50 protein-coding genes (1 of these 50 running past the window's edge) are annotated in these 57,671 nt (G+C 41.9%); 20 read left to right on the top strand and 30 right to left on the bottom strand.

The genetic code is table 11. The features are described from left to right. The 7 genes from WKV44_07080 to tpx all read left to right on the top strand — a co-directional run. Window positions 1–896: the final stretch of an ABC-F family ATP-binding cassette domain-containing protein gene (locus tag WKV44_07080; GenBank protein MEM5948303.1), read on the top strand. The gene continues 1,039 nt to the left of window position 1, outside the view; 896 of the gene's 1,935 nt are visible here — the last part of the coding sequence; its start codon lies off the left edge, out of view; the stop codon is at window positions 894–896. Between the two features lie 222 nt (window positions 897–1,118). Then, a complete protein-coding gene (locus WKV44_07075) occupies window positions 1,119–1,880 on the top strand; it encodes an exodeoxyribonuclease III (GenBank protein ID MEM5948302.1) in 762 nt (253 codons plus the stop codon). Between the two features lie 40 nt (window positions 1,881–1,920). Further along, a complete protein-coding gene (locus tag WKV44_07070; protein ID MEM5948301.1) occupies window positions 1,921–2,478 on the top strand; it encodes a rhomboid family intramembrane serine protease in 558 nt (185 codons plus the stop codon). Window positions 2,479–2,489: 11 nt separating this feature from the next. Further along, a complete protein-coding gene (prfA, locus tag WKV44_07065; protein ID MEM5948300.1) occupies window positions 2,490–3,563 on the top strand; it encodes a peptide chain release factor 1 in 1,074 nt (357 codons plus the stop codon). Beyond that, window positions 3,563–4,423, top strand: coding sequence for a peptide chain release factor N(5)-glutamine methyltransferase (gene prmC, locus WKV44_07060; GenBank protein ID MEM5948299.1), 861 nt, complete (start codon window positions 3,563–3,565; stop codon window positions 4,421–4,423). Before prfA ends, prmC begins: the two co-directional genes overlap by 1 nt. Then, window positions 4,410–6,413 carry a bifunctional (p)ppGpp synthetase/guanosine-3',5'-bis(diphosphate) 3'-pyrophosphohydrolase gene (locus WKV44_07055; GenBank protein MEM5948298.1) on the top strand — a complete coding sequence of 668 codons (2,004 nt, stop codon included), beginning with the start codon at window positions 4,410–4,412 and terminating at the stop codon, window positions 6,411–6,413. Before prmC ends, WKV44_07055 begins: the two co-directional genes overlap by 14 nt. An 83-nt stretch (window positions 6,414–6,496) precedes the next feature. Beyond that, window positions 6,497–6,994 (top strand): thiol peroxidase, encoded by a 498-nt coding sequence (gene tpx, locus WKV44_07050; GenBank protein ID MEM5948297.1) that lies wholly within the window; start codon window positions 6,497–6,499, stop codon window positions 6,992–6,994. Between the two features lie 177 nt (window positions 6,995–7,171). Here tpx and WKV44_07045 read toward each other — a convergent pair whose 3' ends face one another. The 6 genes from WKV44_07045 to WKV44_07020 are packed head-to-tail and all read right to left on the bottom strand — an operon-like array spanning window position 7,172 to window position 14,037. Beyond that, window positions 7,172–8,401: an ABC transporter permease gene (locus WKV44_07045; protein ID MEM5948296.1), complete on the bottom strand. Its 1,230-nt coding sequence runs from the start codon at window positions 8,399–8,401 to the stop codon at window positions 7,172–7,174. A gap of 1 nt (window position 8,402) precedes the next feature. Then, entirely contained in the window at window positions 8,403–9,620 is a 1,218-nt protein-coding gene (locus tag WKV44_07040; GenBank protein ID MEM5948295.1) for an ABC transporter permease, read from the bottom strand. Beyond that, window positions 9,620–10,402 carry an ABC transporter ATP-binding protein gene (locus WKV44_07035; protein ID MEM5948294.1) on the bottom strand — a complete coding sequence of 261 codons (783 nt, stop codon included), beginning with the start codon at window positions 10,400–10,402 and terminating at the stop codon, window positions 9,620–9,622. Before WKV44_07035 ends, WKV44_07040 begins: the two co-directional genes overlap by 1 nt. Beyond that, window positions 10,395–11,810 (bottom strand): efflux RND transporter periplasmic adaptor subunit, encoded by a 1,416-nt coding sequence (locus WKV44_07030; protein ID MEM5948293.1) that lies wholly within the window; start codon window positions 11,808–11,810, stop codon window positions 10,395–10,397. The genes WKV44_07035 and WKV44_07030 overlap by 8 nt, the downstream gene beginning before the upstream one ends. An 8-nt stretch (window positions 11,811–11,818) precedes the next feature. Beyond that, window positions 11,819–13,267, bottom strand: a complete 1,449-nt coding sequence (locus WKV44_07025) for a TolC family protein (protein MEM5948292.1) — start codon at window positions 13,265–13,267, stop codon at window positions 11,819–11,821. Further along, window positions 13,267–14,037 (bottom strand): YIP1 family protein, encoded by a 771-nt coding sequence (locus WKV44_07020; GenBank protein MEM5948291.1) that lies wholly within the window; start codon window positions 14,035–14,037, stop codon window positions 13,267–13,269. The genes WKV44_07025 and WKV44_07020 overlap by 1 nt, the downstream gene beginning before the upstream one ends. A 127-nt stretch (window positions 14,038–14,164) precedes the next feature. On the opposite strand from WKV44_07020, the gene WKV44_07015 reads away from it, so the two are divergent. From WKV44_07015 to serS, 5 genes are all read left to right on the top strand, one after another. Further along, window positions 14,165–16,174 carry a PAS domain S-box protein gene (locus WKV44_07015; protein MEM5948290.1) on the top strand — a complete coding sequence of 670 codons (2,010 nt, stop codon included), beginning with the start codon at window positions 14,165–14,167 and terminating at the stop codon, window positions 16,172–16,174. Window positions 16,175–16,252: 78 nt separating this feature from the next. Further along, window positions 16,253–17,374 (top strand): response regulator, encoded by a 1,122-nt coding sequence (locus WKV44_07010; protein MEM5948289.1) that lies wholly within the window; start codon window positions 16,253–16,255, stop codon window positions 17,372–17,374. A 3-nt stretch (window positions 17,375–17,377) separates the two neighbouring features. Beyond that, on the top strand, window positions 17,378–17,863 hold the full coding sequence (locus WKV44_07005) for a tRNA (cytidine(34)-2'-O)-methyltransferase (protein ID MEM5948288.1): 486 nt from the start codon (window positions 17,378–17,380) through the stop codon (window positions 17,861–17,863). After that, entirely contained in the window at window positions 17,860–18,651 is a 792-nt protein-coding gene (proC, locus tag WKV44_07000) for a pyrroline-5-carboxylate reductase (GenBank protein MEM5948287.1), read from the top strand. The genes WKV44_07005 and proC overlap by 4 nt, the downstream gene beginning before the upstream one ends. A 59-nt stretch (window positions 18,652–18,710) precedes the next feature. Then, window positions 18,711–19,979 (top strand): serine--tRNA ligase, encoded by a 1,269-nt coding sequence (gene serS / locus WKV44_06995; protein MEM5948286.1) that lies wholly within the window; start codon window positions 18,711–18,713, stop codon window positions 19,977–19,979. Window positions 19,980–20,344: 365 nt separating this feature from the next. Here the strand turns inward: serS and WKV44_06990 are convergent, their stop codons facing one another. The 8 genes from WKV44_06990 to WKV44_06955 form a co-directional block, all read right to left on the bottom strand. Next, the gene (locus WKV44_06990; GenBank protein ID MEM5948285.1) at window positions 20,345–21,667 is read right to left on the bottom strand and encodes a sugar ABC transporter substrate-binding protein; all 1,323 of its coding nucleotides are present in this window, start codon (window positions 21,665–21,667) and stop codon (window positions 20,345–20,347) included. Window positions 21,668–21,733: 66 nt separating this feature from the next. Beyond that, a complete protein-coding gene (locus WKV44_06985; protein ID MEM5948284.1) occupies window positions 21,734–22,612 on the bottom strand; it encodes a carbohydrate ABC transporter permease in 879 nt (292 codons plus the stop codon). A gap of 9 nt (window positions 22,613–22,621) precedes the next feature. Next, window positions 22,622–23,548 (bottom strand): sugar ABC transporter permease, encoded by a 927-nt coding sequence (locus WKV44_06980; GenBank protein MEM5948283.1) that lies wholly within the window; start codon window positions 23,546–23,548, stop codon window positions 22,622–22,624. Continuing rightward, window positions 23,545–24,717, bottom strand: a complete 1,173-nt coding sequence (locus WKV44_06975) for a glycoside hydrolase family 88 protein (GenBank protein ID MEM5948282.1) — start codon at window positions 24,715–24,717, stop codon at window positions 23,545–23,547. The genes WKV44_06980 and WKV44_06975 overlap by 4 nt, the downstream gene beginning before the upstream one ends. Before the next feature lie 18 nt (window positions 24,718–24,735). Then, window positions 24,736–26,982, bottom strand: a complete 2,247-nt coding sequence (locus WKV44_06970; GenBank protein MEM5948281.1) for a DUF4962 domain-containing protein — start codon at window positions 26,980–26,982, stop codon at window positions 24,736–24,738. Further along, a complete protein-coding gene (locus tag WKV44_06965; GenBank protein MEM5948280.1) occupies window positions 26,975–28,876 on the bottom strand; it encodes a heparinase II/III family protein in 1,902 nt (633 codons plus the stop codon). Before WKV44_06965 ends, WKV44_06970 begins: the two co-directional genes overlap by 8 nt. 12 nt (window positions 28,877–28,888) lie before the next feature. Beyond that, window positions 28,889–29,653: a 3-oxoacyl-ACP reductase FabG gene (gene fabG, locus WKV44_06960; GenBank protein MEM5948279.1), complete on the bottom strand. Its 765-nt coding sequence runs from the start codon at window positions 29,651–29,653 to the stop codon at window positions 28,889–28,891. A gap of 43 nt (window positions 29,654–29,696) precedes the next feature. After that, window positions 29,697–30,752 carry a LacI family DNA-binding transcriptional regulator gene (locus WKV44_06955; protein MEM5948278.1) on the bottom strand — a complete coding sequence of 352 codons (1,056 nt, stop codon included), beginning with the start codon at window positions 30,750–30,752 and terminating at the stop codon, window positions 29,697–29,699. A 421-nt stretch (window positions 30,753–31,173) separates the two neighbouring features. Here WKV44_06955 and WKV44_06950 point away from each other — a divergent pair, with 421 nt between their 5' ends. Then, complete coding sequence (locus WKV44_06950) at window positions 31,174–32,286, top strand: N-acetylneuraminate synthase family protein (protein ID MEM5948277.1); 1,113 nt, start codon at window positions 31,174–31,176, stop codon at window positions 32,284–32,286. Window positions 32,287–32,345: 59 nt separating this feature from the next. Next, a complete protein-coding gene (locus tag WKV44_06945) occupies window positions 32,346–34,421 on the top strand; it encodes an ABC transporter substrate binding protein (GenBank protein ID MEM5948276.1) in 2,076 nt (691 codons plus the stop codon). On the opposite strand, the gene WKV44_06940 is transcribed toward WKV44_06945, so the two are convergent. From WKV44_06940 to yajC, 7 genes are all read right to left on the bottom strand, one after another. Beyond that, window positions 34,408–35,220 carry an HAD family hydrolase gene (locus WKV44_06940; protein ID MEM5948275.1) on the bottom strand — a complete coding sequence of 271 codons (813 nt, stop codon included), beginning with the start codon at window positions 35,218–35,220 and terminating at the stop codon, window positions 34,408–34,410. The genes WKV44_06945 and WKV44_06940 overlap by 14 nt on opposite strands. Further along, window positions 35,217–35,744, bottom strand: a complete 528-nt coding sequence (locus WKV44_06935) for a nitroreductase family protein (GenBank protein ID MEM5948274.1) — start codon at window positions 35,742–35,744, stop codon at window positions 35,217–35,219. Before WKV44_06935 ends, WKV44_06940 begins: the two co-directional genes overlap by 4 nt. Before the next feature lie 32 nt (window positions 35,745–35,776). Beyond that, window positions 35,777–36,571 carry a hypothetical protein gene (locus WKV44_06930; GenBank protein ID MEM5948273.1) on the bottom strand — a complete coding sequence of 265 codons (795 nt, stop codon included), beginning with the start codon at window positions 36,569–36,571 and terminating at the stop codon, window positions 35,777–35,779. Between the two features lie 46 nt (window positions 36,572–36,617). Continuing rightward, a complete protein-coding gene (locus WKV44_06925; protein ID MEM5948272.1) occupies window positions 36,618–38,849 on the bottom strand; it encodes an amino acid permease in 2,232 nt (743 codons plus the stop codon). Window positions 38,850–39,072: 223 nt separating this feature from the next. After that, window positions 39,073–40,125 (bottom strand): protein translocase subunit SecF, encoded by a 1,053-nt coding sequence (secF, locus tag WKV44_06920; GenBank protein MEM5948271.1) that lies wholly within the window; start codon window positions 40,123–40,125, stop codon window positions 39,073–39,075. A 1-nt stretch (window position 40,126) separates the two neighbouring features. Beyond that, the gene (secD, locus tag WKV44_06915; GenBank protein ID MEM5948270.1) at window positions 40,127–41,842 is read right to left on the bottom strand and encodes a protein translocase subunit SecD; all 1,716 of its coding nucleotides are present in this window, start codon (window positions 41,840–41,842) and stop codon (window positions 40,127–40,129) included. Window positions 41,843–41,868: 26 nt separating this feature from the next. After that, window positions 41,869–42,255 (bottom strand): preprotein translocase subunit YajC, encoded by a 387-nt coding sequence (gene yajC / locus WKV44_06910; GenBank protein ID MEM5948269.1) that lies wholly within the window; start codon window positions 42,253–42,255, stop codon window positions 41,869–41,871. Window positions 42,256–42,481: 226 nt separating this feature from the next. Between yajC and WKV44_06905 the strand changes: the two genes are divergently transcribed. Then, on the top strand, window positions 42,482–43,639 hold the full coding sequence (locus WKV44_06905) for a glycosyltransferase (protein MEM5948268.1): 1,158 nt from the start codon (window positions 42,482–42,484) through the stop codon (window positions 43,637–43,639). Between the two features lie 105 nt (window positions 43,640–43,744). Here WKV44_06905 and WKV44_06900 read toward each other — a convergent pair whose 3' ends face one another. Next, complete coding sequence (locus WKV44_06900; protein ID MEM5948267.1) at window positions 43,745–43,963, bottom strand: hypothetical protein; 219 nt, start codon at window positions 43,961–43,963, stop codon at window positions 43,745–43,747. Between the two features lie 155 nt (window positions 43,964–44,118). Here WKV44_06900 and phoU point away from each other — a divergent pair, with 155 nt between their 5' ends. From phoU to WKV44_06885, 3 genes are read left to right on the top strand one after another with little or no spacing between them, the layout of a single operon-like run. After that, window positions 44,119–44,769 carry a phosphate signaling complex protein PhoU gene (gene phoU, locus WKV44_06895; GenBank protein MEM5948266.1) on the top strand — a complete coding sequence of 217 codons (651 nt, stop codon included), beginning with the start codon at window positions 44,119–44,121 and terminating at the stop codon, window positions 44,767–44,769. Between the two features lie 11 nt (window positions 44,770–44,780). Continuing rightward, window positions 44,781–45,464 carry a response regulator gene (locus WKV44_06890; GenBank protein ID MEM5948265.1) on the top strand — a complete coding sequence of 228 codons (684 nt, stop codon included), beginning with the start codon at window positions 44,781–44,783 and terminating at the stop codon, window positions 45,462–45,464. Beyond that, the gene (locus WKV44_06885; protein MEM5948264.1) at window positions 45,454–47,094 is read left to right on the top strand and encodes an ATP-binding protein; all 1,641 of its coding nucleotides are present in this window, start codon (window positions 45,454–45,456) and stop codon (window positions 47,092–47,094) included. The genes WKV44_06890 and WKV44_06885 overlap by 11 nt, the downstream gene beginning before the upstream one ends. Before the next feature lie 209 nt (window positions 47,095–47,303). Here the strand turns inward: WKV44_06885 and pstB are convergent, their stop codons facing one another. The 4 genes from pstB to WKV44_06865 form a co-directional block, all read right to left on the bottom strand. Then, window positions 47,304–48,128, bottom strand: a complete 825-nt coding sequence (gene pstB / locus WKV44_06880) for a phosphate ABC transporter ATP-binding protein PstB (protein MEM5948263.1) — start codon at window positions 48,126–48,128, stop codon at window positions 47,304–47,306. Window positions 48,129–48,157: 29 nt separating this feature from the next. Further along, on the bottom strand, window positions 48,158–49,063 hold the full coding sequence (gene pstA / locus WKV44_06875; protein ID MEM5948262.1) for a phosphate ABC transporter permease PstA: 906 nt from the start codon (window positions 49,061–49,063) through the stop codon (window positions 48,158–48,160). Continuing rightward, window positions 49,060–49,992: a phosphate ABC transporter permease subunit PstC gene (pstC, locus tag WKV44_06870; protein MEM5948261.1), complete on the bottom strand. Its 933-nt coding sequence runs from the start codon at window positions 49,990–49,992 to the stop codon at window positions 49,060–49,062. Before pstC ends, pstA begins: the two co-directional genes overlap by 4 nt. A gap of 61 nt (window positions 49,993–50,053) precedes the next feature. Further along, a complete protein-coding gene (locus tag WKV44_06865; protein MEM5948260.1) occupies window positions 50,054–50,986 on the bottom strand; it encodes a PstS family phosphate ABC transporter substrate-binding protein in 933 nt (310 codons plus the stop codon). Window positions 50,987–51,353: 367 nt separating this feature from the next. On the opposite strand from WKV44_06865, the gene purC reads away from it, so the two are divergent. Beyond that, complete coding sequence (gene purC / locus WKV44_06860; protein ID MEM5948259.1) at window positions 51,354–52,376, top strand: phosphoribosylaminoimidazolesuccinocarboxamide synthase; 1,023 nt, start codon at window positions 51,354–51,356, stop codon at window positions 52,374–52,376. 1 nt (window position 52,377) lies between these two features. Further along, the gene (locus WKV44_06855; GenBank protein MEM5948258.1) at window positions 52,378–53,493 is read left to right on the top strand and encodes an L-threonylcarbamoyladenylate synthase; all 1,116 of its coding nucleotides are present in this window, start codon (window positions 52,378–52,380) and stop codon (window positions 53,491–53,493) included. Between the two features lie 202 nt (window positions 53,494–53,695). On the opposite strand, the gene WKV44_06850 is transcribed toward WKV44_06855, so the two are convergent. From WKV44_06850 to WKV44_06835, 4 genes are all read right to left on the bottom strand, one after another. After that, a complete protein-coding gene (locus WKV44_06850; protein MEM5948257.1) occupies window positions 53,696–54,793 on the bottom strand; it encodes a hypothetical protein in 1,098 nt (365 codons plus the stop codon). Window positions 54,794–55,313: 520 nt separating this feature from the next. Continuing rightward, on the bottom strand, window positions 55,314–55,613 hold the full coding sequence (locus tag WKV44_06845) for an NAD(P)H-dependent oxidoreductase (GenBank protein ID MEM5948256.1): 300 nt from the start codon (window positions 55,611–55,613) through the stop codon (window positions 55,314–55,316). A gap of 466 nt (window positions 55,614–56,079) precedes the next feature. Further along, window positions 56,080–57,015: a DUF5692 family protein gene (locus tag WKV44_06840; protein ID MEM5948255.1), complete on the bottom strand. Its 936-nt coding sequence runs from the start codon at window positions 57,013–57,015 to the stop codon at window positions 56,080–56,082. 192 nt (window positions 57,016–57,207) lie between these two features. Further along, window positions 57,208–57,671: PP2C family protein-serine/threonine phosphatase (locus tag WKV44_06835; protein ID MEM5948254.1), on the bottom strand; the 464-nt coding region annotated here is incomplete at its 5' end.

The following is a 57,671-nucleotide window of genomic DNA, read 5'->3' as shown; positions in this document are numbered from 1 at the left end:
TACAAAGAGGAGACAGAGTTTTAGTATCCGGTCCCAATGGTGCTGGAAAAACAACGCTTCTTAGAATACTTGCAGGAGAAGACAAATCGTTCTCAGGAGAACTCAGATACGGAAAAGATGTCAAAATAGGGTATTTTTCTCAGGATACAGCGGAAAAGCTATCCGAGGACATAAGCATAATGGACTATATGCTTAGATTTGCAGGCACAAGAGAACAACAGGCACGTGACATACTCGGGGCATTTCTCTTTAGCGGAGACGACGTTTACAAGAGCCTATCTGTCCTGAGTGGAGGCGAGCGGGCACGTGTTGCTCTGGCAACACTGTTTTTTGCGGGCGCAAATCTTCTTATAATGGACGAGCCAACAAACCATCTGGATATACACTCCAAGGATGCTCTCTGTGACGCGCTCATGCAGTTTGGCGGAGCAATCGTGCTGGTATCCCACGATGCATACTTTAACAGAAAAATAGCAAGTCGCACGCTATACATACGTGATAAAAAGCTGGCAGAATATCCGGGCAGTTATAGCGACTATCTTAAGAGTATGAGTAAAGCAGATACTGAGGAAAAACAGGAAGATAAAGAGCAGGAAAAACCCGGTAATGCCCAACTTCTAAGACAGAGACAAAAAGAGCTCAAGCGCGATATAAGCCGCATACAACGAGAAGAACAGAAAATAATGGAGGAGCTTGAGATTCTTGCACAACAAAAGCAGGAAACAGAGCACAATCTGAGCCTGCCGGAAAACTATGCGGACGGAGAAAAGGTAAAGCAGCTCACCGACCAGCTAAAAAAAATAATAGAAGAAGAACAGAGCCTCATGGAAATCTGGGAACACAAAACCATGGAGCTTGCGCAGCTTGAAGAAGAGCTGGAAAAGACAACCACATAGACCGAACGTCGGTACTGCGCCCTATTATAGTAAAACAAGCAGGAATGGCGCAGCACCTCCTGCCTGCGGCACATAAAATCATAATAAATTAACGACAAAAACCTATCGTTTTTGCCACGGGCAGCGCTATGACGCTAAGCGTCATAGCGCGTTCGGTATAAGTTAATCTTTTACTAATGTTGGACTCTGTACAGCAAGAGGCTTATTCTGTAGTATTGGACCATGACTATATATTCTTGGAATGTTAACGGAATACGTGCCGCTCACAAGAAGGGGTTTATGGACTGGTTTACACAGGCTAACGGAGATATTGTGTGTGTGCAGGAGACCAAGGCAAGAAAGGAACAGCTTCCGGATGATCTTGCAGAACCAGAGGGGTATTACAGCTTCTGGGCAAGTGCTAAGAAGCCAGGATACAGCGGAGTTGCACTTTACTCGCGACTCAAGCCTCTTGAGGTGGAGGCACTGGGGGTCAGGGAGTTTGACGATGAGGGAAGGACACTAATTGCATTTTTTGACAACTTTGCCGTTGCAAGCTGCTATTTCCCCAACAGTCAGCAGGAGGGTGCAAGGCTTGATTATAAGCTTGCATACTGTGCTGCTCTCAAAGCGAGAATAGATGAGCTTGTATCAAAGGGAATCAATGTGGTGATATCAGGAGACTATAATATCGCTCACAAACCCATAGACCTTGCCCGTCCGGAAGCCAATGAAAACAACCCCGGATATTTGCCGGAAGAAAGAGAATGGATGAGCTTCTTTTTGGACTCAGGGTATACTGATACCTTTAGAATGTTTACCAATGAGGGCGGACATTATACATGGTGGTCATACCGTGCTAGGGCAAGAGAGAAGGATATAGGATGGCGTATAGATTATCACTGTGTTAACTCCGCTTTTTCCAGCCGAGTAAGAGAATCAGTTATTTTAAAGGATGTTATGGGCTCTGACCATTGTCCAATAAAGCTGATTATAGATGTGTAAGGTTCTGTAATTTTTTTTTTTCGCGTGTTAGACTATGGCTATGAAGATAAAATATAATGCTCCTGTTACGCTTACTTTTGCACTTATTTCTACTGCAGTACTTGTGCTGGATATTTATGCCGGCACAAACCTTACGGAGAGGCTTTTCTCGGTTCCCGGTAAATATGGTTTTGTTCCCGGGAACTTTATCGATTGGATAAGGCTTCTTACCCATGTTATGGGACATGCAAGCTGGTCTCATCTGCTTGGCAACTTTGCTTTTATTCTTCTTTTGGGACCCATACTTGAGGAAAAATACTCAAGTCTATCCATACTGGGTATGATTGTCGTCACTGCTCTTGTTACCGGACTTGTAAATGTAATTTTTTCTTCATACGGACTTTACGGTGCAAGTGGTGTTGTTTTTATGATGATTCTTCTTGCTTCTTTTTCTAATATGAAAGGCAGGGAGATTCCTATTACTTTTATTCTTGTTACTATGATATATCTGGGCAGAGAGATAAGTTCTGCCTTTGATAACAACAATATAAGCGAGATGGCTCATCTTGTTGGAGGAGCCTGCGGCGCTGTTTTCGGTTTTGGTAAAAGAAAGGGTTAATAGGGGTTCTTATGCTGCCATTGGAAAAACTTGAAAGTCTTGTTAAAAAATTCTCAGAACTAGAAGAGGAGCTTGCAAAGCCGGATGTGTTCTCAGACCCAAAACGATATAAAGAGCTTGCACAGGAACATTCTCATCTCTCAGAGCTTGTAAAGGCTTATAACCGCTATAAGGACTTGCAACAGTCAATAGAGGAGACACGTATACTCATAGAAGAAGAAAAAGATGCGGATATGCGGGAAATGGCAAAAGAAGAGCTCGTTTCTCAGGAAGAAGAGCTGGAAAAGCTTGAGAAGGATATTCAAAGACTACTGGTTCCCAGAGACCCGCTGGATGGGAAAAATATAATACTAGAGATAAGAGCAGGTACGGGCGGTGACGAGGCTGCTCTGTTTGCCGCAGACCTATTTAGGATGTACAGCCGCTATGCAGAGCGCAAAGGATGGAAGATAGAGCTCATGGAAGCAAATGAGACCGGCATAGGCGGCTTTAAAGAGCTTATATGTTCTATAAGCGGAAAAGAAGTATTTGGCCATCTCAGGTTTGAAAGCGGAGTTCACAGGGTTCAGAGAATTCCTGTAACAGAATCGGGAGGGAGGATTCATACCTCTGCCGTTACAGTTGCAGTTCTTGCCGAACCGGAAGAAGCAGAGATAGAGATAAAACAGGAAGATCTCAGGATAGATGTTTTCCGTTCATCTGGTCCGGGAGGACAGAGTGTTAATACAACAGACTCTGCCGTAAGAATAACGCATATCCCCACCGGCCTTGTCGTAACCTGTCAGGATGAGAAGTCTCAGCATAAAAATAAAGCCAAAGCGCTCAAGGTTCTCAAGGCAAGGCTCTATGAGATAGAAAAGCAAAAACAGGATGCAGAACTTGCAGAAACAAGAAAGAATCAGATAGGCAGTGGCGACCGCTCAGAGAGGATAAGAACATATAATTTCCCTCAAAACAGAGTTACAGATCATAGAATCAACCTCACTCTATATAAGCTGGAAGCGGTTTTGGAAGGCGAGCTTGACGAGCTTGTGGATGCTCTAAGGCTTGCAATGCAGGAAGAGGCTCTGGCAAGTACAAACTGATGGATTCCTACAGAGAACTTATTACAGAAGCAAGCAAGTTTCTAAAAGATAAAGGGGCGGACAGCCCCTTTCTTGATGCTCTTCTACTTATGGCATATGCAGCTGGAGACATATCCAAAGAAAAGATAATAACAATGTATCCTGCAACAGTACCAGCCGATACAAAAGCAAAGTTTAAAGAGTATATAGAAAAACGTGCCCGCGGTATTCCTGTCTCCTATATACGAAAAAGAAAAGAGTTCTATGGCCTCGAATTCTTTGTGGACGAGAGTGTGCTTGTCCCCAGACCAGATACAGAAGTAATTGTGGATTACACTCTGAAACTTATAAGAGAAAATCCCAATCTCAAGCGTATACATGATGTTTGCACGGGATCAGGTTGTATGGCAATAGCCATAAAGAAAAATGCGTCCCACAGCATTGAGATGAGCGTATCCGATATTTCCCAGGATGCACTCTCCGTATGCAAAAAGAATTCCCTATCCATACTGGGACATCCGCTCCCTGCTGTTGTATCGGATCTTCTCCTGTCCGTAAACGGTAAGTTTGATATAATAGTATCTAACCCTCCATACGTTACCACGGAAGAAACATCAAAAATCAAGCAAAAAGGCTCTCCAGAACCAAGCCTGGCTCTGGATGGAGGCAAAGACGGCCTTGAGCTCATAAGAAAACTTGTACCGCAGGCACTGGAACTTCTGTCTCCGGGTGGTTATCTTATATTTGAGCACCATGATGCACAAGCAGAAGAAAGCAATAAAATATGCAGGGAAGCAGGCTTTAAGCAAGTAGCTTGCCTAAGAGACCTTGCAGGAAGGAGACGTGCTACCGTAGCACAAAAGCCATATGAGCCCGATTAAACAGCTGCAAAAAGAACTTTCCTCTTACTCTACAGAAGAAATAAGACTAATAGAAGAAGCTGCAAAGTGGGCTGCAGAGCTTCATAAGGAGCAGAAGAGAGCAAGCGGGGAGCCCTACATTATACATCCTCTTGCTGTTGCACAGATTCTTGCCTCTCTTGGCATGGATGCAACCGCAATAATAGCAGCTATCCTTCATGACACGGTGGAAGACACAGGCATAAGCACAAAAGATATAGAAGAACGCTTTGGCATTGAGGTCGCAGAACTTGTAGAAGGCGTTACCAAGATCTCTTCCCTAAGAGCTCGCAACAAGAAATTGCAGGCAGCGGAAACAATAAGAAAGATGCTTCTTGCAATGGTAAAGGACATCCGTGTAATACTCATCAAGCTGGCGGATAAGCTACATAACATGCGTACTCTGCAATATCTTCCGGAAGAAAAGAGAAAGAGAATAGCAAGAGAATGTCTGGAAATATACGCCCCTCTTGCAGAAAGACTTGGAATATCATCCGTCAAGGATGAGCTGGAAAATCTATCTCTCAAATATCTCAATCCCGACGTATATAACGAGATAGAAACATACGTAAGACTCAAGATACAAAGTAGAGCCGACTTTTTGCATGGTATATCAGAAAAGATAAAAGAAGAAGCAAAAAAAGAAGGAATAAAGATAGAAATAAGTACAAGGAAAAAGCACACCTACTCAATCTACAATAAAATGAAGAAAAAAAGCAAAAATCTCGATGAGATATATGATATCTTGGGCTTGAGACTTCTCTGTTATACTGAAACAGAGTGCTACACACTTCTTGGAGTTGTACATAGACTCTTTAAACCTCTGGAAGGCAGGTTTAAGGACTACATAGCCATGCCCAAGGCCAACAGATACCAAAGTCTTCATACAACGGTAATAGTACCAGGTGGGAAACTTGTAGAAATACAGATAAGAACATATCAAATGCACCATATGGCAGAATACGGTATTGCAGCGCATTGGCTTTACAAACGCGGAGTAAGCCATGCAAGCATAAATCCGGATGAGTTCAGCATCATAAACAGGCTCAGAGAATGGGCAAGCTTTAAAATGTCCTCAGGTCAGTTTCTGGAAGAAATAAAACAGGAGATACTCAAGGATTCAATATATGTCTTTACCCCCGGAGGCGATGTAATAGAGCTGCCCAAAGGAGCAACCCCGATAGATTTTGCCTACCATATACATACCGATATAGGTGATCATATAATAGGAGCAAAAGCAAACGGAAACATAATACCAATAGGAGCAGAGCTGGAAAACACTCAAGTGGTAGAAATAATGACCAATCCCTCAGCTCATCCCACAATAAGCTGGCTCAGAAATGTAAAAACAGCCAGAGCAAGAGCCAAGATACGTGCGTGGATAAACAAGCATGATACCACGTATCTTGTGGATAAAAACATAGTGGCAAAAAAGCCTGCTCAAGAACAATCAACACCCGATGTTCCCTCCCCTCCGCAAAAAACCATCCCGGATATAGACATAAGTGAAACACCTATAAGAGAAGGCGGCAAAATAGGTGTTAGTGTAGAAAAAGAGCGCAACATGCTGATCAAGTTTGCTCGCTGCTGTCATCCCGTAACAGGAGACGAAATAGTAGGCTACGTATCACGCGGACGCGGCATAATAGTCCATAAGAAAGACTGTCGCAACCTAAGACGCGTGCCTGACTTTGAGCAGAGACGTATAGAGGTAGAATGGGAAAGCATATCTCCCAGAGAAATCTACCACGTGATGGTTAGAGCCACTCACTCTGCTAATCTGTTCTCGGAGATAGAAGGTGCAATAAGGAAATTTGGCGGACACCTCATAGAAGGCAAAATAACAGAACAAAGGCCGGATGACATTATGGCCTACTTCTCAATAGAAACAGACAGAAAAAGCAATCCCAGACAGATTCTCAAAGCCATGCGTGCAGTCCCCTGCATAAAAAGTGTAACAAAAACCAATTAATACCTTATTTTTTTACTAAGACATTTGCATATTACAGTATTACTGCGTATACTTTATACAGTATCATTGCTATGGAGGTAAAAATGGCAAGCATAACACTAAAAGGCAATCCAATAAACACAATAGGAGAACTCCCCGCAGTAGGACAAAAGGCACCCGATTTTCTTCTTACAAAAGCCGATCTATCGGATGTGAGCCTAGCGGACTTTAAAGGAAAGAAAAAGATTCTCAATATAGTACCCAGCCTGGACACAGGCGTATGCGCAGAATCTGCAAGACGATTTAACAAAGAAATAGCAGGAAAAACAGACACAATCGTGCTTACAATAAGCTGCGACCTTCCCTTTGCACAAGAACGCTTTTGCAGTGCAGAAGGCATAGACAACATAATAACACTTTCCCAGATGAGAAACCGCAATTTTGGTAAAGACTATGGCGTAGAAATAATAGACGGACCCCTTGCAGGCATACTTGCACGTGCAATCGTAATACTTGATGAGAGCGACAACGTAATCTACACAGAACTCGTACCAGAAATTGCACAAGAACCGGACTACAAAGAAGCACTCGCCCGGGTATAGCATTTTTCTCTATAATTCCTGTTTTTTATACCGAACGGCAGAATAGCGCCAGTGCTGTAAAAAGACAAGAAGGCGCTCTTCTGCCTGCCTTAGGCAAATAAAAGAAAAATCCTTTTCTGATACTTTGCCGTAGGCAGCGCTGTGACGATGCAGAGTCACAGCGCGTTCGGTATTAAGTTATTCGTATCTGAGGGCTTCTTGAGGGATAAGTCTGGCTGCTTTGTTTGCAGGATAGAGTCCCGAGATAAGGCCTGTAGCAAGAGAGAGAAAAAACGCGAGTGCCACAACGTTGTTGTCTATTATAACCGGCCAGCCGGCAGACTTTGCTATGATTTTTGCGGCAAGAAAGGCTGCTCCTATGCCAATGAGTCCACCTCCACCACAGACAAGTATTGCTTCTATAAGAAATTGCATCATTATATGCCGCCGTTTTGCTCCAACTGCTTTTCTTATTCCGATTTCTCGTGTGCGCTCTTTTACAGATACAAGCATCACGTTCATTATTCCTATTGCTGCAACAAATAATGATATACCGGCAAGGATTGCAACTGCTGTTGTGATTGTGCTTGTTACGTTGTTTATCATCTCAAGCTGGCTCTTCATATCGGTTACCATGAATTTGGCTGCTCCGCCAGGCCAGAATCCGTGTCGTCTTGAGAGTACTTCTAAAATTTGTTTTTTTGCAGCTGCTATGTCAGATAGGTTTTTTGCTTTGCAGAAGACCATATCATAGCCCCTGATACGAGTGTTAAATATCCTGTCAAATATTGTCACTGGTACGACTATTGCCTTATTGTAGGTCTCATCTGGGTCGGAGAGGCTTACTCCGTATGTTTTTTCTTTATGCAGAAGAATACCTATTATCAGTACGGGCTCTCCAGAGATGCGGATGTATTTGCCTAGCGGACTCGCTGTAGGAAATAACTCGTGAGCAATATCCGCTCCGAGAATTGCCACTTTCTTCTTTTTTTCCACTTCTTCCGTGCTTATTAGTCTTCCTTCTGCAAGGCCTATGTCAACGTAGTTGATATACTCGTTGGTTGTACCTGTTACGGACAGTTCCTGCTGTTTTTTGCCAACTTGTATTATGGCTCGCATATCAATTATGGGGGTAAAGTGCTTTGATTTTTCTGCATATTTTTTTAGATCTTCCAGGTCTTCTGCAGTGAGTTTCTCAGGCTTGAGCTCTCTTTTTAGGCTTAGTTCCATCCAGTTGGCCTGAATTATAAGCGTATCTGGTCCCATTCCTCTAAATTCTTCCATTATGATGGCTTTTCCTCCCGATCCTGCAGCTATGACTGTGATTACAGCGGCTATTCCTACTATTACACCAAGGAGCGTGAGAAATGTACGCGAGGGATGGTCTCTGAGAGAAGATAATGCCTGTAAAAATATGGATTTAAACATGCTAGACCTCGTATCTCAGAGCTTCTACTGGCATAAGGCGTGCAGCCATATAAGATGGATAAAGACCAAATATTATCCCCAGAGCTGATGCTCCGGTTATGGCAGAAAACACTATCAGTGATGAGATAAAAAAAGACCAGGAAAGTATAGCACAAACTATCCAGGCAATAAGAAGACCCAAAAAAAGACCGCTTCCTCCGCCTATAAGACATAATACTACGGCTTCTATGAGAAACTGTATGAGTATATCTTTTTTCTTTGCGCCTATCGCACGTCTTATGCCGATTTCTCTGGTCCTCTCTGTTACAGCTACAAGCATAATGTTCATAATTCCAAGCCCGCCTACAAGTATGGAGACTGCAGCTATAACAGTAACTATGAGAGAGATTATGGATAGGATTCTATCTATCATTTCAACATAGCTGGAAAGCTGCTCCACTCTAAAACGCTCCTTATCCCTAAGGAGACCGTATCTTTTTATAAGATAGTCTTTTATATGCACAGAGGCTTTCTTTGCATCCTCCACAGTATCAAAGTCCATAAGATATATCCTGTATTTTCTAGAAGACGTACCAGTCGATAGCTTTTCCAAAATAGTATAGGGGATAAACACGCTCATGTTGCCTGTACCGTCGGATAAAAATTCTGTCTGAGAATTTCTGGTCTCAGTAACACCTGCAACTGTATAGAGCTGAGCACCTATTTGCAGGGTTTCGCCTGTTACATTGGTTCTACCAAAAAGGAAACGTGCCAGGTCGGGACCTATAACGCACATTCTGGCTTTTTTTTCCAGTTCCTCACGGCTAAAGCTCCTTCCATTTTCTATTGCAATATCAAAGAGACGGAAGTGCTCTTCCCCCACTCCTACAATATCCGTTTCTTTTCTTTTTCCTTTTGCCTGTACAGACAGATATGCAAACAGAACAGGCTCACCTGATTTTATGCCTTTCATATTATTAAAAAAATATAGGTCTTTTTCATCCAGTAGTGCTCTTGCCTCTCCTTTTGCATAGGCACGCCAATTAACCTGAACCCAAACCAAGGTGCTTCCGTATTTTCCTACCTCATTGTTTATGGAAGTCTTAAAAGCTATACCTATAACGGATATTGCTATAAGGGCTGCAACGCCTATATTGATTCCAAGTATGGTAAAAAAGGAGCGCGCCTTATTCTCTCTTATAACATCAAAGGCTTGGCTTACTGCCTGCTTTATATCCATCAGAGCCTCTCCCTGATATGCTTTTCCATTGCTCCTTTTAATTCTTCCGTATCCAGGTCAGCAACTCCATCAAGTTCTGCAGCAGCATCAAGTGGCTTTTTTACTATCTCATCTCCCTGTATTTTTCCATCCCTGAGATACACGATGCGCTGGGCATGCAGGGCTATATCAAGCTCATGTGTAACCATAACTATAGTTGCACCTTCTCTATGAAGTCTCTGAAATATTGCCATTATTGATAAACCCGTACGAGAATCTAGATTTCCCGTAGGCTCATCTGCGAGTATTATAGCAGGATCTGTCACAAGGGCACGAGCTATTGCAACACGCTGTCTCTGACCTCCGGAGAGCTCATTGGGTTTATGATTACTCCTGTCTTCAAGCTCCATCCGTGCAAGAGCCTCCTCCGCACGTTGTCGACGTTCTTTTTCCGGAACCCCAGCATAAATAAGGGGAAGTTCTACATTCTTTTGCGCTGTCATTCTGGGAAGAAGATTAAAGGTCTGGAAGACAAATCCAACCTTTCTATTCCTTATTTCTGCAAGGCTATTATCATCAAGAAGAGATACATCGTTTCCGTCAAGAAAATATTTTCCAGAGGATGGCTTATCCAGACATCCCACAATGTTCATCATAGTTGATTTTCCGGAGCCGCTTGCACCCATAATACAGACAAACTCACCTTCATTTATACTAAGAGACACTCCGTCCAGAGCCCTAACCTCAATGTCTCCCATTTTATATATCTTGGATATGTTTTCTATACGTATGATCTCACTCATTTTCCCCTTCCTCAGAAGGTTTCACACTGTCGGAAACATCTGCTATCTTTACCTGCATCCCTTCCGTAATAAGCATATCCGATGATGCAAGGATATAGTCTCCCTCTTTTAATCCGGATGTAACCTCGATATAGCCTGGACCAAGCGTACCTGTCTCAATCTCCTGCTTTTTTGTTACATACAGCCCATCAGTATTGATACTCTTACCAATCTCAAAGCCATTGCCATTATAAAAAGAATCGTTCTCTGACTCGACAGATGCCTTATTACCCATATCAGAAGCCCCACCCTGCTTAGCAGAAGACTCATACGGAACAAGAATCCATACATACTGCTTGCTGTTCTCTATAAAATAGGCATCCAAAGGAATAACAGGAGAAAGTCTCTCGTCGCCGCCAATAAAAACAGAACAGCTTGCCCCTATCCTCACATATCCTTTGCTATCATCAGAAAGTCTTATCTTTACCCTTGCCGTTTTACCCGAGGCTGAGGCTTCTATTATAGGAGAAATCCAAGAGACCCAACCGAACAACTCTTTATCAAGAGCAAGATCCGATTCTATGCGCACTGGAGATCCCTTTTTTACTCCAGGGACATCCACCTCATCAACATAACTTAAGATTTCTAGAACAGAATCATCATATATATAAGCAAGCGGAGTACCGGGTGCAACTACCATTCCGCGTGTTGCAGCAACTGTTCCCACAATCCCAGGAATAGATGCACTTATTACATAGCGTCCTATATTCTGTCTGGCAGACTCAAGATTGGCCTTTGCCTGCTTAACCTCTGGAGAGTTCTCTACAATATAATCGATCTCACTCAACTCTTCCGGTCTATTGGCATCCGGCGGAAGCCCCTCACGCAAATTAAGCTGCTGTTTTGCAGAAGAAAGCTGCTGTCTTGCGGACTCAAGAGCATCCTTTGCACGCCTGAGTTCCTCATCACTAGCAGAACCTATCTCATGGAGCTCGGATACTCGGGCATACTCCTTCTCCGCACTCTCCAGTACATTCTTTGCCTCTTGATACGCTATTCTGAGATTTATAAGCTCCCGCCTTACTGCAAGCCTTGCGGAAGCAAGAGCTGATTCTGCCTGATAAAGCTGTCCTCCTATATCTGTAGTATCCAGTCGAAACAAAACCTGCCCACGCACCACCCGCTGTCCGTCCTCTACAAGAACTTCACTGACAATACCCGAGACTTGAGATACAACCTGCATCTCCTGCACAGCCTTAACATCCCCCCTCGCTGACACCTCATCCCGTACATAGTGGGAAACAACCTTGAGAGCAGAAACCTCTTTATAAGAGTCCCCACCTCTCCTATTGACAAGAGAAACTATAAAGACAATAGCAATAAGTCCCAAAACTATAAAAACACCTATTTTTTTCTTATTAGCAGCCATCCACCCTCCTAATCCTCAGCAACAAAAACACCTGTTTTAAAAAGTTCTTCCAAATCTTTTCCTGCAAGCATATACAAATCCAGCACGGCAAGATTATACTCTACAAGATTTGACCACATATCCATCCTGGCAGTATCAACGGCGAGAGCCTTTTCTCTTACAGCAGAGACAGTAGAATGTCCTTTCTCCAGTTCTCTCTCCGCAGCATCAAGCTCCATTTCTGCAGCACGAAGCATATCCTCATCCACCTTACGCTGACTGTCATAAGAATTAAGCTTATAGACTAGTTCCTCATATCTTGTTCTCAGAGTCAATACATAATCATCCACAGCCATAAGCGCCCGCTTCTCCGCAACACCAGCAGAATCTACCCTTGCTTTTGAAGCTCCCGCATCAAAAACAGTGACATATATGGAAGCACTACCAGAAAGAGAAAAAGAATAGGGAACATCATCCAAAGTATTGTTGATAGAAGCAGAAACTGAGGCAGAAACAGAAGGAGAAATATCCTTTTCTACAGAAAGTCTCGCAATTTTAGCCTCATTTGCAGAAGCCTTAAGCTTTGCAAGCTCAATATTTCCGACAAGAACATCGTCAAAACTCACATCAGGAGCAGCCCACACAGGCATATCAGAAAACTTAGGCACATCAATGCCATATCTGGCTTTAAAAGCAGCCTCCAATCTCTCCAGTGAAGCCTCAGCATTATCAAGAGCAAGCTTGGCACGCCTTGCTTCTATCTCTGCAGAAAGAACCTGTCTGTCCGTCCACAATCCCAACTCTTTCTCTTTTTTAAAACGCTCTGACCTTGCAACAGAGGACTCATAACGCGTATGCAACACATCTACATTATAAAAATGAGACCATACAGAAAAACAATCTGCAACAAAAGCCCTCAGGATATTATTTTTTTCCTCCAATACCGAACGGCGTACCGCCTTTTCCTTATAAGTAAGATTTTCCTGCAGCACAGAGTAAAAAGGCTTTGTAAAAACAGGTTGGCTGAGAGACAAAGAAAGACTAAAATTTGCAGTGGAAACAGGATCAAGACTATAAACAGAAGAAAAATAAGAAGGAGACACAGAACCTATATCAGAATAGCTGTAACCTCCGGCAATAGAAGCGGACAATATCCCTGCCGTGGGCAAAAGCTGTGACAAGGACAAGGAGACAGAAGGATCAAGAGACACAGAATCCTTTATATCCACGGTCTGAGCTCCGCTTTCTGTTCTGTTGATAACAGTATCAGACCAGGAAAAAGGAGCAGAAAGAGATAAGGATGGATAAAAAGAAGCCTTGGCCTGAGCATAATCACTAAGAGCCTGTTCCTGAGATACAACAGGAACCTCATTATAACGACGCTGCGTAAAAAGACTCCTGACAGCATCTCCCAACGTATCAGCAAAAAGAGAAACAGACAAAAAAAATAGAAAAAAAGCAGACCAAATCCTTTTCATCACATTCCCGTAACAGATGAGGATAAAAAGTAAAATATAGAGGAAACCAATACAAACACTATATAAAAACCGATGCTGGCTGTAAGCGCCTTATTTTTCTCCATGCCATAAACCTTGAGAAAAGCAGCATATAGGAAAAGCACAAATAACAGAAAAAACACATCCGTAGCTGTATTAAGAATATTATAAAAAGACACAGAGACAGAAGAAGGCGATAAAAAAGAAGCAAGGCTAAAGGGAGGAGAAAGCAAAAATCCCAGCTCCATGTTTGTCCTTACCTGAAGCAGGAGGGATTTATAATCGGATGCAAGAACAAGCAAATTTTTTACAGCCATTCCCAGTATATACACGGGATAGGCATAAACAGATACAGCAAGAGCTCGTTTAAATCCCTCACCTGTTTTAAAAACAAGCGATATAAGCCATAACATAAAAGCGCTCAACAGGCATCCTATGCCTGTCATAATCCCCATGCTCAAAACAGTGCTTATTACAGTGGAAACAACAAATTGGGAGGAATTAAAATTCTCTTTAAACATATCCAGCTGCTCATTGCTCATACTTTGTCCCATTTTCTGCATCTGAACAACAGAAAGCTTATAAACTAACTCTCTATATTCCTGACTTGTAATAACAGGAATCAGCATTGCCCCGACCAGAGAAGCAAAAACCATTATAAGAAAAAACGCCTTCCAGACTGGAACTGACTTATCCAGCTTGGCAAAGCCATCAAATGGGCTAAAAATAATCTCTTTCCATAATCTTATCATGACAACCTCTTGTAATATAAACAATATAACACTATAACAGCAGTATACACCACAAAAAAAATATGTCAAGAATATAAAAATTGGAAATCAACATAAACATATATTAAGATAAAAAAGAGGAGTCCTTATGCAACACCCCATCCCATTAGAACTGGGATATAACATATCTCTTCTGGTCGCTTTAAGCAGTATATCCGGAATAATAACAAGAAAGATAGGGTTCACCAGTAAAAAATCCAAGATAATCCAGGGACTGCTTTTTGCACTAATATCCATTATCAGTATGTCTGCTCCTTATACATATCAGCCGGGACTTATATTTGACGGAAGAACAATACTTGTAAATCTATCTGTATATTTTTTTGGTCTTTTTGCGGGAATTATAACAGCGGTTCCCACAATAATATACCGTATTATTATAGGCGGAGTCGGGATGATTCCCGGCATTGTTGTAATACTTATATCGCTTGGTACTGGATATCTATTCCGCCGCCTTATATTACACAAGAACAACAATAGCAAACTAATTACAATCTATATCATGGGTCTTATTGTTCATATAGGGATGGTGCTGTGTATATTCTTACTTCCAAAAGACATTGCATTAAAAACCTTTAAAACAATTGTAGTTCCAACCATAATAATTTATCCGCTAGGTGAGCTTCTTACAGGCATATTTCTATCCGACACAATAGAACTTACACAAAGACTTGAAGAGATAAAAAGAAGCAAACTCCTCTCAGAAACAACGCTTGACAGTATAGGAGAAGCAATAATAACCGTTGACACAGAGGGTAAAATAACAGCTATGAACCCAATAGCCTGTAAAATGACAGGCTTTACAGAAGAGGAAGCTATATCAAAACCCATAGAGAAGATAGTCAAGATAATAAGCAAAACAGAACACAGGGAGAAGGAACCACCAGCAAAAACAGCGATAAAAGAAAAAAGAATAATAAAAACAGAAACCCCCAGCTTGCTGATATCAAGAGAAGGACAACTAATCCCAATAGAAAGCAATTCCGCACCAATCATTACAGAGGATAAAAAGATTCTTGGAGCAGTACAAATCATGCAGGACCAAAGCTCCCGGATAGAACAGCTCAATAAGCTAAGAGAAAGTGAAGAAAAATTTCGACTCGCTTTCTACACCTCTCCGGATGCAATAGCCCTCAACAGAGTAACAGACGGACTTTATATAGAAATCAACAAAGGATTTACAGAAATAACAGGATATACTCCGGATGACCTGAGGGGAAAGACCTCCCTTGAGATATCCATATGGGAAAACCCAGAAGACAGAGAAAAGCTCAAGCAAGCTCTTAAGGAAAAAGGCATGGTTCATAATATGGAGTTCACTTTTATAATGAAGGACGGAAGTAGAAAATACGGTCTTATTTCAGCATCAATAATAAATATATCAGGAGAACCTTTTATACTATCCATCACAAGAGATATAACAGAATGGAAAAAGTTGCAAATACAAATAGAAAAATCACTGGAAGAAAAGAATATACTTTTGAGAGAGCTTCACCACAGAACAAAAAACAACTTACAGGTAATAGCCTCTCTGACTCACCTATTATATCTGGGTGTAAAAACAGAAGAGGCACAGGATGCTCTTATGCAAATAGAACAAAAAGTAAAAATAATGTCTATGGTTCACCAGAAATTGTTTTCCCAGAAAGATATATCTTATCTGGACCTTGACAGTTATCTCGACGATGTAAGCGATATGCTGCAAACAGCAATGATTCCTGCTGATAAGGTGATAAGAATAAACTATACGGGAGAAAAAATACGTGTACTTATGGATACCGCAATACCAATAGGACTAATAGTACACGAACTAGTACTAAACAGCATAAAGCATGCATTCAAAGAAAAAGACAAAGGCAAGATAGAAATAAGACTGCAATCGGATAAGAAGTACATGATACATCTTACCATATCTGATGACGGAAAAGGCATGCCGGAAGACTTTGATATAAATACAACAGAAAGCATGGGACTGCTTACTGTAAGGGAGATGGTAAAAAGTCAACTTGGAGGAGAGCTTTATTATCATGTAAACCACGGTACTACGTGGGAAATACTTATAAAAAAGGAATCCTATAAAAATCGTATAAAATCCTGATACATTAAAACATATGTTTTTCTTGTAAAAATTTGTAAGGATGTTTATACTACAGATATACCAGCCGGGAGATAAGCAATGAATATACTTCTCATAGACGATGACGACATGTTTGCTGCAATGGTAAAAACTATGCTCAAGGGTTCTGATTATTATATCACATGGGCAGAGGATATAAAATCCACAAAGAAATTTTTGCAAAATCAACGCTTTGATATAGCCCTGATTGACATAGTTCTCAGAGAAGAGAGCGGATTGGATATTTTGCCTCTTATAAAGGAGAAATATCCGGATACGATTCCTGTTATGATAAGTGGACATGCAAGTCTGGAAACAGCACTGGAGGCTCTGCAAAAAGGAGCCTATGATTATCTTTTAAAACCGCTTAGTAAGCCAGAGCTTGACAATCTTCTAAACAGATGCAGAGAAAAAATACATATCCTGGATGAAAACAAAAAAGCACAGGAACTTCTTGCACAGGTGCAAAAACTGGAAGCTGTTGGGCGAATAACAGCAACAATAGCCCATGACTTTAACAATGTGCTTATGGCAATAATAGGTAATGCAGAGCTCCTTATGGAAAGCCTAAGAGAAAAAAACTCAAGCGAGGACATTGCAGACCTTACGGAGATTTTAAATGCAGCAAAAAAGGGGAAAAAGCTTACGGACAGCCTTCTTGCTTTCTCAAGCAGAAGCATGAAGATAAACGGCGATACAAGTATAGACCAGGTCATAAACAATGCCTACCAGGTTTTTGCAAGATTGGTAAAACCGGAGGCAAAACTCATAACAGATCTCAATACTCCCGATAAAAAAGTTGCTATCAGCCATATGCATCTGGAACAGATTATACTCAACCTGCTAAACAATGCAAAAGAAGCTATTACAGAGTCAGGCAAAGGGCAGATAGTCATAAAAACCGAGGATGTAGGTAGCAAAATACCCGCTCACCTTTTTTCTGTTCTTCCGCCAGATACCCGTTATATCAAGATAGAAGTAAGAGATAACGGTATTGGAATGGATGAAGAAACACTAAAACATGCTATGGAGCCATTTTTTACGACAAAAGAAGGACACTCCGGTACAGGACTGTCTGTAGTACATCATCTTGTACACGGGACACGAGGGCTTGTTGATATACAATCCTCTAAGAATAACGGAACAAGAGTCTGCATATATATTCCTCAAAAAGAGGATTAGCCAATGTCTTTATCCATAGTTCTCTTTGAGCCAGAAATACCTCAGAATACGGGTAATATTGCCAGAACGTGTGCAGCAACAGGTGTTAAGCTATATCTGGTAGAACCATTGGGTTTTTCTCTGGAGGACAAATATCTCAAAAGAGCAGGTCTTGACTACTGGCCAATGGTAGATTTAGATGTTTTAAAGTCATGGGATGAGGTAGAAAGCCTGCTTGATAAAGAGAATTTCTTTCTTGTATCCAAGTTTGCAGAGAGAACATATACAGAGATAGCTTATCCTGATGATTCAATCCTCGTTTTTGGCTCAGAGAGCAGAGGTCTTCCGGATTATATAAAAGAGAAATATAAAGAACGTCTTATAAGGATTCCCATGCGCAGCTCTGCCCGCTCATTGAATCTTTCTAATGCGGTTGCTATTATGGCTTATGAAGTTTTACGGCAACACGGATTCCCAGGGCTTGCCAGGGCATTTCAGGAGGATGTATGAGAGCTATAGGTTGTGTAGGTTTCGGTGTTATGGGTGAGGCTCTTATAAAGGGGCTAAGAAAGGAATATCCTGATTCCAGGCTGCTTGTTGTAGAAAAATCGCAGAAGCGTATGGAGCTCGCTATATCGGAGTATCGTGCAGAGAATTATAATGCAAAATCTTCAGAACTGTTTACTCTGTGCGATGCTGTGATTCTTGCTATAAAACCACAGGATATCGATGTACTTAGAACAATGGCTCCTTCTTCCTGTTCTGCTGTAATTTTCTCCATAATCGCCGGAAAGCCGATATCATGGTTTTCCGAGGTGTTTTCCACTTGTGAGATTGTAAGGGCTATGCCCAATATTTCTGCCATGGTAGGCAAGGCTCCAGTAGCAATAAGCTTGCATCCAGATGCATCAGAGAGGGCTCTTACGGTGGGTCGTGCCGTCGCTTCTGCTGTAGGCACATGTTTTGAGATTCCTGAGCGTCTCATGCCAGCTTTTACGGGATTATCCGGCTCCGGTATTGCTTATGTGCTTTCTTTTATGCAGGGGATGGCGCTTGGCGGGACAAAAGCAGGTATTTCTTACTCACAGTCTCTTGAGATTGTTTCTCAGCTTATAGAGGGTACCATAGCCCTCCAAAAAGAGCTCGGCAATCATCCTGAAGAGCTTGTTTCTAGGGTTACTTCCCCTGCAGGCACAACGATAGAAGGTATACATGCTTTGGAGTCTGGTGGTTTTAAGGGGCTCGTCATAAATGCTGTAGTTTCTGCTGCAGAGAGAGCTAAGGATTTTGAAAAATAGCTTGATAAAAGCCGCAGCCGTAAGGTCTGCGGCGTTCGGTATAATTTTAAGGAGTGTCTATGCTTGATTTTCGTTTTATCAGGGATAATCTTGATGCTGTAAAACAGAATATAAAAAATCGCTTTATGGATGTGGATGCGGATATTGTCGTAGAGCTTTATGAAAAAAGAAATGCTCTTATAGCAAGAGCAGAGGAGCTAAGAGCAAGGCGAAACGAGATTTCCAGCAGGATGAAGGGAAAGATGGAGCAGTCCGAGAGACAGGTGCTTGTAGATGAGGTGCGTTCTCTAAAGGAGGAGCTTGCGGGAATTGAAAAGGAGCTTGAGGAAACAGAGGTAAGGCTTTTTGCTGAGGCTTCCAGGATTCCCAATATGAGTCATCCTGATGCACCTGTGGGCAAGGAGGATAAGGATAATCTGGAGATAAGACGCGTTGGAGAGATTCCTTCTTTTCCGTTTGAGGTTAGGGATCATCTGGAGCTTGGGGAGATGCTGGATATTATAGATTTTGAACATGGTTCAAAGGTCTCAGGTCCCAAGTTTTACTATCTTAAAAATGAGGGTGTTATTCTGGAGATGGCTCTCGTGCGTTACGCTATGGATTTCCTTGCAAAAAAAGGTTTTACGCTTATGGCCACTCCGGATATAGCAAAGGCTTCCGTCGTGGAAGGTATAGGGTTTCTTCCACGCGGAGCAGAAAGCAACATCTATGCTATAGAGGATACTGATACCTGTCTTGTAGGTACTGCTGAGATTACTCTGGGCGGTTTTTATCAAGGAGATATTCTTTCCCAGGAAATACTTCCCGTAAAATTTGCCGGTGTATCGCACTGTTTCCGCAAAGAGGCAGGCGCTGCGGGTCAGTACACGCGTGGGCTTTACAGGGTTCACCAGTTTACCAAGGTGGAGATGTTTGTCTACTGCAAGCCAGAGGACTCCGAGAACATGCACAACGAGCTTCTTGCTCTGGAAGAGGAGCTTTACAAATCTCTTGAGATTCCATACAGGGTTGTGGACACATGTACTGGCGATCTGGGTGCTCCTGCTTACAGAAAGTTTGATCTGGAGGCATGGATGCCAGGACGGGGGGATTTTGGTGAAATTACCAGCACATCCAACTGCACAGATTATCAGGCAAGACGACTCAAGGTACGCTACAAATCCCAACAGGGCAACACTTTTGTCCACATGCTCAACGGTACAGCATTGGCTGTCCCACGGGTAATAATAAGCATTCTAGAAAACTTCCAACAGGAAGACGGCTCCGTCATAATTCCTTCTTCCCTTGTCCCTTATACTGGCTTTGACAGGATTTTTCCTAAAAAATAAGTTTATATATCATTATACCGAACGCAGAGGACGCTACCATCAGCGTCCTCTGCTGCCTCTGGCAGAGAAAACGCTGATTTTTAACGTGTTCTGTGCTTTTTAGTTGCTGCAGGCAGGAGTGGCCACACTTTCCTGCCTGCTTTGCTGTATAGGTCACGACGTTCGGTATAAATCGGTTTTGAAAGGGGATATTATAACATATAGAAAAGTGCTAATATGATAAATAAGAGCGACTTCCCGCTGCTTAAGAATGGCAGGCACACAGCGGAAAGCGCTCAAGGTGGTCATAAGGCCACCTGACAGGGAGGCCTCTCGGCAGGAATAAGTCCTACCGGGAGGTTCTTTTTATTGGAAAAAATGGCTTATTACTCATAGTCTTTGAGATGAGCAAGCATATCAGCTACTGTCTTATCGAGCTTAGCAACAGCTTCCTTTGCTGTTTCCTGACCTATCCAGACGAGCCCCAGCTCCTGCTTCCATGCAGCGTCAAAAGTGGCATACATAGGATGGAGAGGATCGTACATCGGGAAAAGGTGGTCCTTTCCTTCCAGGAATGCTGCCTTGTTAACACCTGGGAGCTGCTCAGGATGGAGGAATCTAGGATCCTGCTGATACTCAGTCAGTGCAGGAACCATTAGCTGCATATCAAGAAGCATGCTCACACCCTTTGCACCAGGAGCTGCAAGAAACTTGACAAAATCCCATGCTGTATCAGGATGCTTGCTCTGAGAAGAGATAGCAAAACAACTGCCGTCAGCTCTGTTTACAGGCTGTCCAAAATCACCTATCGGCAGAGGTGCAAGGTCAAAGTTTATGTTAGCTTTGAGGTATCTTGTAACACGCCAGTGCCCTACAATCTGCATTGCAGACTTACCTGCAGCAAAAAGGTCGCTAACATCTGCTCTCTGCTCATCAGTAGGCATGACGTTATGGACAAGCATGAGATCTGCTATCCACTGTATAGAATCAATAGCCTTGGGATCGCTGGCTACAAGGAACTTAGTTGGCTTGCGCATATCGTCAAAAAGTCCATGACCAGTATTACTCCATACAAGAAGCGGCCAATAGTTGCGGAACTGATCTACACCAAACTGGTCAATACGCCCGTCTCCATCCGTATCCTGGGTAAGAGCCTTGGCTGTCTCAAGAAAATCATCCCATGTCCATCCTGCCTTGGGATACGGTACTCCTGCCTTATCAAACAAATCCTTGTTGTAAAAAACAGCCAGTGCTGCTGTATCTATAGGAAGTGCATAAACCTCTCCGTTCATGGAGTAGAGGGATAAGATATTGGGATTGTATGCTGAGAGATCGATTTTATCACGCTTGATAAAATCCTTTAGAGATCTTATTGCGCCTTTCATTGCATAAGCATAAGCGACATGAGTTGCAGGGTAGAATACATCTGGAGCCTGACCCCCGGCTATCATTGTCTGTAGCTTGGTATAGTACTGTGAGCCAGAGCCTATGTTTTCAAACTCGATTGTAACGTTGGGATGCAGCTTCTGATACTCTTCTATAACAGGCTTGGCTACATTGTCCACCCTGGCCTGATCCCAGCGCATAAACCACCTGATTGTTACAGGCTCGTTACTGGAAGTGGACTCTGTTTTTTTTGCACACCCTGATACAAAGACCAGCATAAGCAGCAAGACAGATACCAGCAAAAATCTTCCGACACTCTTCATAATTACCTCCGTAATTTAATAAATATATATTAACTAACCATACGGTTAACAACCGCCTTTTTATCATCATCCCTTACTTGCGCCAGAACCTGTCAGAGAAGCACCGCTTATAAAGTATTTCTGAGCAATGAAGAAAACTATTAGTGGGGGAAGCATAGCTACTACGGCAGCAGCCATAAACAAGTTCCACTCCGTAAAAAACTCACTCTTAAAGGCAGCAAGGCCAAGAGAAACTGTATAATGCTTTTCAGAGCTTAGATAAATGAGTGGACCCATAAAATCTCTCCAAACACTCACAAACTCAAATACAGCAATTGCACCCAAAGCCGGTCTGACAAGAGGGAAGATAATGCTGGAGTAAACACGCAATGGACCTGCACCGTCTATCTTAGCAGCCTCATCAAGCTCCAGAGGGATACCCATAAGGTACTGTCTCATAAGGAAAATAGAAAAAGCACTTCCAAAGAAATGAGGGATGGTGAGGGGCAGAAAAGTATCCAGCCACCCCAATGTTTTAAATAGGATAAACCTGGGAACCAATAACAGATTACTGGGAAGCATCATCGTACTGAGAAGAACAAAGAACAAAAGATTACGCCCAGGGAAGCGAAACCTTGCAAAACCATAAGCAACAAGGCTGGAGCTCAAGACCTGAGCTGTTACACATATAAAAGCAATCAAAAAGGTGTTAAAATAATAGATATGAAAGGGACGTATGGTAAGAGCCTTGACAAAATTCTCCCATACAACAGGAGAAGGAATCCATACTGGCGGATATGCCAAAACCTGCTGATCCGTTTTGAGAGCAGTACTTAGAGTCCATCCAAAGGGAATAAAAATAAACAAGGCACCTAGAATCAACATGGCATAAATAAATACTCTCATGCTAAGCTTTAAAAAAAGCTGTCTTGCTTGTATCTGTTTCAAATCAATAGCAGTTTCCATAATAACCTCCTACTTAACCTCTGCTTCGTAATAAACCCATGCCTTTGAAGAACGGAATATAAGAAGAGTAAGGCCCACTATTAGCAAGAAAATTACCCAGGACATAGCAGCTGCATAGCCCATTTGATACTGCTGAAATCCCTTCTGATAGAGGTAGTAGTTGAAAAAGAGAGAAGCATTGTTGGGGCCACCTTCTGTCATAACATATGCCTGGGTAAACAACTGGAAGGTTTCTATCATTCCTGTAACCATATGGAAGAAAATAACAGGCGTAAGCATTGGCAAGGTAATCTTCCAAAATCTGGTCCAAGAGCTTGCTCCATCAATTATTGCAGCCTCATAAAGCTCATTGGAGATTCCCTGCAAGCCGGATAGATAAATAATCATATTGCGTCCTGCAGCAGACCAGACAGCCATAACCATAAGAGCAGGAAGGACAAGAACCGGATCGTTTAACCACTGCGGCCCCTGAATTCCAAACAGACCATGTATTATGGAGTTGATGACTCCGTATTGCCCGTTATAAATCCACATCCATATAAGAGAAATGGCTACTGGTGGGAGAACAACCGGCATATAGTACACTACACGCCAAAACCCTATAAACTTTACTTTTTGATTAAGAAGAAGAGCCGTTACAAGGGCAGTGAGAATTCCTAGAGGCACCCTTCCTGCAGCATATATCAAAGTTACTTTCAAAGACTGCCAGAAAAGAGGATCTTGAAACAACTTTTTATAGTTTTCTATTCCCACCCAATGGGGAGATGTTATAAGATCCCACCGCATAAAACTTATAAGTATTACCCCCACCAAAGGTGCGAGCATAAAACATAAAAATCCGATAAGCCATGGTGAAATCAATAAATAACCAAAAGCAGCTTCTTTTTTGTAGATATTAAGCTTTTTCTTTCCTGTAGCTACTATCGCACTACTCATTTGTACCCTCCGATTTTAATTTTATCTGTACTGTCCCTATCCTCCTTTATGTCAAACAAAGGAGCAGAGTCAGGACGAGACAGTCGGGTTACTGCTTCTAAGAAATAATAATCGCCATATATAAGAGCATGCTCCATAAATCCATGAGGAACAGACCTGGAACCATGCAGTAAAAAAGCAGGAATATCGCTTCCTCTACTGGAATAGTTCTTCCACAGTGATATTGTGATATTCTTGGCAAGCTCTTTCCACTTCTCCGAGAGCTTTTTATCCTCTTCCGCATCCGCCAATATAAGCAGTCCGCAGGCCATTGCCGCAGCAGCAGAAGAATCACGGTAAGTATCAGGAATATCCGGAGAATCAAAGTCCCAAAATGGCACAAGATCTTCCGGAAGGTTATCAACAATGTAAAAAGCAGTTTTCCTGGCAGCTCCCAAGAAAACAGGAAGCCCAGTAGCAGCATAGCAGGTAGAAAAACCATACAATGCCCAAGCCTCCCCTCTTGACCAACAGGAATCATGAGAAAAGCCCTGATAAGTATCGCTCCTCACCCATACACCTGTATCCAGATCAAAATCAGCAACATGAGCAGTAGAACCATCTGCTCTTAACAGGGTAAACTTTGTTGTACGCGCATGATGAGTGGCTATATCAGCATACACTGGATTACCCGTATAGTTGCTTGCCCAATATAGAAGAGAAAGATTCATCATTATATCTATGTTGGTTCTTCCTCTATCTTTTTTTGTACCATCTATTTCTCCCCAGGCTTGCAAATACTCACCTTTGGGATTATAGCGCTTGATTAAAGATGTTGCCGCTTCTACCGCATGTTCATATAACCCTGTGTCTTTTAATACACGTCCACCCAAAACATGAGAAAGAAAGAAAACAAAACCAAGGTCATGTGTGGAGGTAGAATGCTTTAACTCCCTCAAGCGTTCTGTCCATACCTTAGCTGCCTCTTCGAAGACAGATTCGCCGGAATGCAGATAAGAAAGCCATAATATACCGGTCCAGAATCCATCCACCCAATGAGCACGATCACCTTTATGACGCTCAATAGTTCTCCAGGATGAGCCATCACACGACTCCGGAAAATCCTGTAGCTGATTAATGTTACGACGGGTGACATCAAGCGTATAATCAATCACTTCCGTCCAATCCATAAGACCTCCTCGCATGGTTTAATGTATGCCATACGCTATTAATTCATTATTACCAATAGGAATGGCAAATCTAAGCAGAGAAACATCTCGCCTATAAGTAAATTCTATTTCTTCTCCATTGCAGATAAGGCGCTGAGGCTCCCCAGGCATCCTCAAGTCCAGCCAGCCCTCTTGCAATGAAGAAATAATAATTTTCATATCGTTTTTTGAGGTAGAGATAGCTATATCAACAGGAAAAGAACTAGCAATAAAGGGTTGTTTTTCCCACCACAGAGAAGACACATTCCCTGCAAGAATATTGGTAACACTTGTATCTTGCTCCATTATAGCTATCCAATCCGCATCCGTAGTAAACTCCTCTTTAAGAGAAATAGCAGAAGCTCCTTGTTTGAAGCCGACCAACCATTCTCGATCTTTAAGAGAAAGCTTAAGAAGTCTGCCTAAGGCTCTCTCCATAAACTCAGGTTCATATCCGGATAAGCACAATGAAACAAGGAAATCAGCTGTTTTTTCTTTTTCCTCAGTTTCCACCTCAAAAGTATGCATCTGTCGCTTTAACAAATAATTGGGATTAGCAGATGTAGGATTTGCTACCACCTCCTGCTCTATGACTCTAGTTTTACAATTAGACGGGACATGAATAAATAAGCCCATTTTTCTGTTTTCTGTCTCTACAATAAAAGAATCTTTTGATAACTGTTTGGGCTCTTTATCCGTCTGCAGAAGCCATTGATAAGAATGAGGTTTCTGAGAATTAATCCTATCAGAAATAACAATCCAATCATTTCCAAGAAAAAGTATTTCCCTAGAAAACCGCTCTAGCAATAAATCTTTGTCATAAGCCCCAGAAGCATCCCCTCTCACATAGACCAGAGAGCCTGCAGAAAAGAATTTTTCCAGACGGCCTCCCCAGTCATGACCCAATCCATCAAAAACATTGTAACCGCCCTCTTTATATTGCCCTTTCTCATCAACAAGCAGAGTAGAGTGATAACGAGAATAACAACTTCTGTTATACCCTTCATCCACAACAAGATAATCAGGACCACTGGCAAGTATAAAGCTATTTTCATCAGGGTGAGCATGGCCTGCACTTATCACATGCCAATTATGAGCGTATTGTAAACTGTGACCATAAGTCCAAGGTTTTCTGCCAGAAGGCTGTCCGCACTTATATACAAAAACAGTGGAATCACTATCCCATCCGGTACGTACAGAAACCAAACCCAAGTCGGGAAATATTCGCTGCAAAGGAAGTTCTTCTATACTCTCAGGTTTCACGGAAGGTTCAAACCATAAGAATTCCCAGAAAGCCTCAGGGCCTACCCCTGGCTTTACAAGTCCTTCCTTCTCCTCTCTTTTCCATTCTCCCGTATGGTCAAAATATTCTGCCAACCATTGTGCATGCCCGTTTTCAAACAATCTGGCTACACGATACAAAATCATTTTGGAATGAGCACTTCTTCTGTCATGACAATCACCAAAATTAGCCGTATCTATTAAGTTGGGAGCAGAGATATAAAGACGAAAATAAAAAGTATTTTTAAGAAAACCTGATAAATCACGCAATAATTCATTAGCTTTCTCTTCAAACAGAGCATCGGCTATAAACAACCATGGTACACCATATCTCCAATATGCCGGGCCTTCATAATCAGAACCATCGTCAGGCAGTAAAGAAAAAACTGTCTTAAAGTTGTCCAGAGCAACAGAACACCATACCGCTGATTCAGGAAGTTCCTCTGCAATAGCATATCCGGCTGTTGCCAATCCTGCAAAACAAATCCAATTATGATTTTGCCAATAATGATATTTCCACTCTGCCCTTGATTCTTCAACATATTTAAACATTCTCCTCCCCTGGAGAATGAGCTTATCCCTCAGTGCCTCCTTTTCTTCTATTGGAAATTCTTCCTTAAGCCAATCATAAGCAAGAGATAGCCCCAGCAATAACCAGGCAGCATCAAGGTCATAATCTGGTTTACGGTGTTTTCCCCAATGCGGATAATTTATCGCACAAGCTATCCATTTGCGCATTGCATCAAACAAAGGCTTGTCCCCGCTTAATAGATATGCCAACCCCATGTTTGCAACAGCAGCCCCAATATAAGTAATAGAGTCATCAGGATGTTCTTCAGGAGGGCACCTATCCAAATAAGATCTTGCATGTTCCAATAGACGGACATATTGCTTTCTATGGGAAGTCTCAGCCAATTCTTTCCATTTGGAAACAGGTCTATGCTGCAGGAAAAGAAGCTCAGCCATGTAGCCTACCTCCTGCAAAAAGGGTGTCTATGCGCACATCAGAGGTATCAAACCTAAGCACAAGCGCTTTTCTCGGCTTAGATGGGGAAGCAGCAAGCCCCGGAGAAGCAACCAAAAAAGAAGAAAAAGTCTTAGTTGCATTTATGCTAATATTATAGACTCGTTCCTCATAGAAGACTTTTGTTTCAAGCTGCATACCAGATAGACCATCTGCAATCTTACTCATAAAAGAAGCAGGATACTCATCAGAAATGGTAATAGGTTCATCAAGAGTAGTGAAATGAGATAAATCCCATTCTCCATCGGAATAAAAAATCCACTCAACAACACGTTCCTTATCAGCAGAAACAAAAACAGAGTCTTTAATACCTAAGTCAGCCAATGCGACCCTGCGCTCTATAAACACACCATCATACAAATCATCCGAAGAAACAGTAATACTGTTTCCATCATAAGAAAGTTTGGGACGTTTTGTGGGTATTCTCTGAGATTCTCCATCTATAACTATGGCGTTATGAGCAACAGAATGCTTATACCAATGTTGCCTGCCATGCCAACCATACGGAGGAGTTCCTGGATCCAATGACCACGGCCACAAATATAAAGCCAAGCGATCATGATGAGTATGAGAGCCACCATCCACGCCAAATACAAGGGTTGCGACCTGAGTGTTTTCTTTATCCCTCAGCACACCTATACCACTATCCTTGAAAACCTCTATTGAAGGAAAAGAGGACTCAGACTCAGCGATATCGGAAGTGGCATATAAAACAGCCCAGTATTCACAACGATTTATTTTTCTGCGTCTGTAAAGTCTATCGAGCAACCAGTAATATCTAGACTTGCCTGTTCTAGAAGATGCAATCTCATATACATATGTCAGCTCCATATCCAAGAGACTACCCTTCCAATACCCCCCATCAATCCAATAGGCTCCGTCATTAAGAGCAGGATAAGAACCATCAGGATAAAACACAGAAGCAGTAGCATCCCACATTTTTTCTATATTTTGACTACCTGTTCCATAAACAGAATAGAGATCAATACCATTACTTAGAGATGCCTCGGCAAGAATACAATAAGCCAAAACAACAAAATTATGATAATACAAAGAACCCTCGTATTCAAAACCGTCACTCAAAACAGCCATATCAAGATGCCTGCGGAAGCCTCCCGGACCATCTATGGCCCTAGACACAAGCTCATCATTTCCCAGCAAGAATCCCAAACAACCCAATACTGCAATCAGCCATGCTGTATAGTTACTCTCTACCTTATTTTGTGATATAAGTTTATCATGAGCCTCGGCCAAGGTAGCAGCTATAGGCTCCAACAAACGTTTTTCTAAAAAAGATTTTTCGGAATCACTCATAGCAGACTGCAGCAAGTCAAAGGCATAAATAATAGAAACAGACCATAATGCCTCTGTCAAAGCCTGATGAAAGACTTTACCTTTAAGCATCCAAGAAGGAGCGTTTGAACCACTATCAAAGGTAGCATATTTCTCAGCATATGCCATAAGCACGGATAAAGCAGCACGAGAAAAGCGTTTATCCGAATACACATAACCACCCAAGGCCAAATCCCTTGCCACATCGGCAAGCTCACGATGTCTAAGAGCCAACCAGGCAGAGCCGAGCTCAGGGGCATCTACAAGATGCCCCTGAGGACAGCTATAAGGATTTGAAGCTTCTTGAGTATAAACAAGAGGATTACCATCCTCAGGACAGATATACTGATGCATCCATCCACCAGGGGAAGATGGAACATCCAGATTCTGCAACAGCAGACTTTCGCAACGACTACGAAAGTTATCCAGAATAGCCTTACGCCAAGAATCACGAGAAGAAATATCTGTGATGTAATCCCAATTAAGATGTCCAAAAAGCTTCATAAAGCAACCATCCTATATAAACCAAGAACCACCATTAATCTCTGCAACCTGACCTGTTACCCATGCACCGAGATCGGAAACAAAATACAGCACTGCACCGGCAACATCAGCAGGAGTTCCTGCACGCTGCAGAGGAATACGCTGAATAATACCATCGTATTTATCCTGTCCTGTAAAAGTCTCGTGGAAAGGAGTATTTACTATAAATCCAGGGGCAAGGGCATTGACTGTTATTTTCCTAGGTGCAAGTTCTTTAGAGAGACCTCTTGTAAAACCCAATATTCCTGCTTTAGAAGCTGCATAAGCAACAGCCCCGTTACCACCACCATTTCTAGCAGCAAGGGAAGCCATATTAACTATTCTGCCCCCCTCAGGCATAAAAGGCAGAACAGCACGAGTTACATAAAAAGCACTGCTCAGGTTGGTATCTATAACCTTATGCCAATGCTCATCGCTCATCTCAGAAACATCCACTCTACCTATCAGATGGCCAGCATTATTGACAAGAATATCTATTTTCCCGCCAAGTGCTTTTGCCACCTCGGGAACAACCTTGTTGACCTCATCACTGTTAGAAGCATCCAGTTTAAATATGACAGCCTCTCCACCTTTTTGCTTTATTTCATCTGCTGTTTTCTCAGCATTTTCTCGATGGGAATAATAGGTAATAGCCACCTTTGCTCCTGATTCTGCCAAAGCATGAGCTATACCTGCCCCAATACCAACACCTCCTCCGGTAACAAAAGCAGTTTTACCAGACAAATCGATCTTCTTCATTTAAATCCTCCGTAAAATTATTTTATATCTATAAACAAAGGCTCTATCTCGCCTTTGGTTTATCCGTAGAATGCCTAACAACAAGCTCCGCAGGGAAAGTGTGACAGATACCATCCCCGTCATGCTTCCCATCCAGCCTGTTGACAAGAAGCTCCACAGCCTTTGAAGCCATATCTGCCAGAGGCTGCCTTATTGTTGTGAGAGGAGGATTTACAATCTCAGCCAAATCTATGTCATCAAACCCTACAACAGAAAGCTCATCGGGGATGGAAACACCCATTTCTCTTGCCCCAGAATAAACACCCATGGCAAACATTGCATTTATAGCCACAATTGCAGTAGGCGGGTTAGGAGAAGCCAATAGTTGTTGTGTTGCCTTCCTGCCTATCCGTATAGCATCAGAATCACCATAGCCTGCAGAGACATCCATCTGCCAAATAATATCTGGATCAGGCTCAATCCCAGCATCAATCAAAGCTTTTTTATAACCTTCAAGACGATTGATACGGCTTATAGTCTTTATTGGGCCGGACACAAAACCTATCCGCCTATGCCCCAACCCCAGAAGATGCCTGGTTGCAATATACATCCCCTGCCAGTTATCAACCCCCACAGCATCAAAAGCCATCTTCTCACCCTGCGCAGAACTCCGGTCAAAAGTAACCAACCGCAAGCCCTCTTTAATCAAATCCGACAGATAAGACACATCCACAAGAGAACTTCCGAAAACAACCCCACGCACACCATAATTAAAAAGCTGCTCTGCAAACTCTTTTTCCTTGCCAGGATCGCGTGAACAATTACCCAAAAGGACATGATATCCCAATTCTGCAGCAGCACTCTCAACATACTGAGCAAACACACCATAAAAAGGGTTTGCGACAGAAGGCACAATAAGCCCAATAAAAGGAGAATTTCCTGTCTTTAACTGACGAGCCACAGGATTGGGTCTGTATTCTAAGTCCGATATAGCCCTCTCAACTCTTTTTCGAGTGTCCGGCCTAAGCAACTCTTCTCTTCCATTGAGATAATTGGAAACCGTACTTATAGAAACCCCAGCTTCGCGTGCTACATCCGAAATGGTAATTTTTTTCTTCATCTCAGCTCCCATAAAAAACACAACACCAAAATTGTATCGTTTTAATAACTTAATTTAACACAGGAATGAAAACCCTGTCAAGGAAAATGTTTGTATTTTATATTTTATTTAAATAAATATATAAAAACAAATTATATCAAAAACACCTTTAAAATACTTAAAAAATTTTAATAAATCGTTACAATTATCAAGTATTAGGCATTTCCTACTTATAAACTCTTATAAAAGCCGAACGCAGGGGACTCTGCCAGTTTCGTCCCCTGCTGCCTCCGGCAGGAAAAAACTTTGCCTGCTATACGTTTTATTTGCCTAAGGCAGGAGGGACCGCATATAGCTTGCATGTTTTTCACTATCTTAGCGGTCCCGACGTTCGGTATATTTTTTTATATACAATTTGTCATTTTTCTGATAAAACATAGATATGGCTGTTTTTGACTTTGACAGGGTGTGTGTCGTTGCAGAGCTTGGCACTTCTCATAATGCAAACCGCTCGATGCTAGAAAAGCTCATAAAAGCTGCGGTCGCTTCTGGTGCGGATTGGATTAAGGGGCAGGTTGTTTTTGCAGATGAGATTTTGCATCCAGATGCCGGGATTGTTAAGCTTCCAGGAGGAGATGTTGCGCTTTTTGATAGGTTTAAGTCACTGGAACAGGATTATGATTTTTACCGTTTTTTTGCCGAGTTGGTTCTATCAGAAGGTGCTCTGCCTTTTTTTTCTGTCTTTGGCAAAAGAAGCCTTGAGCTTGTCCTGACTCTTTACAAAGACACAGGTGGCCTTTTCCCGGCCCTCAAAATAGCTTCTCCAGAGCTCAACTATTATCAGCTCATTCGGCAAGCTGCAAAATGCATGCCACTTGTGCTTTCTACGGGTGTGTCCAGGTTATCGGATATGGAAAATGCAGCAGAATGGGTAAAAGAATCCGGAGGGGATTTTATGTTCCTCCACTGTGTAACAAGTTATCCTGCTCCGGAAGAAGACTATAATCTTAGTTTATTGCCTCATCTTTCCGCTGTTTTTGGCTGTCCCATGGGGATATCAGATCACAGCAGAGACGCTGTCCTTGTTCCGGCTCTAGCGGTATCGCAGGGAGCTGTTATGATAGAAAAGCATTTTTGCCTAGAGAGAAGTGGAGAAGGGCTGGACGATCCTATAGCACTTACACCGGATGATTTTTACAAAATGGTAAAAGCTGTAAGAAAGGCAGAGACTTCTTCTCCAGAAGATACTATAAAAGAACTTACAGCTGTATATGGCAAAGAGCGCGTGCAGGCTGTTATAGGAGATGGTGTTAAAAAGCTTGCTCAGTCGGAGAGAGTAAACTATGGCCGCACCAACCGCTCAATCCATGCAAAGAGAAATATAAAAAAAGGAGAACGCCTCACAGGGGATGCCGTGTGTATCGTGCGTACAGAGAAGAAACTCAACCCTGGGATTGCTCCTGTTTTCCTTGATGATATTCTCGGGAAGATTGTTGCAAGAGATATAAAATCCGGAGAAGGCATAGTCTGGCAAGATTTTATGATGACCGATTGAGTTTTTTTGTTGAATATAGTCCGCATCTTGGCTAAAATTATATAAATAGGAGGACTCAGGTGCGCAACTTATCTGTATTGTGCTTCTTTTTTCTATTCTTTTCATCTTCTTTACAAGCTGAAAATAATAAAAACATATTGTTTTTGCATTCTTATAATACGGATTATAAATGGACACGTGATATAGACAGAGGATTTAAAGACAGCTTTGTATCGGGGCATGAAGAATACAGCATATATACCGAGTTCATGGATACCAAGCACTACAGTCCAGAACTTATAGAAGATATGTTTCTTGATTATCTTATAGAAAAATATAAAAACACATATTTTTCTCTTATCCTGGTATCTGATGACAATGCACTAGAGTTTATCATAAAAAACCGCAAAAAACTTTTTCCTTATAATCCTATGATGCCTGTTATTTTCTCCGGCATAAATAATACAGAAAGACATATCAACAGAGATAATATTACAGGAATAGCTGAGAAAGTAGATATTTCTGGCACAATAGAACTTATCCTGCATATCCTTCCTTTTACTGATACTATAACAGTTATCACTGATACAACACCTACCGGAAAACTCAATAGAGAACTTTTTATAAATCAATCAAGACTTTATGAAACACGGGTAAACTTTATTTTACTAGATAATGAGACCATAGAGAGTTTACAGAAAAAGCTTTCAAACTTGCCCAACAATTCTGCAGTGATATATCTGACATTCCTAAGGGACGCAGAGGGAAAACAACTTAGTCTCAACCAGAGTATACACATGGTTGTAGAAACATCAAAACGCCCTGTCTTTACCTGCTGGGATTCTTTTATAATAGAAGGCGCTGTAGGTGGCAGAGTACTAACAGGCTATCTTGTTGGGAAAGAGCTTGCTATGCTTGTAGAAAAGTTTATAAATGGAAAAGCGATAAAAGATATTGAGGTCATAAAAGAACCTCTTTCTAGATCGGTAGTTGATTTTTACATGGTTAAAAAATACGGGATACCTATAAACAGAATTCCAGAGGACACAGAAATTATCAATCTGCCCAGGACTTTTTTTTATGAGTATCCCAACATATTCTTTGCAGTACTGGTCACTGTACTAGTGCTGGCCACTCTTATCATCCTTCTTATAATTAGCAACAGAAAGAAAGCCGCAACAGAGAAGCTGTTTAGAACACTGTTTGAAATGCTGCCGGAGGCCGCGTTAGTATATGATTCGTCAGGGACCATACAGCTTCACAACGATATAGCTCTGGAGATTGCAGACAGCAATATCAATAATGTACATAAAAACGGTCTCAAATCCTTTCTAAACATATCAACAGCAGAGACCAGAGCCCTTCTTGAAGAACAGATAAGAGAGAAGGAATCAGTGTTTGAAAGAATAATAGAGAATATAACAGGAAGAGCATTTGAGATATACTCCACTGCCATAAATTATGAGGGAAAAGAAGCAATACTTGCTCTCATCAGGGATATAACAGAAAGAAAAAAAGCAGAGAGAAGACTGGCTATGGCCGTAGAAGAAAAAGACATGCTTCTGCGAGAAATCCATCACCGGGTAAAAAACAACCTACAGATAATAAACAGTCTTATTCAGCTGCAGAAAAACAAAGATATACCCGCCCAGGCAAAACAGGAACTGGAGCAGATACAAAGTAGACTTGCTGCCATGGCAATAGTCTATGAACTTCTGCAACAAAAAAAACAGAATAACAGGATAAACCTGGATTCGTATTTGTCTACTCTGGTTTCCCAGATAAAACAATCTCTAGGTACACAGACTGCAAATATAGAATGGATTATCTTTGCAGAACCCATAACAGCAGGTACAGGAGTAGTAATCCCTCTGGGACTAATACTCTCAGAGCTTATAACAAACAGCATCAAGCACAATCAAAAAGCAATAGAATCATCGTTTAAGATAGAAATATCACTAAGCAGAGAAGAGCATGAGATACTACTGCTATATTCCGACCAGGGGTCAAAGATAGATATGCAAAGCATAGAGAATAACAAAAACACACTGGGTATAATGCTTATAAAAGAACTTGTAAGGCAGCTTAACGGAACAGTGGGATACTCATATGAGGAAGGTAAAAACAACTTTACAATACGCTTTACTGCCCTATAACAGAAATAATATGCTGTACAACTTCTGACAAAGCACCTTGTCCTACACCTTTTTCTGTAATATAAGAAACCTGCCTTTTTACGCTCTCGCTTGCATTTGCAACAGCATATCCGTATCTTGCAGCAAGAAGCATATCAACGTCATTCTCAGCATCACCCATCGCCCATATCATAGAAGAAGATATACCATATATGGCTGCCAGCTTAATAAGAGCCTGTCCCTTGCCAGATTCTGGATTTACAAGCTCAATATATATTGGCTTGGAAAAAAATGCAGAAATTTCTTTTCCTGCAAGTTCTAGTAGACTAGGAAAATATTTTTTAAGAATATCAGGCTCGTCATGTAATAAAATTTTTGGAGTATCCCATGTAAAATCATCATAAGATATTATCTTGTAGGGGACATCAACAGACCGATAATATTTTTCGGCTTTTTCATCTTCATAGAATACATAAAAGAGGTTATTATCATACACTTGGGGGAAAAGGCCGTTATCAAGAGAAAAGGCAACTATTTTCTTTGCTATTTTATTATCAAGACGGGCAGAAAAAAGTTCTTTTCCCAAGGGTGATTTTATTACTACACTGCCGTTAAAACTTATGGCAGGCAGTTCCTCATCTTCCCATATGTTCCTAACAATGCTGAGAACAGAAGATACAGGCCTGCCGGAGGCTATTACAGGCAAAATTCCCATGGAAGGGAGTTTACGCAGCAGACTAAGATCTTCGGCACTTATAACTCCCCCCTCAGGTATAAGCGTACCGTCCAAATCACAAGCAAGAATGGCTTTATAACTCATTTCCAGTGGTTCCTATGTACATAGGAGGGATTATATCTGTCTCTAGATTTTTTTTCTTCTGCCGGATAGCCAAGAGAGATACAGGCTACGGGCAATATATTCTTAGGAAGCTCAAAAATATTGCGCATAGCATCAATTCTTTCTTCTCGCGGATACACGCCCAGCCAGCAGGCTCCCAATCCAAGGCTATTGACAGCAAGAAGCAAATTTTCTATGGCTGCAGAGCAATCCTGGATAAGATACCCCTCTAGCCCCCCATGGGCTGCAGACAAATCGCCACAAACAAGAATTCCCACCGGTGCATCCACAAGAAACTTGCCATGAGGTAGTGCATCCGCTGTTTTTTTCTTGAGCTCAAAATCGTCTATTATTACAAAACGCCAGGGGTCTTTTGCAACAGCAGATGGAGCTGACATGGCAGCTTTTAAAATAAGCTCTAGGCTAGAATCCTCTACAGGATCTGGTTTATACTTTCTTATGCTCCTTCTAGAGAATATGTAATCTAAAGCTGGAGATTTTTTCATAGTCCCAATGTTAGCATATTATTGCTCTTTAGTCACGATTGCATCTGCCAAACATCTATAAATTCTCTGTACCTATCCATAAAACTCTTCTTATCAAAATCAAAGCTAAGAAGAGAAGCCCCACCCAGCAGGTGCCCTATCTTTCCCAGAAAGGATAGACCTCTATAGGGTTTAAGATATCTGAGTTTTTCTAGAGAAAAAATAAGTTCTTCTACTTCTCCAGATGCCCAGTCTGATAAAACACCTGCAGGAGGAACAATTATCCCTTCTGCAGGGAAACAGGAGTATAGAAAATTTTTTAGCTCTCCTCTGGTAAATCTATTGCTAAACGCCAACATGATATTCTTTATGACATCAAGACCTGCAGGCTCTAAAAGAACATCATTGGTGCAAACATCACACATGCCGCATGGACTATCTTTTACCCCCATTTTTATCAATCTACATTCGTCATAAGCAACAAGCCAAGTCCAATCCTCATGGGGCAAGGATTCAAGTCCGTATCCACCTATGAGAATGATGATGCTGGTGCCGGAAAGCAGCAACCTCTCTGTCTCGGATACAGAAGGCAAGCACAGAGGAGAAGCTGCTGTACAGATTATCCCCTCAGGAATAGAAAAATGCTTACAACCCTTTTCTACAATAAGACTGCAGCCTTCTTCTATGATTCTGGTCTCACTGCCCTTATGTCCCCACAGATAAGCAGAAAACTCACGTGCCTCCCAGGGGCTTGTAAATCTAAGCTGTACTGACATGGGAGCAGGAGCCCCATCAATTATGGTCCTAACCCATCTTCTTACTGACAAAACAGGTATAATACTTATCATTATACATATTTAACCTGTTTTTTATCCTATTTGCTTCAAAACAAAGTTAATACTCATCAAAAAGTGGTACAGAATACGCACTGCGCACAAACAATATAGGAGGCAAATTCTCAAATTTCTCAATTTGTTTATCAAATCCCCGCTTATCCAGAGAAAACCATCTTGCCAGACCTGCACCGCGCTGTCCAGGAGCCCCCATAAGTATAAGGCTGGCATCAGAAGAATGCTCTGAAACAATATCATCAAAAGGTCTCTCGTCCTTATCAAGGACAAGGATAGAGCCATCAAGCCTTGACAACTCAAGCAGAGATTCTAGTTCTTTTTTTTCTATCTCGTTTTTTTGGTTGTCATCGCTGAGCATTCTTATAAGGCGTATTTCTTTCTTTTCAAAACCAAGCTGTAAATCGGTCTCTCGTATTATGTAAGCAAGAAGAGCCATAAGGTTACCATTGGATTTCCCCTTCCACCATACATCGATACGAGGGCTTTCCTGAAAAGCACTACCATGTTTGTATATCAGAACATGCTTTCCCTGAGAGGAAAACTCATCCATCAAATCAAGGTGGTTGAGTCTTCTGTCAAGCGGAAGCATAACAGTATTTACCCCAAGACCACCAGGAAGAGAAGCAAATGATGCTCCAACAATAAGAGAAGAAAAATCGCTCCCTCTCAAAACAGAGGCTTCTGGCGGAAGCTCGGGGAGTTCTTTGCCCGCAGGTAAAAGAGCGTTGAGAAGAGCCAAACCCTTAAAAGAACTTATTCTCTCTGCTATCTCCAGCTCAGGCTTTAGATAGGAAGTCTCATCCGCAAAAAAGAAGACACCAACAATGGGTCTCCAGTTTTTTGTTCCCTGTATCAACCTCTTTGCTCTTTTAAAACCCCATTGCAATACAGAAAATATAAGCCCCCACCACACGCCTTCTAGCTTATTGCCAGCTCTAAAACGGAGAAGAAGGAAAAAGAGGATTAGCTGTGATACAAAAACTCCTATTCCTATCCAGATATTAAATAGAGCTATAACCCCTATAGCAAAGGCAAAACCATAGAAAGAAACAAGCCAGTGCCCTTTAAACGTAGGCCTAAAACTAGGATTACCGCTTATCCTCTCAAGAAAAGCAGCAAGGTTTATCCAGCCATAAACAACCAGAAAACATATACCCACAACAGTAGAAACAAAGGTCAGGTCTCCAGACCAAATAATGGAAACTGCTATAAGGAAAGTAAGCACTGTTGCCCATCTTGGCTCCCTGCCATCTTTAAAAAAATCACGGCCAAGAAAGCTTATGAAGTTGGGAAGAAGTCCGTCATTGGCAAGTGTATGCAAAGTTCTGGGAGCAGTCAAAAAGTAAGCAAGCGCAGAAGAGCCAGTTGCAAAAAGGATGCCTATAAGCACCATGTAGGAGGCAAAAGGAACGGTAGAAGAAAAAATCTTTACAAGCGAAGGGACGCTGCCATCTGCCTGAGGCAAAAGGAGCTCCGGTCTCATAAGACTAAAAACATAGGTAACAACAAGATATCCCAGAAGAGTCACAAAAATGGCAAGAAATGTTCCTATAGGAAGAGAGCGTCTGGGATCCTTGAGCTCCCCACTCATCCCTACTCCAGCATCTATTCCTGTAACAGCTGGAAAAAATGCAGCAAAGGCTGCCCAAAAACCAATGGCATACCCTGCACCTGTAAGGTTGGGTGCAGATGTAAATATACTTTTTCCCACAACAGATTTCTCAAAAAATGGAGAAATCATTATGCTACCAACGGCAGCTATGAGGATAAAAAATATTAATAACTGTATTTTAGATACAAAATCAGCTCCTACTAGTGCTGCGATAAAAGCAATGACAGATAGGACAGTCGCTAGTAGCTGTTTCTGCAGTGCCACCGAAATACCTGCGTCTGCTGCCCATGATGCATACATGGGAATTTTCATAAGAAGGGGCTGCAGGGGTTCCGCAAAACCTATTACATAGAAACCTATGGATACAGCCTGCGCAAGATATAGCTGTATACCTATGGAACCTCCAAAGGCTTTGCCAAAAGAACGTTTGGCAAGTGCATACATCCCGCCAGAACCAACTTTTCTCAGATTGGTTACACAGTCGGATATAGAAAATGTCGTTGCAAATGTAACGCTATTTGCAAGAACAACGATAAGCAACATATTATAGAAGCCCATGGCACCTGTAAGCATGGGAAGCACAAGAAAAAGTACAGTGCCAAATATGGCTTCAAAAGAGGGAATAAAAACTCCCTTAAAAGTTCCAAATCCTTTTTTTGCCATAAATACCTCTGCATGAGTATAGTCTTGAGAGTAAGAGAATTGCAAGATATTAAAACAATTATGAAAATAAATTTTACATGGTTGATAAATTCTATTTTTGTTCTGTGCACATACATGTTATGCGTAAAAAATCTGATAGATACCACGCATTTTACTGGATTCTACAGACATATAAAAAAGGCTGACTGCTTATGCAGTCAGCCGTTCGGTATAAATTATGTTTTTATTTTTTCTTTTTTCTTTTGCTTCTGGGCACCTTTTTCTTTCCGCTCACAAGGGCTTCGCCTGCAGGAGTACCATTGTCAATAGTTTTTTCTTCTTTTACAGGTTCCTGACTAGCTCTTTTCTCAGCTTCAATGGCCTTTTTTTCTTTGATAGTCTCTTCTTCTTTCTTTTTGCGTGTATAGATTGCCATCATGATGGGAGAGGCTATAAAAATAGAAGAGTATGTTCCTACGATTATGCCTATCATGAGGGTCAGAGCAAAGCGCTGTATCTCACCTGTTGCAAAAACATATATGGCTGCAACAGCTATAAAGGTGGTAAATGATGTTATGAGAGTTCTGCTGAGTGTCTCTGTTATGGAGATGTTGACTATGTCTTTAAAGGGTTTTTCCTTTAAAAGTGTTGTGTTCTCTCTTATTCTGTCAAAAACAACGATGGTATCGTTTATAGAGTAACCCACTATTGTGAGTACAGCAGCTATTGTGGCTGTAGTAAACTCAAGCTGGGTAAGACCTATTATGCCAAGAACCATGAGAGTATCGTGAAACAGTGCTGTTATGGCACCTATGGAGTATGAAAACTCAAAACGAAACCATACATAGACAAGCATAAACAAAAATGCAATCAAGACCAGTGTAACGGACTGGGTTGCAAGTGTTGCAGAAAAACGCGGCCCTATGTAGTTGGAAGAACGTTCTTCCACATTGGATGAGCCAAAGGCAGAAGAAAGAGCAGAGAGTATCTTCTCTCTCATCTTATCTCTAAAATTATCATCATTTCCTTCCTGTTTCACCTTGATGATAAACTCATTTGCCTCGGCATCTCCAACCTGCTGGATCTGCGCATCAAGCCCAGAAAGAGCAGCTCTTACTTCTTCTATATCCACAGGTGAAGAAGATTTTATGGACACCTGCTCTGTCATACCAGCTTTAAAATCTATACCCAGGTTAAAACCGCCATTGAGATAGGTTCCCACTGCACCGCCTATTATAATGAGCAGGGAAATGGTTATTGCTATGAATCTGTATTTTGTAAATCTTACTACCTTCATCTTAGAGCCTCCAGGAGATGCTTAACTTCTTGACCTTGAGCTGCTCAACGCCAAAATCAAAAAGGAGTCTGGATACAAACAGGGACGTAAACATTGATGACATTATTCCAAATGCAAGAGTAACTGCAAAGCCCTTGATAGGACCGCTTCCTATCGAGGAAAGAAACAGAGCAGCAATAAATGTCGTCACATTGGCATCCACAATAGTCCAGAATGCCTTACCAAAACCGGCTTTAACCGCAGCAGCGGGACTTTTACCAAGTCTGAGCTCTTCTTTTATTCTCTCGTATATAATAACATTGGCGTCTACCGCCATACCAACAGTAAGAATAACACCGGCTATACTGGTAAGAGTCATGGTGAAGCCAAGCGGAGAAAGTATAGCGGTAAGAAGAAAAAGGTTAAGCGTAAGCGCAATATCCGCTACAAGCCCGGCACCCTTATACCAGAGAAGCATAAAACCTGCAACAAGGATAAGACCGTATATGATTGCCTGGACACCCTGCTTTATAGAATCTTCTCCAAGAGAAGCACCTACCTTTTGATAGTTTTCTATAACAAGGTCTACGGGCAAAGCAGCAGTCTTAAGAAGAGTCTTAACCTTCTGAGCCTCGTCTATGGAGAAACCTTCTATCTGGACACGATCCCTTATGGCACTCTTTATGACTGTCTTGTATTCTTTAACCTTGCCGTCAAGAACAATAGCCAGCTTCTTGCCTATATTGGCGCTTGTAAGCTTATAAAAAATCTCTCCACCCTCAGCACTAAGAGTAAACAAAACAAGCGGCTGTCCGTTATATAAACTTATGCGCGCGTCCGTAAGATAAGAACCATCAAGTCCCACCTCATCATAAATCGCAACGGAGTACATAAACTTATCAGAACCATAATTATCCTTGACATAGTATCCAGCAATTCTTGTGCCGGCAGGGACAAAATCCACACGGGAAGCCAACACCTCAGGAGTCATAGCACCATTGGCATTCTGGTACTCTATAAGCTTCTGAGTTGTTTCCTCATCCACAAGGTGAAAAGTTAGCCTACCCTTACCTGCTATAAAATCATTAACCCTAGTAGGATCAGGATCTCCGGGTATATCAATAACAATCTTCTGATTCTCAAGACGCCTTATCTGTGGCTCTGTAACACCAAACTGGTCTATACGGTTGTTGAGAATCTCCATAACGCTGTCCATAGCCTCATTCTTCTGTTCTTCCGTAGGCTCTTTACCCAGCCTCTCAGCAAGAGAAGTAAAATCCGGCGCAAGAGTTACGGATAAACCGCCTGACAAATCCAGACCAAGCTGAAGACTCCCGCTTCTTAAATCCTTGAGAGCAAGGATTCTTTCTCTCTGATAGTCCTCAATCTCCTCAAACAGCTTAGCCTTACCCGGAAAAACAGAAAGCAGATTGGCATAAGTCCATTCTGCAGGAATATCTTTCTCCAGTCTCTGATAATACTTCTTGGCAATATCGATTAGAAAGGAAAACTTCTCATCAATCTTTGCATCGGGATTAGACTTGACAAGCTCAATAAGCTCAGAAGAAAGATCCGCAGCAAAGGACTGTGCATACACCCGGATTTCTTCCATAGAAGACTGAGCAATCTTTTTGTCTTCCTCGGAAACAAAAAAATACCACTTTACAGTGGGATAGAGGAACCAACCTCCAATAGCCATAACAGCGAGAACTATAAAAAGACGCGCTTTCTTACTCATAGAAACACTCCAGTTGCAAGATATAATTACTCATTGTCCTTGCGGACGACCTTTAAGCCAGAATCATCCTTGGCAGTAGACTCCTTGCCCTCTTTCTCTCTGCGGGCAATAGCACTCTTCTCCATAAGCAGTGTAGAATTATCATCCACCTTGATAACAACAGTATTCTCCTTGACAGCCTGTACAACACCGTGGATACCGCCTATTGTTACAACTTTATCACCCTTCTTAAGCGATGCAATCATCTTCTGCACTTCTTTTTGCTGCTTATTCTGAGGCCTTATAATCAGAAAATAAAAAATCAAGAAAATAAGACCGAAAGTTATAAAAGTAAAAGTCATGCTGCCGCCGGAACTAGCACCTGCACTCTCCGGTGCGGCCGTTAATAAAGACAAAACCCCTGATATACCCATGTTTTTTTCCTTCTATAAAAAAGATATGTAGTAGGTCAAACTACCACGTAGCACCAAATAAGTCAAGTTGATAAAAATACCTCATACCGAACGGCCTGCCCGCAGCCTATTATGAGAATAAACAGCAAAAATCTGCGGGCAGGCCTGCCTGCGGCATACAAGAAAAACAAGCTTGACCTACATATCGCAAGACTATATGCTTTAACAATAAAAACAGGAGAAAACAATGAACATAGCAATATTTATGGACTGCTATCCGCCAATGAAAAACGGCGTCATAAGCTCTGCTCTTATGTTAAAGCGAGGACTGGAAGCAAGAGGCCACAAAGTTGTTGTAGTATCCGTAAACGTAGAAGGAAAAGAAATAAAAGAAACAGAGGACACACTTCTTTTCCCTCAGATATCTTTAGACTTTGGCTCAAAACAAGGCTTTGGTTATGCCCTAATCAACAGAAAAAAATTAATAAACTTTCTAAATAAACACAATACACAGCTCATACACATACACACAGAGTTCCCCGTGGGAAAGGCAGGGATAAAAGCAGCAAAGAAACTGGGAATTCCCTATGTTGCAACAAGCCACACACTCTGGGAACAGTACAGTAACTATTCTTTTCTTCTCAAGATAAAACCACTCGTAAGAACATACCTCAAAAATGTATACAAGAAGGCAGAGATTCTTATACTACCATCATTAAAACTGATGGACTATTATAGAAAGCTTCTAGGAGAAAATAAAAGAATAGAAGTTGTACCCAATCCAATGGATACAGAGCTTTTTCTGCCCATGTCAGAAAACGAGATAATAAAACACAGAGAGAAACTTGGCATTGCCCGGGATGCCATAGTTATAAACTGTACAGGAAGAGTAGGCCCGGAGAAAAGGGTTATAGAAACTTTTTTTGCCATGGCAAAGGCTCTCAAAAAATCCACTAACGCATTTGCACTCATAGTAGGAGACGGTCCAGAGCTAGAGAAGCTAAAGAAGATAGCAGAAAAAGAAGGCTTGTCTTCTAGGGTAATTTTTACAGGTTTTGTAAACTGGGAAGAGATCAAGCTGTATTACGGAATATCCGATATCTATGTTACAGCTTCTACATCGGAGATAGACGGGCTCACACCTATAGAAGCAGCTTTGTGCGGCAATGCAATAGTGGTGAGAAGAGACCTTGCTTTTTCTGATAAGCTAGAACCAGGAAAAAGCGGTTTTTTTGCGGACACTGATGAGGAGCTTGCAGACTATCTTATAAAGCTCATAGAAGATAGAAAGCTTCTGGAAAGTTTTAAGAAGTTTTCTCCCCAAGTAGGCAGGAAAAGAAGCATCCCTCTACATGCAGAAAAGATGGAAGCCGTATATATAGAAGCAATTTCTTCTGGCAGATAACACTTGCTCTACCCCATACAAGCCAAAGGCAGGAGTAACTGCGGCACTCCTGCCTTTTTTACTACAATCGCCGCAGGTACGACGTTCGGTTTTATATTTTTTAAATCAGGCATGCAGTTTTTGCTGTTCTTCTTTTTGCGCGGGAAGGAGATATCCTGTTCTTAGGCATGTGTTAAATAGTGTTCTGTCCATCCATGTCTTTGTGCTTATGATATCACCGTCGTGATACTTGGTGATTCTCATGAGGAGTTTTTCCTCTGTCTCGGAGAGGATTTCTGCATATGTGGGGATTTTACCTTTTACTTTAAAGTACTCTACTCGCATGTCCACTCCTTGTCATGTACTGTTTATTTTTTCGGCATTTTTCCGAGGGACAAAAAGAGATATTTGTAATATTATTTAATTGTTTTTACATAGTTTTAACAGTTTTTTTATATTTGCTTTATATTCTGCGTTTAATTTTGCTTTGGGAGTGATTTATGGTAAATAAACTAGAGGAAGAAATTGTTATCTTGCGTGACAATATTTTTAAGATGGGGCTTGAGGTTGAGGAAGCTCTAAAGCTAGCTCTCGCAGCTCTCAAGGAGAAGAATACAGCTGCATGCGATTCTGTCTTTGAACATGAGGAAAGGATTAACAGAATGCAGGTAGAGCTTGAAGATTTCTGTGCTCAGCTTCTTGCTTCTTATACACCTGTTGCGAGCGACCTAAGAGAGATTCTCACATCTTTTAAGCTTATCTCCAATATAGAGAGAATTGGCGACCATGCTGTGCATTTTGCAAAGGCCCTCATCAGACTAAATAATAAGGAGCTTCTGGATGAGTTTGGCCAATTTTTTTATATGCTTGAGGTAGGCATAGATATGTTGGACACAGCTCTTAAAGCATATGTAGAGCAGGATGCTAATTTGGCAAGAGAGACAGCAAGCAGGGATGAGAAGATAGATACCATGCATAACGAACTTCTTTCCCATCTTTTTGAACTGATAAAGAAAAATCCAGAGCTTGCTCAGGATTTTACTTCTCTTCTCTTTCTAAACAGGTTTATGGAAAGACTTGGTGACCATGTTACCAATATCTGTGAGTGGGTCGTATACAGTGTAACCAACAGGCATGAGGATCTCAATTGACAGGAGACAACATGAAGGCACATGTGCTTGTTGTGGATGACGAGCCTGACATAAGAGAACTTGTTGCTTTTAATCTTGAGCGTGAGGGATATAGAGTCAGCACGGCAGAGGATGGAAACACAGCTCTGCAGATCGTCCGCAGCGAGCTACCTGACGTTGTTGTTCTTGACCTCATGCTCCCAGGTAAGGATGGACTTGAGGTCTGCAGGGACTTAAAAGCAGATAAAGCTACTACAAATATCCCAATTATAATGCTTACAGCCAAGGCAGAAGAAGCTGATATCGTCATAGGCCTTGAGCTGGGAGCAGATGATTATGTTACCAAGCCTTTTAGTCCGAGGGTTCTTCTTGCAAGAATCAAGGCGGTCTTAAAGCGCGTAAAAACAGAAAAAACCGATGTTACTGGTCTTGTCTCCATAGGTATCCTCTCCATAGACCCGCTAAAACATAGAGCAGAGGTAGAAGGTAAAGCCGTGGAACTCTCAGCTACGGAGTTTGATATACTTTATTTTCTTGCAAGAAATCCCGGGTGGGTTTTTTCCAGAGCACAGATAATAGATGCAGTAAGAGGCAATAACTATGCTGTAACCGAGCGTTCCGTTGATGTGCAGATTCTCAGTATAAGAAAAAAGCTTGGTAAGGCACGGGATTATATTCGTACCATAAGAGGAGTGGGATACAAGTTTGAAACCTGACAACAGAAAAAGCTCGGTTTCCTATGGAAATCTATTGTTTATTTTTGCTTTTTCCCTGGTCATTTCTATTCTTGTAACCATTTTTATAGGCATATCGGAGACAGCAAAGAATATAGATATACAGAAAAAGCAGGCTCTCGCCTTTGCATCTTCTCTTGGAATAGTGCTAGAAAAGAGGCAGGATGCTTCCGCACCGCTCAATTTTTTCTCCGGCGCATACTTTAAATACAAAATATTATCAGATAAAGAATCCGGCATTCCCTCCGACCTTCCCTATGCTTGGTATGACAGGGGTCTCATAAAGGTAGCCAGTAACATCTACAACTCAAGTCAAGTCCTTTTGCTAGAGCTGCCGCTTATAAATCCTTTTCCTTACAGTGCAATACTCATACCTCTGATGCTCAACTCGCTCATATCCTTTCTTTTTATCTTCTATCTGCTTATAAGACAAAAAACATTTGTAGAAGAAATCTCAAAAAGGATAAAAGCTCCTCATCCTCCCCTTCTCTCCACAGGTTCTGGATTTTTCTCTCCATTTATAAGGATCATAGCTCCTCTCGAGCAAGCAGCTCTGGAGAGGATAATCAAGACGGATTCAAAGCTTGACAGGACAAGAGCAAAACTGGAGGTATACGAGCTTATAACAGAGCATATGGAAGAAGGCATAATACTCGCGGACGAAAAATTGAGGGTAAGCTACGCAAATCCTGCAGCACTTAAGATGTGCGGCATAAAAGAATCCGCAACAGGAAAACCAGTAGGAATGCTTATAAAAAACAACAGCCTTATAGAAAAGATCCTGAGGTGCTATGAGAATAAAAAAGGTGCAAGATACGAATACTGTCCTGACGGAGAAAGATACCAGGAAATAAGCATAAGCCCTATAAGTCTCAACAGGGAAGAAAATAGTGCAATAATAGTCATAAGAGACATAAGCAGCATAAAAAAACTGCAAAAAATAAGAAAGGACTTTGTTTCCAACGTCTCACACGAGCTTAAAACCCCCATAAGCAGCATTATAGGATATACGGAAACCCTTGCAGAAATAATCTCTCCAGAAGACAGCACTGCAAGACGCTTTGCAGAAACGATACATAACAATGCAGTACGACTTGGAAACATAGTGGAAGACCTTCTCATGCTCTCACGCATAGAGCAGAACAATACAGAAATAAAAAAAGCTCCTCATTCCCTCTCTGAGCTCATACAAAAAGCAATCGATACAATAAACAATGCAGCAGAAGAAAAAGGCATAACAATCAGCACTGTAGAAAAACCGGATATCACAATAATGGCAAATCCCGGACTAATGATACAGGCGCTGGGGAATATCCTGGACAACGCAGTAAGGTACTGCCCGGCAGGCACAACCGTTACGATAGACTGGCAGGAAGAAGCAGACATAAGCAGAATAATCATAAGGGATAATGGCCCGGGTATACCACAAAAGGACCTGTCCAGAATCTTTGAGCGTTTTTATCGTGTAGAAAGCTCAAGAAACAGGAATACAGGCGGGACAGGCCTTGGACTGGCTATAGTCAAGCATATAGTAGAAAGTCACGGGGGAGGTATAGAGGCAGAAAGCCCGCCTACAGGCGGCACACAGTTTGTCATAAGGTTAAAAAAATAATGGACCAAACGTCGGAAACGCTCAAAATAAAGTAAAAGAAGAAGAAAGCATTTCCTCCTGCAAAAGACATATGCTAGGCAAAAAAGCAGGAATAAAGATAAAAGATACAGCCGTAGGCAGCGCAGCCAAAGGCTGCGCGTTCGGGCTATATTTTATAAAAAAAAGCCGGGCATCCCCGGCGATATGTAAAGGCCTCAGGCCTGTAGTCCTTAGCCAAATCTTCCCGATATGTAATCCTCTGTCTTCTTATTCTTTGGATTGAGAAACAATTCTCTAGTAGGGCCAAACTCCTCTATATATCCTGCTCCAAGCTCTTCGTTGAGATTAAGAAAAGCGGTATAGTCAGAGGAGCGGGCAGCTTGCTGCATGTTGTGAGTAACGATTATAATGGTGTATTCTTTGGACAGCTTCTGCATTAGCTCTTCTATCCTGGCAGTGGATATGGGGTCAAGTGCCGAGGCAGGTTCATCCATAAGGATTACTTCCGGTTGCACGGCTATTGTGCGTGCTATACAAAGTCTCTGCTGCTGACCACCGGATAGAGCCAATGCGTTTTTATCTAGGCTGTCTTTTACCTCGTCCCATAGTGCAGCTTCACGAAGGCTGGTCTCAACTATCTCGTCAAGTAGGCTTTTGTCCCTAATGCCATACATTTTTGGTCCATATGCCACGTTATCATATATGCTCTTGGGAAAAGGATTGGGCTGCTGAAAAACCATTCCTATACGCCTCCTGAGCATAACTGGGTCAACATCCTTATCGTATATATCCTGCTCGTGGAAATAGACATTACCCTCTATGTTTACGTCAGCTACTATCTCATTCATACGGTTAAAGCAGCGCAAAAGTGTGGATTTACCACAGCCAGATGGACCTATAAAGGCTGTTATCCTGTTCTTGTATATAGGCAGGTTTATCTCGTGTAGTGCTTTTTTGCTGCCGTAATACAGGGACAAAGACTCTGCTTTTATTACTATATCCGGCTTGTCTGTTTTTTTCTCTTTTTCTGGAAGTTTGCTTTTTATCTCTACCATTTTATCTCTCCGTTTCTTTCTCAGACTTATTATCTTTTCTTGACAGAAAACCTGTGTCTTAGATACACGGCTGTTCCGTTTAACAATATGAGTGTTGTAAGCAACACAACTATTGCAGCAGGCACTACCCCATGCTGAAACTCATTCTGCGGATAATCGGACCATGCAAATATCTGCAACGGCAGTGCACCAAATGCTGATAAAAGCCCTCTAGGAGGACTAAAGATGGAGTGAGCCACTCCTACCATTATCAGGGGTGCCGTCTCTCCCATTGCGTTTGCAAGCGCAAGTATAAGCCCGGTAAGTATACCAGGAAATGCCTCCGGCAGCACAACAGAAGATATCATCTGCCACCTGGTCATCCCCATACCAAGAGCAGCAAAACGTTGGCTGTCCGGAACACTTCTTATAGCTTCCTGGGAAGAGACTATAACTATGGGTAAAACTCTCAGCATAAGGGTCATAGATGCTACAAGCAGACAGCCTATAGGAAGGCCAAACAGACCTACAAAAAGCCCCAATCCCAAAAGCCCATATACAATAGAAGGAACTCCCGCAAGGTTGGCTATATTGGTTTCTATAAAACGCTTGAGTTTCCCATCACGTGCATATTCTTCCAGATATATTGCAGCAAAAACCCCTAACGGCAGAACCATTATTCCCACAAGCAGTATAAGATAAAAAGAACCCAAAAGGACCGGCCAAACACCTGCCTTTTCTGCAAACCTTGATGGTCTGCTTGTAATAAACTGCCAATCCACCCAACCAAGAGAATCAGAAAAAACATACACAAGAAGACCTGCAAGCGCAGCAATACCCCACAAGGCAGCAACAAAAGCAAAAGCTATAAATACCTTATCCTTACCCTTTTCTACTAAGCTGCTGTGCCACCATGCAGGCTTATCAAGTGCATTTTTAATCTTATCCGCTGTCATTGATACTTCTCCCTGAATTTTTTCTTTATCTTCTGGCTAATCAGATTGAGAGCCAAAGTAAATAAAAACAATAAAAAACCTACAGCATACAGGCTCATGTATGCAGGACTGTCACCAGAAACATCGCTTAACCCCACCTCTACCATTGCAGAAGTCATTGTCTGTATTGGCTTTAAAAAAGTATCACTAAGGTTGAGAAGGTTTACAATCCTGGGCATTCTACCGGCAGCAATGGTTACTGCCATGGTCTCGCCAATAACCCTGGATATTCCAAGGATAAAGGAAGAAGTTATCCCTGACAATGCAGAAGGAAGCACAACAGTCCTTATAGTCTGAAACCTTGTCATTCCAAGACCATAAGCACCGTAGCGGAGTTTATCCGGCACAGCTCTTATCGCATCCTCGCTTATACTGCTTATAGTGGGGATAATCATTATTGCCACGACAATGGAAGCGCTGAGCACATTAAAAGTGGAAATATCCGGAAAAAAATTACGTAGAAACGGAGTAACATACACAAGAGCAAAATATCCATAAACAACAGTGGGTATACCTGCAAGAATCTCAAGAGCAGGCTTGAGAACAGCACGCAATCTGGGCGGAGCATACTCAGCAAGGAAAACAGCAGTAAGCAAACCCACAGGAAGAGCAATAAGTGCAGTTGTAAGAGTAAATGTAACAGTACCGCTCAATATGGGAAGAACCCCGTATCTGTAGGGTTTTATGGTAGGCGCCCACTCAGAACCCATCATAAAATCCCACAAAGATACATTTTTAAAAAAAACAACAGAATCCACCAAAAGAACCGCCACTATACCTACCGTAACAACAACGGACAACACAGCAGCAGAAAAAAACAAAATCCGCACCCTTTTTTCCAGTTTGTGCGGCGGATCGGAAATAACTATCCTACGTCTGTCTATACCCATTCCCTACCTCAAATGACAAAAATAAAAGAGGAGAGGCGTAAGTCGCCCCTCCAAAACCTTATTAATTCCCGGAAACTTCCTTTACAGCCTTCTCAAGCTTCTCAAGATTCTTCTCTACTACATCATCGGTTACAGGCACATAACCTATCTTGCTTATAAGAGAAGTGTTTGTCTGCTTGATATAATACTTGACAAACTCTACAATCTCAGGTCTGGAAAGGACACTTTTTCTCACATAGATAAATATAGGTCTAGAAAGAGGATACTCATAAGTACGTGCTGTCTCAAGAGAAGGAAGCACACCCTCAATCTTGAGAGGCTTAACCTTGTCCTTGTTTTCAAGATAATAAGCCATCCCAAAGTAACCAAGCGCATACTTGGAAGATGAAACTGCCTGGACAATAGTATTGTCTTCCTCTGTACCCTGATAGTCAGCACGGCTTACGCCTTCCTCACCCATGACCTTCTCAGTAAAAAAGTCAAAAGTACCGGAAGCACTGGTAGGCCCATACAGCTCAAAAGGTTCATCAGGCCATGACGGATCCACATCGCTCCATTTTACAGCAGGATTTTCCGGTCTCCAAATCCTATTGAGCTGCTTTATACTGATACCATCAATCCAGTTGGCATCCGGACTTACAACAACCGTAATAGCATCTGTAGCAACCTGAAACTCCAGAACATCATCCCCACTATCACGCACAGCAGCAAGCTCAGAATCCTTGATGGGACGGCTGGCGTCATTGATTTCTGTTTTGCCCGGAATAAAAAAGTTTTTAAAACCTCCGCCCGTTCCCGTAGATTGTACGGCAATCTGAACATCGGGATACATGGCAGTAAAATCCTCGGCTACAGCCGTAGTGATAGGATACACAGTACTACTGCCTGCAATCCTGATAGTACCTGACAACGAGCCCTCCTCGCCCTGAGGTCCCGCAAACAAAACAGCACTGGCAAGTGACATTACTGTCAATACAAAAAAAATTTTCTTCATGCCTAATCCTCCTATGGCATATTAGGTATGACAATAATATCAGGTTCAAATGTTAAAATAATGTTAAACCAATATCAAAATTCAAATAAAACAAACCGAACGGCATAATGCGTGCACAAGGAAGAAACACAGGTGAGAAAGGCACGCATTTGCCTGCCTTAGGCAAATATGGAGCACATAAAAGAGAGTTAATATTGCATCTCTTCCATTTTTTCCCGCCGGGGAGCAGCACTGACCGTGCATGTGCACGGTCAGTGCGTTCGGTATAAAAAGGTGATATGAATATGCTATGGTTTGACATTTCTCATATATTTTCATTTTTGCATAATTATGCTATTTTTTTCTATATTTATACTTTGGAGGGATAATGGGTAGTGTTAAGGATGTTAGGGTGCTTGTGCCTGCGTCTGAGAATGCTCCGGGAATAGGACGCTTTGTTTTTTCTGACAGATATTCTGTTTTTGACTGGGGTAAGATGCCGGATGATATAGAAAATAAGGGGTCTGCAATTTGTATTGCTACTGCTTATTTTTTTGAACTGCTGGAAAATATGGGTGTTAAGACTCAGTACCGCGGTGTCGTGGAGGACGGAGAGGTAAAGCCGCTTGCAGAGGCTAAGGGTCCTATTAACGAACTTGAGTTTGACCTTCTCAGAGTTATAAAGCCCGAGCTTAAGAACGGATCTTACGATTACTCTGCTTTTTCCTCAAGACCGGGGAATATTCTTATCCCGCTTGAGGTTATATATAGAAACAGTCTGCCTGCAGGCTCCAGCGTTTTTAAACGTTTGGAAAGGGGGGATGTTACTCCTCATGAGCTGGGGCTAGATTCCATGCCGGTTCCCGGACAAAGGCTATATATGCCTATTCTGGATGTGTCGTCCAAGCTGGAAGAGACTGACAGGTATATGTCATGGACAGAAGCCAGAGAAATTGCAGGTCTATCCGACGATGAGTACAATCTTTTGAGAGAAAGAACTCTCATGCTTGACCAACTTATAAGCGAACAGGCAAGCAGGTTGGGGCTTATCAACGAGGATGGTAAGGTTGAGTATGGGTTTGATATAGAGCGCAATCTTGTTGTTGTGGATGCTCTAGGCACCCTTGATGAATGCAGGTTTACCTATAAGGGTATTCCCATGAGCAAAGAGGTTGCACGTATTTTTTACAGGTCTTCCGACTGGTATAGGAGGGTTGAAGAGGCTAAGAAGAAAGACAGGCTGCACTGGCGCAAGCTGGTAGGAGAAGGTCCCAAGCCTCTTCCTGAGCGTTTTAGGAGCGCTATTTCTGCTCTTTATATGGCTTATGCCAATGAACTTACAGCACGCGAGTGGTTTGATGTCATGCCACTTTCCGAGGCTATTGCTGTAATCGAGGAGTTTATTTCCTGATATGGAGACGCTTATTCTTGATGTTTCTTCTTCTTCCATACGCAGGGCTGCCGGGGTTCTGCGTTCCGGCGGCCTTGTTGCTTTTCCCACTGAGACTGTATACGGGCTAGGGGCCAATGCTCTTGATGCATCTGCTGTGGCCAGGATTTTTGAGGCAAAGGAAAGGCCTTTTTTTGACCCCCTTATCGTTCATGTCTCTGATTTTGACATGGCAGAATCTGTTGTGACTTATTTCCCTCCCATAGCCCGCAGGCTTGCAGAGCGTTTTTGGCCGGGACCTCTTACGATTGTTCTTCCGCGTGCGGATAAGGTTCCGTCCATTGTAACTTCAGGGCTTTCTACCGTAGGTGTACGTATGCCTGCTCACACTGTCGCAAGAGAGATTATCCGCGCTGCAGGTGTTCCTGTTGCTGCTCCAAGCGCAAACCTTTTTGGGAGATTGAGTCCCACAAAGGCTTCTCATGTGATAGAACAACTTGATGGTCGGATTGGGATAGTACTTGACGGAGGGCACACTACAGTTGGTGTGGAATCCACAGTAGTCAGGGTTACAGACGAGGAGGTAGTGCTTCTCCGTCCAGGAGGGCTTGCCATAGAAGATATAGAGTCTTTTCTGCATATGCGGCTTACAAAAAAAACAGATTTTTCTGCACACAATAAGGCCGATGCTCCAGATATGCCAAAGTCGGTTTCCACCTCTACACATGGTAAGAATGTGTCCTATTTTACATGTAGCAAAGATGTATCTTCTTCTGACAGAGAGAGGTCTGCTAGTGAGAGCCCGGGCGAGCTTGAGTGGCACTATGCACCTGTTGTACCACTTGTTTTGCTTGAGGAGCTTGCTTTTGAGAAAGGCTCTTTCCCAAGGGAAGCCCTGTCACCCGATGCAGGGGTACTTGCCTTCCGAAGGGTGCCGGAGGCCGCTTGCGGGGTATGTAGGGTTTTGAGCACTGCGGGCAATATGTCGGAGGCTGCGGTAAGGCTTTTTGATGCGTTACACGAGCTTGAGAATGCAGGGGTGAGTGTGATTTTTGCAGAGTCTGTACCAGAAGAAGGGCTTGGGCGCGCTGTTATGGACAGATTGAGAAAGGCTGCTGCGCGTTTTAAAAAAACATGAGCTTTTATGTCGGGCAGCTCTTACAATGGGAAAAATGCGCAGGAGATATGGCAGCCTTCTTCCGAGATGGAAGATGTTAAAATGTCTGCTTTACCTTTGGGAGGAACTCAGAAAGTGTTTGCCGGAGGCAGGAGTACCTGCGCCATTTTATGAAGTACTGCATCTTGGAAAGGCGCAGGTACGACGTTCGGTATTATATGTATTAAAACAGGTAAGAACCAAGGCTTATTTTAATTGGAACCCACTTTGTGCCGTCTATATTGGTATCGGTAAGCCGCCATTGTGTTGACATGGAGAGGACTAATACGGGGGCAAACTCCAGTGCAAAGCCTGCTCCTGCTGTGGAGACTTGTGTTCCGTCAGAAGGTGCATCGTCCCAGAAGTAGCCGTTGTCGCTAAATATGTACAAGACAGGCCATATAGCGAGATTGGCTATGATTCCTGGAGAAGGAAAATAGAATCTTACCTCTGCATTGGCAGCCAGCGAAGCTAGCGTATCAAGCCCGTGTCCATCTGCTCCGCGTATATACTCCCAAGCATATCCTTTACTGTAAAATGGGATTGCATCACCGTATACGTACTCGCCTCCTGCGTGGACTGCGACTACTATACAAAACTCGTTTTTGCCTGTATCAGAGTCAAAGGCCGTAAAGGCATACGAAGTGTCCGCACCAAATGCGGAGTAGCTAAGACTGCCTCCCGGAGCACTGCCCATAGTGTCAGGCATTGTAAGATACCATACTTCTGCATATGCGCCCTGCACATACTGATGAACCGGATGAGGAAGTCTATAGTTGATAAAAAACGATGCTTTAAGAAAGCTGCTCAGAGAAGCATTTTTTTCCGGAATATCAGAGGAAAACAGAAGCTCATTTTTCTTAGCATCATTTATATTGTTTCTTAGCTCACCTTTATAGGATAGATCAAGCCCTATATAATCGTGCTTACCCTCTGAGAGAAAGCTCTGTATAAGCCCTGACTGCCATGACAATAACCAGTAGGAATAAGAGCTGTCTTCTGCGTTATAACCTGCGGTGGGATGTGAAAACACAGAGCCGTCAGGCAACCTGTAGTAGTTATCATAAAAATAGCCGCCTTTAACCCCGACATATGGGATTGTGTCCATATTATCCGATAAAAAACCAGAAAACCTGTACCCTGCTATTGCTCCCAGTCCCCATACTGACAGCTCAGGGGTAACAAAAAAACCGGATGTGCCATTTTTTTCTTCCTGAGCAAAGATGTTTGCAGTAAGGAGTATTGCAAGACAAACAATCAACAAAAAGATATTTTTTCTCATAAATGCTCCTTTATATATTTTATTTTACTGCTTATCATATTATTTGTCTCGCTTATACCACCCTATGCCTGTAGCACTTTTTATCCTCAATAACACAACCCTCATTTGTTTTTTTTTACAAGCCTGCTTTTAAAAAGTTTTTATACCGAACGTCGGGACTGCGCCATATACGACAATAAGACAACAAAGGCGCAGCCCCTCCTGCCCAAGGCAAAGACATGGACTCAGAGACTTTTACATGCCCACTTTTATTTTATGAGCCGGAAAACAGACAAAAAGTGCGATATCTTTGACGGCTGGTCTATCGTATCCTTTTTTCTTCATTATACAACCAAAACCATTTTATAATCGTAATCGTCTCTATTTCTACCTCAAAATATTTTTTTACTTTTTTCTTTATCTTTTCCATCCTTCCGGTAAATCCTTATGGTAAGCATCGGTAATTGTATGCTTCTGTATGACCCTAAATCCAGAGTAACGGCAAACCTCTGTTATTCTGCTCAGCACAGAGGAGGATTGGTTAAAAAAACAAATTAAAGGGGAAAGGTGTGTAACAAGCAGTTATGAGCACCACCATTCTACCTCCCGGTAAGTTTTTTAAAGGCGGAGCGCCATCACGTTCTTTTATCAAAAAGCCAAACAAACGTTCAAAAAAATTAAGCATCAAAGAAGACATATTTGCCCAATTCGTGGGTGAGCCAAAGATCAGAATATCAGAACCTGCCAACTTATGTTCCAATTCTTCTATGTCAGCTCTGTATATACATCCCCCCCTTTGTCTGACAACTATAACAACCTTTACAAAAAGCAAGATTAGCATCGGATAAATTTACAATATCTGTCTCATGTCCATTTTCTTCTGCTATAGCTAAAACAGATTTCAAAGCCTTGGCTATTGTGCCATTTTTATGATAACTACCATTTATCGTCAATATCTTCATATCGTCTCCATTTTTTTAATTTGCAAACTACTCCAAATATATCCGATGTTTTCTTATTTATTAGAATCTCTTCTTACAGATAGCATATATCTCATTGTGCATTTAAATTCTTTATTTATATCAAAAAGTTCTGTAATCCTTATTTCCAGAACTTTATATTATGAAAAAAACACTTATCAATCTTGTACTGCTCTAAAAATAATCATCCTATATGGAATGCCTATTTATCACGCCTTAATAAGAAAAAAGCAGCTTATCCATTTATTTTACCGGAAGCTTGTTTAAAGCGTTTCTTGCACAATAGTATCAGCTAATCCGGCAAAATAAATTTTTAAAGAAATGTATTTATGAGTTTATCTTTACTATGGTCTGATAATCACGGCTATCAGTATAAATCTCGTCTTTTAAAGGGTTTAATTTTTTTCTAAATATTTTTATAAACTGATATCCTGCCAGGGCAATATTGGACAGAAGCGCAAGCAAGCTCACTACAAAAAAGGCTCTCGGATCATGGGTGGAGGGAACAGGTAGAATACGATCCACAAAAGAAGGAACCGTCATTACAAACATAATCCAGAGGCTCAATGTAGAAGCCCTGTGCTGAAGCCACGCACCTTTTTTTATAAAGAACGCAGGAATAGTGCAGGAAAGCAACAGAAGCAAACCGGCATAAAAAGAATGGTCTGCTATACAATTGTATACATAGGCAAAATTCCACAGGTCATAGGCAATAATCCAGCTCCAAATCATATCCGGCCAAATCATATCTTTGGAGGAATCTTTTGATATAAATATACCGGACCAGCCACAGATGGTGATGATATTGAGTATCCCGGCTATACCGTTCATTATGTTCCATGGGCCTGACATAAGCCAAAGGTTATCCACATAGCCGCCATCCCATAGACCAAAAGAAAAAACCTGAAAATCCCTTATAACTGCTTCCAGAATATTGAGCGCCAGAATCAACGGAGGGAAAAGTAAGACCCACTTTTTTTTTACCAATCCCGGAACAAAGCGTATGGCCCAAAAACCGAGAGCACCTGCCAGAGCAGAATAGGTTTTGACCCAAACAAACCATGTTCCCGTACCATACTCGTTTCCAGGAGGATTTGTCTTTGGCCAGACAAAGAGAGTCAAAAACAAAGGAACAAATAAGAAAAGTATCAGTCCACCCCACTTTGTAGTACGTCCCAATTCGTTAAAGGCCATAAGAGCAAAAAGGATAAAAATCCCAATCCCCCATGTTGTAGCATTGGGAACATTGTACAGAAGTCCCATAGTCTTCTCCTTATTTTTTATTGTAAGTCACAAATATATATTAAAACAAGATATTTTCTTATAATGCAAAATAAGGCTGTTTTAATATATAGCATAATTGCAGAATTCTATATCAATGAATATAATTATTCTTAGCAGCTTCGCTTTTTATGCGCCGGAAGGCAGGCAGAAGCTGGCCTTCTGCCGTTCGGTCTATTGTGTTTTTCTATTTTTTATCAACAAAAGCGTCTGATCGTCAGAGAGCATTGTATTTTGCGTGTAGTTTTCTATTTCTTCTTCTATTTGCTTTATCATATTTTCTGCGTCCAGATGTCTGTGCTTTTGGAGCATTTTTATTAGTCCGTTTTCTCCAAGTGCTGTACTGTTTATATTTGTGGCTTCTGTTATCCCATCCGTGTATAATATGATGGTTGTGCCGGGAGAAAGTTCTTTTTTTATGTTATGATAGTTGCTTGATGTTTCCAATCCCAGAGGGAGTCCTGCTGTGTCAAGTTTTTTTATCGTAGCGTCGCTCTCTATTATGATGGCAGGAAGGTGCGCAGCACTAGCGTATTCCACAGTGTCTGCTTGCGGAGAAAGTTTTATTATGCTCATGGTGGCAAAGACACCTTGCCTGGTGGATTTTGTGAGAAATGTATTGATTATGGAGAGGATTT

The sequence above is a fragment of the Spirochaetia bacterium 38H-sp genome (assembly GCA_039023545.1).
Taxonomy (GTDB): domain Bacteria; phylum Spirochaetota; class Spirochaetia; order Winmispirales; family Winmispiraceae; genus Rarispira; species Rarispira pelagica.
This window is presented reverse-complemented; position numbering and strand designations above follow the sequence as displayed.

What these genes read in the sequence shown, in the direction of transcription:
- WKV44_07015 (MEM5948290.1), top strand. Translation starts at nt 14,165, where the DNA reads ATGCAACACCCCATCCCATTAGAACTGGGATATAACATATCTCTTCTG.
- WKV44_06970 (MEM5948281.1), bottom strand. Translation starts at nt 26,982, where the DNA reads ATGGCTGAGCTTCTTTTCCTGCAGCATAGACCTGTTTCCAAATGGAAA.
- WKV44_06850 (MEM5948257.1), bottom strand. Translation starts at nt 54,793, where the DNA reads ATGAGAAAAAATATCTTTTTGTTGATTGTTTGTCTTGCAATACTCCTT.
- WKV44_07070 (MEM5948301.1), top strand. Translation starts at nt 1,921, where the DNA reads ATGAAGATAAAATATAATGCTCCTGTTACGCTTACTTTTGCACTTATT.
- purC (MEM5948259.1), top strand. Translation starts at nt 51,354, where the DNA reads ATGGGTAGTGTTAAGGATGTTAGGGTGCTTGTGCCTGCGTCTGAGAAT.
- WKV44_07020 (MEM5948291.1), bottom strand. Translation starts at nt 14,037, where the DNA reads ATGATAAGATTATGGAAAGAGATTATTTTTAGCCCATTTGATGGCTTT.
- WKV44_06890 (MEM5948265.1), top strand. Translation starts at nt 44,781, where the DNA reads ATGAAGGCACATGTGCTTGTTGTGGATGACGAGCCTGACATAAGAGAA.
- yajC (MEM5948269.1), bottom strand. Translation starts at nt 42,255, where the DNA reads ATGGGTATATCAGGGGTTTTGTCTTTATTAACGGCCGCACCGGAGAGT.
- prmC (MEM5948299.1), top strand. Translation starts at nt 3,563, where the DNA reads ATGGATTCCTACAGAGAACTTATTACAGAAGCAAGCAAGTTTCTAAAA.
- WKV44_06950 (MEM5948277.1), top strand. Translation starts at nt 31,174, where the DNA reads ATGGCTGTTTTTGACTTTGACAGGGTGTGTGTCGTTGCAGAGCTTGGC.
- WKV44_06980 (MEM5948283.1), bottom strand. Translation starts at nt 23,548, where the DNA reads ATGAGTAGTGCGATAGTAGCTACAGGAAAGAAAAAGCTTAATATCTAC.
- WKV44_06925 (MEM5948272.1), bottom strand. Translation starts at nt 38,849, where the DNA reads ATGGCAAAAAAAGGATTTGGAACTTTTAAGGGAGTTTTTATTCCCTCT.
- proC (MEM5948287.1), top strand. Translation starts at nt 17,860, where the DNA reads ATGAGAGCTATAGGTTGTGTAGGTTTCGGTGTTATGGGTGAGGCTCTT.
- WKV44_06930 (MEM5948273.1), bottom strand. Translation starts at nt 36,571, where the DNA reads ATGATAAGTATTATACCTGTTTTGTCAGTAAGAAGATGGGTTAGGACC.
- WKV44_07055 (MEM5948298.1), top strand. Translation starts at nt 4,410, where the DNA reads ATGAGCCCGATTAAACAGCTGCAAAAAGAACTTTCCTCTTACTCTACA.
- WKV44_06955 (MEM5948278.1), bottom strand. Translation starts at nt 30,752, where the DNA reads ATGAAGAAAAAAATTACCATTTCGGATGTAGCACGCGAAGCTGGGGTT.
- WKV44_06865 (MEM5948260.1), bottom strand. Translation starts at nt 50,986, where the DNA reads ATGAAGAAAATTTTTTTTGTATTGACAGTAATGTCACTTGCCAGTGCT.
- WKV44_06840 (MEM5948255.1), bottom strand. Translation starts at nt 57,015, where the DNA reads ATGGGACTTCTGTACAATGTTCCCAATGCTACAACATGGGGGATTGGG.
- fabG (MEM5948279.1), bottom strand. Translation starts at nt 29,653, where the DNA reads ATGAAGAAGATCGATTTGTCTGGTAAAACTGCTTTTGTTACCGGAGGA.
- WKV44_06855 (MEM5948258.1), top strand. Translation starts at nt 52,378, where the DNA reads ATGGAGACGCTTATTCTTGATGTTTCTTCTTCTTCCATACGCAGGGCT.
- WKV44_07045 (MEM5948296.1), bottom strand. Translation starts at nt 8,401, where the DNA reads ATGTTTAAATCCATATTTTTACAGGCATTATCTTCTCTCAGAGACCAT.
- pstB (MEM5948263.1), bottom strand. Translation starts at nt 48,128, where the DNA reads ATGGTAGAGATAAAAAGCAAACTTCCAGAAAAAGAGAAAAAAACAGAC.
- WKV44_06900 (MEM5948267.1), bottom strand. Translation starts at nt 43,963, where the DNA reads ATGCGAGTAGAGTACTTTAAAGTAAAAGGTAAAATCCCCACATATGCA.
- secF (MEM5948271.1), bottom strand. Translation starts at nt 40,125, where the DNA reads ATGAAGGTAGTAAGATTTACAAAATACAGATTCATAGCAATAACCATT.
- WKV44_07005 (MEM5948288.1), top strand. Translation starts at nt 17,378, where the DNA reads ATGTCTTTATCCATAGTTCTCTTTGAGCCAGAAATACCTCAGAATACG.
- WKV44_07035 (MEM5948294.1), bottom strand. Translation starts at nt 10,402, where the DNA reads ATGAGTGAGATCATACGTATAGAAAACATATCCAAGATATATAAAATG.
- WKV44_07030 (MEM5948293.1), bottom strand. Translation starts at nt 11,810, where the DNA reads ATGGCTGCTAATAAGAAAAAAATAGGTGTTTTTATAGTTTTGGGACTT.
- WKV44_07040 (MEM5948295.1), bottom strand. Translation starts at nt 9,620, where the DNA reads ATGGATATAAAGCAGGCAGTAAGCCAAGCCTTTGATGTTATAAGAGAG.
- prfA (MEM5948300.1), top strand. Translation starts at nt 2,490, where the DNA reads ATGCTGCCATTGGAAAAACTTGAAAGTCTTGTTAAAAAATTCTCAGAA.
- WKV44_06905 (MEM5948268.1), top strand. Translation starts at nt 42,482, where the DNA reads ATGAACATAGCAATATTTATGGACTGCTATCCGCCAATGAAAAACGGC.
- WKV44_06985 (MEM5948284.1), bottom strand. Translation starts at nt 22,612, where the DNA reads ATGGAAACTGCTATTGATTTGAAACAGATACAAGCAAGACAGCTTTTT.
- serS (MEM5948286.1), top strand. Translation starts at nt 18,711, where the DNA reads ATGCTTGATTTTCGTTTTATCAGGGATAATCTTGATGCTGTAAAACAG.
- WKV44_06935 (MEM5948274.1), bottom strand. Translation starts at nt 35,744, where the DNA reads ATGAAAAAATCTCCAGCTTTAGATTACATATTCTCTAGAAGGAGCATA.
- WKV44_06990 (MEM5948285.1), bottom strand. Translation starts at nt 21,667, where the DNA reads ATGAAGAGTGTCGGAAGATTTTTGCTGGTATCTGTCTTGCTGCTTATG.
- pstC (MEM5948261.1), bottom strand. Translation starts at nt 49,992, where the DNA reads ATGGGTATAGACAGACGTAGGATAGTTATTTCCGATCCGCCGCACAAA.
- WKV44_07025 (MEM5948292.1), bottom strand. Translation starts at nt 13,267, where the DNA reads ATGAAAAGGATTTGGTCTGCTTTTTTTCTATTTTTTTTGTCTGTTTCT.
- tpx (MEM5948297.1), top strand. Translation starts at nt 6,497, where the DNA reads ATGGCAAGCATAACACTAAAAGGCAATCCAATAAACACAATAGGAGAA.
- pstA (MEM5948262.1), bottom strand. Translation starts at nt 49,063, where the DNA reads ATGACAGCGGATAAGATTAAAAATGCACTTGATAAGCCTGCATGGTGG.
- phoU (MEM5948266.1), top strand. Translation starts at nt 44,119, where the DNA reads ATGGTAAATAAACTAGAGGAAGAAATTGTTATCTTGCGTGACAATATT.
- WKV44_07010 (MEM5948289.1), top strand. Translation starts at nt 16,253, where the DNA reads ATGAATATACTTCTCATAGACGATGACGACATGTTTGCTGCAATGGTA.
- WKV44_07075 (MEM5948302.1), top strand. Translation starts at nt 1,119, where the DNA reads ATGACTATATATTCTTGGAATGTTAACGGAATACGTGCCGCTCACAAG.
- WKV44_06940 (MEM5948275.1), bottom strand. Translation starts at nt 35,220, where the DNA reads ATGAGTTATAAAGCCATTCTTGCTTGTGATTTGGACGGTACGCTTATA.
- WKV44_06975 (MEM5948282.1), bottom strand. Translation starts at nt 24,717, where the DNA reads ATGGATTGGACGGAAGTGATTGATTATACGCTTGATGTCACCCGTCGT.
- secD (MEM5948270.1), bottom strand. Translation starts at nt 41,842, where the DNA reads ATGAGTAAGAAAGCGCGTCTTTTTATAGTTCTCGCTGTTATGGCTATT.
- WKV44_06845 (MEM5948256.1), bottom strand. Translation starts at nt 55,613, where the DNA reads ATGCTAATCTTGCTTTTTGTAAAGGTTGTTATAGTTGTCAGACAAAGG.
- WKV44_06965 (MEM5948280.1), bottom strand. Translation starts at nt 28,876, where the DNA reads ATGAAGCTTTTTGGACATCTTAATTGGGATTACATCACAGATATTTCT.